The sequence below is a fragment of the Nocardioides cynanchi genome (assembly GCF_008761635.1).
In the GTDB taxonomy this organism is placed as follows: Bacteria; Actinomycetota; Actinomycetes; order Propionibacteriales; family Nocardioidaceae; genus Nocardioides; species Nocardioides cynanchi.
In genome coordinates, this window is sequence record NZ_CP044344.1 from 3887552 (window position 1) to 3943355 (window position 55804).

Annotated in this window: 59 protein-coding genes (2 of these 59 cut by a window edge); 40 read left to right on the forward strand and 19 right to left on the reverse strand. The window is 71.9% G+C overall.

The annotated features are described in order from the left end of the window. Window positions 1-995 carry the 5' portion of an SLC13 family permease gene (locus E3N83_RS18800; RefSeq protein ID WP_151084643.1) on the reverse strand. Its footprint begins 241 nt before the window's first position, so 995 of the gene's 1236 nt are visible here — the first part of the coding sequence; it begins with the start codon at window positions 993-995; its stop codon lies off the left edge, out of view. Window positions 996-1048: 53 nt separating this feature from the next. Between E3N83_RS18800 and E3N83_RS18805 the strand changes: the two genes are divergently transcribed. Further along, entirely contained in the window at window positions 1049-1615 is a 567-nt protein-coding gene (locus tag E3N83_RS18805; RefSeq protein ID WP_191907870.1) for a DUF4245 family protein, read from the forward strand. A gap of 6 nt (window positions 1616-1621) precedes the next feature. Here the strand turns inward: E3N83_RS18805 and E3N83_RS18810 are convergent, their stop codons facing one another. Together E3N83_RS18810 and xseA are read right to left on the reverse strand one after the other, a co-directional pair. Beyond that, window positions 1622-1825, reverse strand: coding sequence for an exodeoxyribonuclease VII small subunit (locus E3N83_RS18810; protein ID WP_151084645.1), 204 nt, complete (start codon window positions 1823-1825; stop codon window positions 1622-1624). Next, a complete protein-coding gene (gene xseA / locus E3N83_RS18815) occupies window positions 1822-3066 on the reverse strand; it encodes an exodeoxyribonuclease VII large subunit (protein WP_151084646.1) in 1245 nt (414 codons plus the stop codon). Before xseA ends, E3N83_RS18810 begins: the two co-directional genes overlap by 4 nt. 43 nt (window positions 3067-3109) lie before the next feature. Here xseA and E3N83_RS18820 point away from each other — a divergent pair, with 43 nt between their 5' ends. Then, the gene (locus E3N83_RS18820) at window positions 3110-4096 is read left to right on the forward strand and encodes a 4-hydroxy-3-methylbut-2-enyl diphosphate reductase (protein WP_151084647.1); all 987 of its coding nucleotides are present in this window, start codon (window positions 3110-3112) and stop codon (window positions 4094-4096) included. 100 nt (window positions 4097-4196) lie between these two features. Here E3N83_RS18820 and E3N83_RS18825 read toward each other — a convergent pair whose 3' ends face one another. Then, the gene (locus E3N83_RS18825; RefSeq protein WP_191907871.1) at window positions 4197-4721 is read right to left on the reverse strand and encodes a GtrA family protein; all 525 of its coding nucleotides are present in this window, start codon (window positions 4719-4721) and stop codon (window positions 4197-4199) included. A gap of 180 nt (window positions 4722-4901) precedes the next feature. Here E3N83_RS18825 and E3N83_RS18830 point away from each other — a divergent pair, with 180 nt between their 5' ends. Further along, window positions 4902-5525: an L-threonylcarbamoyladenylate synthase gene (locus tag E3N83_RS18830; RefSeq protein WP_151084649.1), complete on the forward strand. Its 624-nt coding sequence runs from the start codon at window positions 4902-4904 to the stop codon at window positions 5523-5525. Window positions 5526-5534: 9 nt separating this feature from the next. Here the strand turns inward: E3N83_RS18830 and E3N83_RS18835 are convergent, their stop codons facing one another. Together E3N83_RS18835 and E3N83_RS18840 are read right to left on the reverse strand one after the other, a co-directional pair. Beyond that, window positions 5535-5984, reverse strand: coding sequence for a DUF6542 domain-containing protein (locus E3N83_RS18835; protein ID WP_151084650.1), 450 nt, complete (start codon window positions 5982-5984; stop codon window positions 5535-5537). 82 nt (window positions 5985-6066) lie between these two features. Beyond that, entirely contained in the window at window positions 6067-7155 is a 1089-nt protein-coding gene (locus E3N83_RS18840) for a DNA recombination protein RmuC (RefSeq protein WP_151084651.1), read from the reverse strand. Window positions 7156-7276: 121 nt separating this feature from the next. On the opposite strand from E3N83_RS18840, the gene E3N83_RS18845 reads away from it, so the two are divergent. Further along, a complete protein-coding gene (locus tag E3N83_RS18845) occupies window positions 7277-7918 on the forward strand; it encodes a hypothetical protein (RefSeq protein ID WP_151084652.1) in 642 nt (213 codons plus the stop codon). 55 nt (window positions 7919-7973) lie between these two features. Next, window positions 7974-8639, forward strand: a complete 666-nt coding sequence (locus E3N83_RS18850; RefSeq protein ID WP_151084653.1) for a hypothetical protein — start codon at window positions 7974-7976, stop codon at window positions 8637-8639. Window positions 8640-8645: 6 nt separating this feature from the next. Here the strand turns inward: E3N83_RS18850 and E3N83_RS18855 are convergent, their stop codons facing one another. Further along, the gene (locus E3N83_RS18855; RefSeq protein ID WP_151084654.1) at window positions 8646-9416 is read right to left on the reverse strand and encodes an exodeoxyribonuclease III; all 771 of its coding nucleotides are present in this window, start codon (window positions 9414-9416) and stop codon (window positions 8646-8648) included. A gap of 38 nt (window positions 9417-9454) precedes the next feature. Here E3N83_RS18855 and E3N83_RS18860 point away from each other — a divergent pair, with 38 nt between their 5' ends. The 3 genes from E3N83_RS18860 to E3N83_RS18870 all read left to right on the forward strand — a co-directional run bounded on the left by E3N83_RS18860 (window position 9455) and on the right by E3N83_RS18870 (window position 11516). Then, entirely contained in the window at window positions 9455-10252 is a 798-nt protein-coding gene (locus E3N83_RS18860; protein ID WP_151084655.1) for a class II glutamine amidotransferase, read from the forward strand. A gap of 109 nt (window positions 10253-10361) precedes the next feature. Next, window positions 10362-10913, forward strand: coding sequence for a hypothetical protein (locus tag E3N83_RS18865; protein ID WP_151084656.1), 552 nt, complete (start codon window positions 10362-10364; stop codon window positions 10911-10913). Window positions 10914-11087: 174 nt separating this feature from the next. Then, the gene (locus tag E3N83_RS18870; RefSeq protein ID WP_151084657.1) at window positions 11088-11516 is read left to right on the forward strand and encodes a hypothetical protein; all 429 of its coding nucleotides are present in this window, start codon (window positions 11088-11090) and stop codon (window positions 11514-11516) included. Here E3N83_RS18870 and E3N83_RS18875 read toward each other — a convergent pair. After that, window positions 11495-11863: a nuclear transport factor 2 family protein gene (locus tag E3N83_RS18875; RefSeq protein WP_151084658.1), complete on the reverse strand. Its 369-nt coding sequence runs from the start codon at window positions 11861-11863 to the stop codon at window positions 11495-11497. The genes E3N83_RS18870 and E3N83_RS18875 overlap by 22 nt on opposite strands. A gap of 78 nt (window positions 11864-11941) precedes the next feature. On the opposite strand from E3N83_RS18875, the gene ychF reads away from it, so the two are divergent. From ychF to E3N83_RS18900, 5 genes are all read left to right on the forward strand, one after another. Then, on the forward strand, window positions 11942-13018 hold the full coding sequence (gene ychF, locus E3N83_RS18880; RefSeq protein ID WP_151084659.1) for a redox-regulated ATPase YchF: 1077 nt from the start codon (window positions 11942-11944) through the stop codon (window positions 13016-13018). Window positions 13019-13128: 110 nt separating this feature from the next. Then, entirely contained in the window at window positions 13129-13617 is a 489-nt protein-coding gene (locus E3N83_RS18885) for a phospholipase D-like domain-containing protein (RefSeq protein WP_151084660.1), read from the forward strand. Between the two features lie 80 nt (window positions 13618-13697). After that, window positions 13698-14459 carry a phospholipase D-like domain-containing protein gene (locus tag E3N83_RS18890; RefSeq protein WP_151084661.1) on the forward strand — a complete coding sequence of 254 codons (762 nt, stop codon included), beginning with the start codon at window positions 13698-13700 and terminating at the stop codon, window positions 14457-14459. A gap of 107 nt (window positions 14460-14566) precedes the next feature. Then, the gene (locus E3N83_RS18895) at window positions 14567-14989 is read left to right on the forward strand and encodes a hypothetical protein (protein WP_151084662.1); all 423 of its coding nucleotides are present in this window, start codon (window positions 14567-14569) and stop codon (window positions 14987-14989) included. A 74-nt stretch (window positions 14990-15063) separates the two neighbouring features. Next, window positions 15064-16188, forward strand: a complete 1125-nt coding sequence (locus E3N83_RS18900; protein ID WP_191907872.1) for an LCP family protein — start codon at window positions 15064-15066, stop codon at window positions 16186-16188. Between the two features lie 3 nt (window positions 16189-16191). On the opposite strand, the gene E3N83_RS18905 is transcribed toward E3N83_RS18900, so the two are convergent. After that, window positions 16192-16644 (reverse strand): hypothetical protein, encoded by a 453-nt coding sequence (locus tag E3N83_RS18905; protein WP_151084664.1) that lies wholly within the window; start codon window positions 16642-16644, stop codon window positions 16192-16194. Between the two features lie 46 nt (window positions 16645-16690). On the opposite strand from E3N83_RS18905, the gene E3N83_RS18910 reads away from it, so the two are divergent. Both E3N83_RS18910 and E3N83_RS18915 read left to right on the forward strand, forming a co-directional pair. After that, entirely contained in the window at window positions 16691-17302 is a 612-nt protein-coding gene (locus E3N83_RS18910; RefSeq protein WP_151084665.1) for a hypothetical protein, read from the forward strand. A gap of 130 nt (window positions 17303-17432) precedes the next feature. Continuing rightward, window positions 17433-17678, forward strand: coding sequence for a hypothetical protein (locus E3N83_RS18915; RefSeq protein ID WP_151084666.1), 246 nt, complete (start codon window positions 17433-17435; stop codon window positions 17676-17678). 41 nt (window positions 17679-17719) lie between these two features. Here the strand turns inward: E3N83_RS18915 and E3N83_RS18920 are convergent, their stop codons facing one another. After that, on the reverse strand, window positions 17720-18073 hold the full coding sequence (locus E3N83_RS18920; RefSeq protein WP_238342979.1) for a YidH family protein: 354 nt from the start codon (window positions 18071-18073) through the stop codon (window positions 17720-17722). A 42-nt stretch (window positions 18074-18115) separates the two neighbouring features. Here E3N83_RS18920 and E3N83_RS18925 point away from each other — a divergent pair, with 42 nt between their 5' ends. From E3N83_RS18925 to E3N83_RS18945, 5 genes are all read left to right on the forward strand, one after another. After that, window positions 18116-18928 carry a thioesterase family protein gene (locus E3N83_RS18925; RefSeq protein ID WP_151084668.1) on the forward strand — a complete coding sequence of 271 codons (813 nt, stop codon included), beginning with the start codon at window positions 18116-18118 and terminating at the stop codon, window positions 18926-18928. A 142-nt stretch (window positions 18929-19070) separates the two neighbouring features. Beyond that, window positions 19071-21269, forward strand: a complete 2199-nt coding sequence (locus E3N83_RS18930; RefSeq protein ID WP_151084669.1) for a hypothetical protein — start codon at window positions 19071-19073, stop codon at window positions 21267-21269. Window positions 21270-21277: 8 nt separating this feature from the next. Then, a complete protein-coding gene (locus E3N83_RS18935; protein WP_238342980.1) occupies window positions 21278-21658 on the forward strand; it encodes an NUDIX domain-containing protein in 381 nt (126 codons plus the stop codon). Window positions 21659-21677: 19 nt separating this feature from the next. Next, the gene (gene mshB, locus E3N83_RS18940; RefSeq protein WP_151084671.1) at window positions 21678-22589 is read left to right on the forward strand and encodes an N-acetyl-1-D-myo-inositol-2-amino-2-deoxy-alpha-D-glucopyranoside deacetylase; all 912 of its coding nucleotides are present in this window, start codon (window positions 21678-21680) and stop codon (window positions 22587-22589) included. A 52-nt stretch (window positions 22590-22641) separates the two neighbouring features. Beyond that, complete coding sequence (locus tag E3N83_RS18945) at window positions 22642-24327, forward strand: VanW family protein (protein ID WP_191907873.1); 1686 nt, start codon at window positions 22642-22644, stop codon at window positions 24325-24327. A gap of 22 nt (window positions 24328-24349) precedes the next feature. Here the strand turns inward: E3N83_RS18945 and E3N83_RS18950 are convergent, their stop codons facing one another. Continuing rightward, window positions 24350-24700, reverse strand: coding sequence for a hypothetical protein (locus tag E3N83_RS18950; protein WP_151084673.1), 351 nt, complete (start codon window positions 24698-24700; stop codon window positions 24350-24352). A gap of 23 nt (window positions 24701-24723) precedes the next feature. Next, on the reverse strand, window positions 24724-26001 hold the full coding sequence (gene aspS / locus E3N83_RS18955; protein ID WP_151084674.1) for an aspartate--tRNA(Asn) ligase: 1278 nt from the start codon (window positions 25999-26001) through the stop codon (window positions 24724-24726). A gap of 252 nt (window positions 26002-26253) precedes the next feature. Between aspS and E3N83_RS18960 the strand changes: the two genes are divergently transcribed. The 3 genes from E3N83_RS18960 to chrA all read left to right on the forward strand — a co-directional run bounded on the left by E3N83_RS18960 (window position 26254) and on the right by chrA (window position 28973). Then, window positions 26254-27216, forward strand: a complete 963-nt coding sequence (locus E3N83_RS18960; RefSeq protein ID WP_151084675.1) for a DUF389 domain-containing protein — start codon at window positions 26254-26256, stop codon at window positions 27214-27216. A gap of 58 nt (window positions 27217-27274) precedes the next feature. Further along, window positions 27275-27487: a hypothetical protein gene (locus E3N83_RS18965; protein ID WP_151084676.1), complete on the forward strand. Its 213-nt coding sequence runs from the start codon at window positions 27275-27277 to the stop codon at window positions 27485-27487. Between the two features lie 79 nt (window positions 27488-27566). Further along, complete coding sequence (chrA, locus tag E3N83_RS18970) at window positions 27567-28973, forward strand: chromate efflux transporter (protein ID WP_238342981.1); 1407 nt, start codon at window positions 27567-27569, stop codon at window positions 28971-28973. 42 nt (window positions 28974-29015) lie between these two features. Here chrA and E3N83_RS18975 read toward each other — a convergent pair whose 3' ends face one another. Beyond that, a complete protein-coding gene (locus E3N83_RS18975; protein WP_151084678.1) occupies window positions 29016-29924 on the reverse strand; it encodes a GNAT family N-acetyltransferase in 909 nt (302 codons plus the stop codon). 55 nt (window positions 29925-29979) lie between these two features. Between E3N83_RS18975 and fdxA the strand changes: the two genes are divergently transcribed. The 11 genes from fdxA (at window position 29980) to E3N83_RS20130 (ending at window position 43592) form a co-directional block, all read left to right on the forward strand. Continuing rightward, entirely contained in the window at window positions 29980-30306 is a 327-nt protein-coding gene (gene fdxA / locus E3N83_RS18980) for a ferredoxin (RefSeq protein WP_151084679.1), read from the forward strand. 14 nt (window positions 30307-30320) lie between these two features. After that, window positions 30321-31451, forward strand: coding sequence for a succinyldiaminopimelate transaminase (dapC, locus tag E3N83_RS18985; RefSeq protein WP_151085481.1), 1131 nt, complete (start codon window positions 30321-30323; stop codon window positions 31449-31451). Between the two features lie 505 nt (window positions 31452-31956). After that, complete coding sequence (locus tag E3N83_RS18990; protein ID WP_151084680.1) at window positions 31957-32259, forward strand: hypothetical protein; 303 nt, start codon at window positions 31957-31959, stop codon at window positions 32257-32259. Continuing rightward, window positions 32256-33428 (forward strand): PstC family ABC transporter permease, encoded by a 1173-nt coding sequence (locus tag E3N83_RS18995; RefSeq protein WP_238342982.1) that lies wholly within the window; start codon window positions 32256-32258, stop codon window positions 33426-33428. The genes E3N83_RS18990 and E3N83_RS18995 overlap by 4 nt, the downstream gene beginning before the upstream one ends. Continuing rightward, on the forward strand, window positions 33425-34648 hold the full coding sequence (pstA, locus tag E3N83_RS19000) for a phosphate ABC transporter permease PstA (protein ID WP_151084681.1): 1224 nt from the start codon (window positions 33425-33427) through the stop codon (window positions 34646-34648). The genes E3N83_RS18995 and pstA overlap by 4 nt, the downstream gene beginning before the upstream one ends. Next, a complete protein-coding gene (locus E3N83_RS19005) occupies window positions 34645-36348 on the forward strand; it encodes a substrate-binding domain-containing protein (RefSeq protein ID WP_238342983.1) in 1704 nt (567 codons plus the stop codon). Before pstA ends, E3N83_RS19005 begins: the two co-directional genes overlap by 4 nt. After that, window positions 36345-38981 (forward strand): hypothetical protein, encoded by a 2637-nt coding sequence (locus E3N83_RS19010; RefSeq protein ID WP_151084682.1) that lies wholly within the window; start codon window positions 36345-36347, stop codon window positions 38979-38981. The genes E3N83_RS19005 and E3N83_RS19010 overlap by 4 nt, the downstream gene beginning before the upstream one ends. After that, entirely contained in the window at window positions 38978-39925 is a 948-nt protein-coding gene (locus tag E3N83_RS19015) for a class E sortase (protein ID WP_151084683.1), read from the forward strand. The genes E3N83_RS19010 and E3N83_RS19015 overlap by 4 nt, the downstream gene beginning before the upstream one ends. A gap of 44 nt (window positions 39926-39969) precedes the next feature. Beyond that, window positions 39970-41862 (forward strand): substrate-binding domain-containing protein, encoded by a 1893-nt coding sequence (locus E3N83_RS19020; protein ID WP_151084684.1) that lies wholly within the window; start codon window positions 39970-39972, stop codon window positions 41860-41862. A gap of 77 nt (window positions 41863-41939) precedes the next feature. Further along, complete coding sequence (locus tag E3N83_RS19025) at window positions 41940-42824, forward strand: phosphate ABC transporter ATP-binding protein (RefSeq protein WP_202879280.1); 885 nt, start codon at window positions 41940-41942, stop codon at window positions 42822-42824. A 3-nt stretch (window positions 42825-42827) separates the two neighbouring features. Continuing rightward, window positions 42828-43592, forward strand: coding sequence for a lytic transglycosylase domain-containing protein (locus E3N83_RS20130; protein WP_238342984.1), 765 nt, complete (start codon window positions 42828-42830; stop codon window positions 43590-43592). Between the two features lie 19 nt (window positions 43593-43611). On the opposite strand, the gene E3N83_RS19035 is transcribed toward E3N83_RS20130, so the two are convergent. The 5 genes from E3N83_RS19035 to E3N83_RS19055 form a co-directional block, all read right to left on the reverse strand. Further along, window positions 43612-43917, reverse strand: a complete 306-nt coding sequence (locus tag E3N83_RS19035; protein WP_151084686.1) for a hypothetical protein — start codon at window positions 43915-43917, stop codon at window positions 43612-43614. Between the two features lie 151 nt (window positions 43918-44068). After that, complete coding sequence (locus E3N83_RS19040; RefSeq protein WP_151084687.1) at window positions 44069-44923, reverse strand: VldE C-terminal domain-containing protein; 855 nt, start codon at window positions 44921-44923, stop codon at window positions 44069-44071. Further along, entirely contained in the window at window positions 44923-45861 is a 939-nt protein-coding gene (gene dapD, locus E3N83_RS19045; protein ID WP_151084688.1) for a 2,3,4,5-tetrahydropyridine-2,6-dicarboxylate N-succinyltransferase, read from the reverse strand. The genes E3N83_RS19040 and dapD overlap by 1 nt, the downstream gene beginning before the upstream one ends. Window positions 45862-45870: 9 nt before the next feature. Continuing rightward, window positions 45871-46431 carry a DinB family protein gene (locus tag E3N83_RS19050; protein ID WP_202879281.1) on the reverse strand — a complete coding sequence of 187 codons (561 nt, stop codon included), beginning with the start codon at window positions 46429-46431 and terminating at the stop codon, window positions 45871-45873. Between the two features lie 47 nt (window positions 46432-46478). Then, on the reverse strand, window positions 46479-48053 hold the full coding sequence (locus E3N83_RS19055; protein ID WP_151084689.1) for a hypothetical protein: 1575 nt from the start codon (window positions 48051-48053) through the stop codon (window positions 46479-46481). Between the two features lie 347 nt (window positions 48054-48400). Between E3N83_RS19055 and ileS the strand changes: the two genes are divergently transcribed. From ileS to E3N83_RS19085, 6 genes are read left to right on the forward strand one after another with little or no spacing between them, the layout of a single operon-like run. Continuing rightward, window positions 48401-51655: an isoleucine--tRNA ligase gene (gene ileS, locus E3N83_RS19060; protein WP_151084690.1), complete on the forward strand. Its 3255-nt coding sequence runs from the start codon at window positions 48401-48403 to the stop codon at window positions 51653-51655. Between the two features lie 10 nt (window positions 51656-51665). Further along, on the forward strand, window positions 51666-52742 hold the full coding sequence (gene dapE / locus E3N83_RS19065) for a succinyl-diaminopimelate desuccinylase (protein ID WP_151084691.1): 1077 nt from the start codon (window positions 51666-51668) through the stop codon (window positions 52740-52742). Then, window positions 52739-53473, forward strand: a complete 735-nt coding sequence (locus tag E3N83_RS19070) for an LOG family protein (protein ID WP_238342985.1) — start codon at window positions 52739-52741, stop codon at window positions 53471-53473. The genes dapE and E3N83_RS19070 overlap by 4 nt, the downstream gene beginning before the upstream one ends. After that, complete coding sequence (locus E3N83_RS19075) at window positions 53470-53787, forward strand: DivIVA domain-containing protein (RefSeq protein WP_238342986.1); 318 nt, start codon at window positions 53470-53472, stop codon at window positions 53785-53787. Before E3N83_RS19070 ends, E3N83_RS19075 begins: the two co-directional genes overlap by 4 nt. A 16-nt stretch (window positions 53788-53803) precedes the next feature. Then, the gene (locus E3N83_RS19080) at window positions 53804-54211 is read left to right on the forward strand and encodes a hypothetical protein (protein ID WP_151084692.1); all 408 of its coding nucleotides are present in this window, start codon (window positions 53804-53806) and stop codon (window positions 54209-54211) included. Beyond that, the gene (locus tag E3N83_RS19085) at window positions 54211-54999 is read left to right on the forward strand and encodes a M14 family zinc carboxypeptidase (protein WP_151084693.1); all 789 of its coding nucleotides are present in this window, start codon (window positions 54211-54213) and stop codon (window positions 54997-54999) included. Before E3N83_RS19080 ends, E3N83_RS19085 begins: the two co-directional genes overlap by 1 nt. Window positions 55000-55109: 110 nt before the next feature. Here the strand turns inward: E3N83_RS19085 and E3N83_RS19090 are convergent, their stop codons facing one another. Further along, on the reverse strand, window positions 55110-55804 hold the 3' portion of the coding sequence (locus E3N83_RS19090; protein ID WP_151084694.1) for an enoyl-CoA hydratase/isomerase family protein. 106 nt of this gene lie beyond the right edge of the window; only the last 695 of its 801 coding nucleotides appear in the window; its start codon lies off the right edge, out of view; the stop codon is at window positions 55110-55112.

Consider the following 55804-nt stretch of genomic DNA (forward strand, 5'->3'; position numbering starts at 1 on the left):
GCCGACAGGTTGGTCAGGCCGTTGGCGAGCAGCGTCGCCAGCAGCGCGACGACCAGCAGGGCGCCGTACGACGTGGAGCTCGGGACGGCGCGACCTACCAGGTCGCCCAGGAAGCCGACGCCGAGGGCGGCGACCACCACGCCCAGCGCGAGGACCCACACGGCGAACCCGGGATGGGCCGAGCCCAGCACCTGGCGCGGCGTGACCAGCCCCGTCCGGCGGGCCCACAGCACGAGCACCAGCGCCGCGACCAGGGAGACCCACCACGGCTGGAGGCCGAGCGGGGAGACGACGGCGAACCCCACGAGCATCAGCCCGACGACAACGGTGGGGACCCGCGCCAGCGTCAGGGCGTCGTCGCGGTCGGCGGACGCGGGCACGGCCAGCTGACGCCGGAACAGCAGTCGCAGCCCGGCGTACTCCACGACGAGGACGACGGCGAGCACCGGAGCCATCCGGAGCGCGAAGCCGGTGAAGGTCAGGTGCAGGTGAGGTACGGCGAGCAGGTTGGTCAGGTTGGAGACGGGCAGCAGGAGCGAGGCGGAGTTGGCCATCCGCAGGCAGGCGTAGGTGCCGGGCTCGTCCGGCACCGAGCGAGCTATTCCGGCGGCCAGCACGACCGGGGTCAGGAGCACCACCGTGGCGTCGAGGCTGAGGCTGACGGTGACCACGGCCGCGAGGACGAAGACGCCGGTGAACAGTCGGATCGACCGACCGGCGCTCCAGTAGCTCACCCGCTGTGCGGCCCAGTCGAAGAGTCCCGCGCGTGCGCAGACGTCGGAGACGACCAGGATGGTGACCAGGAAGGCGACCACGGGGGCCAGGTTCCGCACGGCGGACCAGGCCTCGTCGGCGGTCAGGATCCCGGTGGCCAGGGTCGCCGCGGCGCACCCGACGCCGACCAGGGCCTCGACTCGTCCGGTGGGGTGGGTGAACGCGACCGCGAGCATCGCTGCGAGTGCCACGACCACGACGACGTCCGACAGGGGTGGCACGCGCGCATCGTAGGCGACCTGTGAGGATGGCCCGGCACCGCGGAGGGAGGAACGTGAGCGAGCAACCCGGTGGTCAGCCCAGCCGCTACCAACGGTCGACCTCGGGCATGGTCGGGGCGCTCCTGCTCACCTTCCTGTTCGTGATCGGCTTCGTGGCCTTCCGCGGGTGCAACCGGGTCAGCCCCGACGTCCGCCCCGACCACGTCGACTACCGGTCGCAGGTCGGCTTCGCCCAGCAGGACGGCGCGACCCTGGCCTACCCGGCCCACCTGCCGACCGGGTGGTACGCCACGCGGGTCGACTTCGAGGCGGGCACCCGGCCGGAGCTGGGCATCTCGCTGCTGACCCCGGACCAGTACGTCGGCATCCGCCAGTCACCGCGCAGCATCGCCGAGCTCCTCTCGGCGTATGTCGACTCGAAGCCGAGCGCGGGTCCGTCGGTGACCGTCGACGGCGGCCTGGTGCGGCGCTGGGCGACGTGGACCGACGCGGGCGGCGACGTCGCCCTGAGCGCCCGGTGGCACCACGAGTCGCTGCTGGTGTTCGGGACCGTGCCGCTGGCCGACCTCGAGCAGCTGGCGAGCTCCCTCACCGACGCGCCCCAGCAGCCGGCGCCGTAGCGCCGCTCAGTCGGCCTCGACGGCGGCGTCGAGGCGCTTGCGGGCACCGTCGAGCCACTCCTGGCAGATGCCAGCCAGCTTCTCCCCGCGCTCCCAGAGGGCCAGGCTCTCCTCCAACGTGGTGCCCCCGGCCTCCAGCGAGCGGACCACCTCGATCAGCTCGGCGCGGGCGGCTTCGTAGCCGGGCTTCTGCTTGTCGCCGTCGCTCATTGCTGCTCCTTCGATGGGACGGGGTCGGGCTCGACGCCGGTCGTGCTGGCCAGGATCCGCCCGTCGGCCACCCTGATCCGCAGGGCGGCCCCGGCCCCGACGCCCTGGGTCGAGGTCAGCACCGCGCCGTCGGCACCCTGCACCACGGCGTACCCCCGCTGGAGTGTGGCCAGCGGCGACAGCGACCGCGCGCGAGCCCGCTGGTGGGCGATGTCGTCGCCGGCGCGGTCGAGAGCGTGGCCCAGCACGCGCCGGCCGCGCTCGCGCAGGTCGTGCACCTCGGTGGCGCGGGCGTCCACGAGACTGCGCGGGTCGGCCAGCACCGGGCGCGCGCGCAGGTCGGAGAGGGTCTGGCGCTCGCGGTCGATGATCTGGCCGAGCAGGGCCCGCACCCGGTCACGCGCCCACGCCACCCCGCGCAGCTCCTCGGCCACGTCGGGGACCAGGTGCTTGGCGGCGTCGGTGGGCGTCGAGGCGCGGAGATCGGCGACCAGGTCGAGCAGCGGGGTGTCGGGCTCGTGCCCGATCGCGGAGACCACCGGGGTGCGGGCGGCGTGCACCGCTCGGATCAGGGCCTCGTCGCTGAACGGGAGGAGGTCCTCGACCGAGCCGCCGCCGCGGGCGATCACGATCACGTCGACCCGCAGGTCGCGGTCGAGCCGGGCCAGGGCCTCCATCACCTCGGTGGCCGCCCGCTGGCCCTGCATCGCGGCGTACGCCGTCTCGAAGGCGACGCCGGGCCAGCGCCGGCGCGACGTCTCCACGACGTCGCGCTCCGCGGCGGAGCCGGGTGCGGTGATCAACCCGACCCGCTCGGGCAGGAACGGCAGGGGGCGTTTGAGCTCGGGGGCGAACAGCCCCTCGGCGGCGAGGAGCTGGCGGCGTCGCTCGAGCCGGGCCAGCAGCTCACCGAGCCCGACCATCCGGATCTCGCGGGCGACCAGCGAGAGGGAGCCACGGGTGGGGTAGTAGTCGGGCTTGGCGTGGAGGACCACGCTGGCGCCCTCGACCAGGGGCGGGTTGAGGCTGTCGAACAGCGTGCGCGGGCACGTGACCGGCACCGAGATGTCGGCCGCGGAGTCGCGCAACGTCATGAAGACCGTGCCGACTCCCGGCCGTCGGCTGATCTGCGCCATCTGGCCCTCGACCCAGACCGCGCCGAGGCGGTCGATCCAGCCCGAGATCGCCAGCGCGATCTGGCGCACCGGGGCCGGCGACTCGGGGGAGGTGTCGAGGGCCATGGCGAGCAGGCTAGGCCACGGCACCCCCCGTAGACTCGACAGCATGAGTGTGGACCTGGGCATGCCCGACACGTCGGGCCGGGGCGTACGCCTCGCGGCCCCGCGCGGCTACTGCGCCGGCGTCGACCGCGCCGTGATCACCGTGGAGAAGGCGCTGGACCTGTACGGCGCGCCGGTCTACGTCCGCAAGCAGATCGTCCACAACAAGCACGTCGTCTCCGACCTCGAGTCGCGTGGCGCGGTGTTCGTCGAGGAGCTCGACGAGGTGCCGTCGGGTGCCACCGTGGTGTTCTCCGCCCACGGGGTCTCACCGACCGTTCACGCCGAGGCCAAGGAGCGTGGGCTCAAGACCATCGACGCGACCTGCCCCCTGGTCACCAAGGTGCACCACGAGGCGAAGCGCTTCGCCGGCGACGACTACGACATCCTGCTGATCGGCCACGAAGGGCACGAGGAGGTCGAGGGCACCGCCGGTGAGGCGCCCGAGCACATCCAGCTCGTGCAGAGCCCCGCGGACGTGGAGTCGATCGTGGTGCGCGACCCGGGCAAGGTGGCCTGGCTGTCGCAGACCACGCTGTCGGTCGACGAGACGATGGCGACCGTCGACGCGATCCGGGCCCGGTTCCCCCAGCTGCTCGACCCGCCCAGCGACGACATCTGCTACGCCACCCAGAACCGACAGCTCGCGGTCAAGGAGATCGCCCACGACGCCGACCTCGTGATCGTGGTCGGCTCGGCCAACTCCTCCAACTCGGTCCGGCTCGCCGAGGTGGCGCTCGAGGCCGGCGCCCGGGCCGCCCACCGCGTCGACGACGCCTCCGAGATCGACGAGGCCTGGCTGGACGGGGTCGACAAGGTCAGCGTGACCTCGGGTGCGAGCGTGCCCGAGGCCCTGGTCGACGGGGTGCTGGGCTATCTCGCCGAGCGCGGCTACCCCGACGCCGAGGCCGTGCACAGCGCCGAGGAGTCCTTGATCTTCGCGCTGCCTCCCGAGCTGCGTCGCGACCTGCGCGCTGCGGCGAAGGGCTGACGGGCCGTCGTACAGCGGGCCACCGTTGCTCGCCGCCTCCGGCCGCGGTCTCCTGCGGTTGCGGTTGCTCGCCGCCTGCGGCGGCGGTCTCGCTGCGCCGTCACGGCCTCGCCAGCTCGGCCGTGGGCTCGCTCGACTCTCGCGCGCTCAGGCTGACTCCGCCTCCGGCGGAGTCAGCTGCGCGCTCGGGCCAGACGACGTACCGGTAGAGCAGGAAGTTCGCCACCACGCTGCCGCCGAGCGCGACGACCTTGGCGACCATGAGCGGCACCGCTGCGAGGTCGTGCGTCGCGTGGATCAGCACCGGCTGGAGCACCCACATCGTGGCGCCGTTGGCGGCCACGAAGAGCACGGCCTGGCGCACGGTCACGCGGGAGGAGCCGAACGTGTGGCGCCCGTTGAGCAGGAAGCTGAAGGTCATCCCGGCCGACGTCGAGACGAAGTTGGCGAGCACGATCCCCAGGGGTGCGTTCAGCACCCAGAACAGCAGGACGTCGATCCCGGTGTTGGCCAGCCCGACCAGGGCGAACCTGCGGAACGTGCGCGAGAGCACGACCGTCAGCACCCGGCGCCGGAGCCCGGGCTCGCCGACGGGCGTCACGCCCGTCGAGGTCTTGTCCGCCATGGGTTCACGGTACGGCGGCGCCGCCGTGCGCACGCGCGGTTCGACGTAATCGGGCAGGGGAGGGGAGGAGGGCTCGGGGTCGGCGTTCGGGTCCATGTCCCGTTGGTATCCATCCTGCCTGCGCTGCGACCCCGGACGACCTGTGAATGCGCTGGGAAGCCCCGCTCCTAGACTCGATGCGTGGCCCGCTACGTCGACGTGCACCCGGACAACCCCCAGCCGCGAGTGATCGCCCAGGTGGCCGCTGCGGTGCGCGACGACGCGCTGATCGCCTACCCCACCGACTCCGGCTACGCCCTGGGCACCCGGATGGGCAACCGCGACGGACGCGAGCGGATCCTGACGATCCGGGGGCTCGACGACAAGCACCACTTCACGTTGATGTGCTCGGACTTCGCCCAGCTCGGCCAGTTCGCCCAGATCTCCAACAGCGTCTTCCGTGCGATCCGCGCCGCCACGCCCGGTCCGTACACGTTCATCCTGCCGGCCACCGCCGAGGTGCCCCGTCGGCTGCTGCACCCGAAGAAACGCACGGTCGGGGTCCGGATCCCCGACCACGCCGTGTGCCAGGCGCTGCTCTCCGAGCTCGGGGAGCCGATGGTGAGCAGCTCGCTGATCCTGCCCGGCGAGACCGAGCCGCGTGCCCTGGGCTGGGAGATCAAGGAAGAGCTCGACCACGTGGTCGACCTGGTGATCGAGGCGGGGGAGACCCTGGCCGAGCCGACCACCGTCGTGGACTGGTCGGAGGGCTTCCCGGACATCGTGCGGCTCGGCGCCGGCGACGTGGAGCGCTTCGAGGAGTAGCCGAACCGGTCAGTGGTGGCGCAGGCGCTGCCGCGCGAGCAGCATGCCCAGGCACACGGCGTACCCCGCGAAGAGCGCCATGCTGTGGTGCGCCAGACCGGTGATCACGGCCTGGACGACGCCGTCCTGCGGGCGCGCGATCACCTTCGGGCCGTTGAACGCCACGATCACCATCGTGCCGAACATCAGCAACGGCGGCAGCACGCCGACGGTGAAGAAGTCGCGCGGGCGCACCAGCACTGCCGCGGCCAGGCAGATCATCACGAAGCAGAGGTCGAAGAACAGCCGCAGGTGGCCCACCATCGTGATCTCGATCGTGGCCGCGGTGAGCACGAGCGCGCTGCACAGGGCCACCACCTCGCTACCGCTGGTGTCGCCGTGCCAGAAGTAGGACGGGGCCTGACGTCGTGGCCCTGCGTGCAGGGGAGGGTGACCGACGCGCGCTCTCGCTTCGCTCACGGTGCTCCCTGGTGAGCTCGCAGTTCGCGCGCCGCGTGCGGGCGCGTGAGCAGGTGCGGACCGACGCGCGCTCTCGCTTCGCTCACGGGCCCACCGTATGCTCCGCGACCTCCTCCCCCCCAGCGGCGCGCCGGGGGAGCGGGTGGACCGATCCGAGGGCCCGGGAGGCGCTCTCGACCTGCTGCGGGGAGGTCAGTGCGTCGTCGGTCACGTCGAGCTCCTCGAAGCGGCGGGCCGAGACCAGCACCCGCGACTCCCACGACCCGACGGTCTGGTTGTAGGCGCCGACCGCGGAGTCGAGGGACCGCCCGAGCCGGCCGAGGTGACCGCTCATCGTCTGGAGCCGGTCATGCAGGTCGCGGCCGACGCGGTGGATCTCCCGGGCCTGCTCGGCGACCGCCTCGTGCCGCCACCCGTGGGCGACGGTGCGGAGCAGCGCGATCAGCGTGGTCGGGCTGGCCAGCACGACGCCTCGCTCGGCGGCGTACTCGATCAGGGTCGGGTCGGCGTCCAGCCCCGCGGCGAGGAAGGCCTCGGCCGGCAGGAACAGCACCACGAACTCCGGCGTCTCGGGAAGGGAGCGCCAGTAGCGCTTGGCGCCGAGCAGGTCGATGTGGGCGCGCAGCTGCCGGGCGTGCCGGGCCAGGTGGCCGTCGCGCTGGTCGGGCTCGTCGGTGGAGGTGGCGTCGAGGAAGGCGTCGAGCGGGACCTTCGCGTCCACGACGACGCACCGCCCACCGGCGAGGGTGACCACGAGGTCGGGACGCAGCGCACCGTCGGCCAGCTGGACCTGCTCGAGGAAGTCGCACCGGTCGACCAGCCCCGCCACCTCGACGGCCCGGCGCAGGTGCAGCTCGCCCCAACGCCCGCGCACCTGCGGCCGGCGCAGGGCCGTCGACAGGGTCTGCGTCTCGCGGCGCAGTGTGTCGGTCGTGTGCCGCATGTCGAGCACCTGCTGGTGCAGCTGCCCCTGCCAGGTGGCCCGCGCGTGCTCGAGGTCGGCCAGCTGGTCACCGAGCCGGTCGAGACCCTGCATCACCTCGGCCTGGTCGACCATCCCCTGCCCCAGCTCGCCGAGGTACGACGGGCGGGAGCGCGCCCACAGGACGCCCACGAGCGCCCCGAGGGCGAGGCCGACCAGGAGCATCAGCAGCGCAGTCATGAGGTCCATGTGACTGATGGTGCACGAGGCCACCGACATCGTCGCGCGATGTCAACCGGAGTGCCCTCTCCGAGCGACCAGACAGTGTGCCCGGACGCCCGGTCCGGGCCGGGACGGCCTGGAGGTCTCGATGAAGACATGGCACTGCAACCCGCTCCGAGCGAGCGCACGTACGCTGGCCCTAGGGCTCGTCGTCGTACCGGCCGTGGCGTCGGCGGCGCTGCTCGCCGGGCCGGGTGCCGCCGCGACAGTCGGCGCCACCCTCACCCCGCCGCCGCCCGACTGGTACACCTGTCGCGGCACCGGCAGTGGCACGGTCTGCCACGGCTCGATGTCCTTCCAGCACCTCGCCGGCGTCGACGGCAGCTGCCCGCAGGGCTTCGACATCCTCGAGAACGGTCACGACAACGAGACCGGCGCGCGCTACTACGACCGGGACGGCAACCTGGTCCGGCGCGTGCTGCACGACAACTACCCGGTCGGCGATCCGTTGAACGTGCTCTACAACTCGGTGACCGGTACGTCGATCGCCTACCGCACCGATCTCACCGAGTCCGACAGCTTCGCCGTGCCCGGCGACTTCGGCAGCATCACCTCGCGGTTCACCGGCAACCTCTATTCGGTGACGACCCCGGGCGGCGGAGCTCTCGTGCACGACTCGGGGATGCTGACGTTCTCCTCGGAGGGTGACGTGCTGGTCGACCACGGCCCGAAGATGCTCTTCGACGGTGACACCGCCGCCCTCTGCGCGGCGCTGGCCGACGGGACCTGAGGGACGCGCGGCACGGTGCCCCGAACCGGCTGTGGTTCCGCGTTACCTTGCCCCCATGAGGCACGGACTGCGTACGACGGCGCTCGCGGTGGGCGCGTGCGCCCTGCTGTCGGGGTGCTTCGGCTCCAGCTCGCCGGAGCCGACCGCACAGCACTCCCGCACCCACGCGTCCCACAGCACGTCCCCCTCGACCGAGGCCACGAGCCCGGCGACCACGCCCGCGACCTCCGAGCCGACCAGCGCACCGACCACGGGCTCGACGCCGACGCTCGCCTTCTTCCCGAGGTCCAACGGCCCGCACTCGCACAACTGCTTCAACGTCACCGGCAGCACGCCGGTGGACTTCTACTACTACCCGGTCGTGGTCACGCCGTCGACCGCGGTCACGCTCTCGAAGGCGGCGGTCACCTACGCCGACGGCGTGCAGGTGGTTGGGGCCTGGGTGGCGCCGGCCGCCCCGGTGCGAGGCACCGGGATCGTCGTCGGGGCCACGGACTGGTCGACGGTCACCCAGGGCACCAGCATCCAGTGGAGCCAACGAGTGTCCGCCGCCGGAGCGGGCCTGGTCGCCGGTACGTCGTACAACGTCTTCCTGCACCTGCGGGTCTACCCCGACGCGCTGCCCTTGGCGACCCGCGGTGTGGTGCTCACGCTCACCGACGCCGGCGGGACCCACGACGTCACCTGGGTCGACCACCTGTCGTTCAAGACGGCCTGCTGACCGCGCTCAGTCGGAGAGATCCACGACGACGGGCGCATGGTCGGACGCGCCCTGGCCGGCCCGCTCCTCGCGGTCGATGAAGGCCCCGGTGACCCGCCCGGCCAGGGACGGGGTGGCGAGCACGAAGTCGATCTTCAGGCCGCGGTCCCGCTCGAAGCGCTGGCGGTAGTAGTCCCAGTAGGTGTAGCCCGGCGCGTGGGCACGCGTCACCTCGGCGTACCCGTCGTCGAGGAACGCCTGGAACGCCGCTCGCTCCGGCGGGGTGACGTGGGTGGAGTTCTTGAACTGGGTGACGTCGAAGACGTCGGCGTCGGTCGGGCAGATGTTCCAGTCGCCGACCAGGGCGGTCTGGTCGCCCAGCCACGAGCCGGCGGCGTCGCGCAGCCGGCTCAGCCAGTCCAGCTTGTAGACGTAGTGCGGGTCGTCGGGCTTGCGGCCGTTGGGCACGTAGAGCGACCAGATCCGTACGCCGCCACAGGTCGCCGCGATCGCCCGGGCCTCGGCCTCGAGCGGGTCGCCGTACCCCGGCATGCCCTCGAAGCCGACCTGGACGTCCTCGAGGCCGACCCGGCTGATCAGGGCGACGCCGTTCCACTGGCTGGTGCCCGCGGCCGCGACGTCGTACCCCGCGGCCTGGAGCCCCATCAGGGGCAGCTGCTCCTCGCGGGCCTTGGTCTCCTGGCAGGCCAGCACGTCGATGTCGTGTCGCAGGAGGAAGGCCTCGACCCGGTCGATCCGCGAGCGCAGGGAGTTGACGTTCCAGGTGGCGATCCGCACCCGACCACCCTAGGGGGGTCGCGTGGCAGGGTGGAGGCGTGTGCAGGCTGTTCGGCATGTCCGGTGGACGACGCCCGGTCCGGGCGACGTTCTGGCTGCTGGACGCCCCCGACAGCCTCGACGTGCAGTCGCGGGCCAACCCCGACGGCACCGGGCTGGGGATCTTCGACGCCGACGGCCGACCGCAGCTGCTGCGCCAGCCCCTCGCGGCGGACGACGACCTCGACTTCGCCCGCGAGGCGCGCGAGCTCGAGTCGACCACGTGGGTCGGTCACGTGCGGCATGCCAGCCAGGGTGCGGTGGCCCTGCGCAACACCCACCCGTTCGCCATGGACGGCCGGATCCTGGCCCACAACGGCGGCTTCGGCGACCTCCCGCTGCTGGAGGAGCACCTGGGCGACGACCTGTCCCTGGTGGAGGGCGACACCGACTCCGAGCGGTTCTTCGCCCTGGTCACCCGCGAGGTCCGTCGCACCGGCGACGTCGCCGACGGGCTGGTCCGTGCCGTCGACTGGGTCGCCGACCATCTCCCGGTGCTGGCCCTCAACGTCGTGCTCACCACGCCGTACGACCTGTGGGCCCTGCGCTACCCGGAGACGCACGCGCTCCACCTCCTCCAGAGCGACGCCGGATCGGTGGCGCGCGAGAGCCGGGCCGGCACCCGGGTCACCGCCGACCACGCGCCGCCGCACGTCGTGGTCGCCAGCGAGCGTCTGGACGACGACCCGGGCTGGGACGAGGTGGCACCCGGCGAGCTGGTCCACGTCGGCCCGGAGCTGACCGTGGAGCGCACCGTCGTACGGGACCGCGCACCGCTACGCCGGATGTCGCTCTGACCGGTGGACCCCTGCCGTTGGTGCTAAAACCACCGTCCCATGGCAACTCCGACCGCGTTCGCGACACCGTAGGGGCATCGGAGAACGACCCCTTTCCAAGGAGCACACCATGAAGCGCCTCACGTACCTCGCTGCCGCCGGAGCCCTCGTGGCCACCTCGGGCCTGGGTGCCTGGGCGGCCAACGCCGCCACCGACGACAGCCCGGCCGCACATGTCCGCACCACCGCCCGGCACGGGGCCGACGACCCGGCCGGCCACCACCGGCGCCACGGCGCCGACGACCCGACCACGCACCACCGCCACGCCTCGACCGGTGCGCACAGCGGCTCGACGAGCACCGAGCCCGGTGACGACAACGGCGGCAACGGCGAGCCCGAGCCGGGGGACGACAACGGCGGTCTGAGCAATGCGCCGGAGCCTGGTGACGACAACGGCGGCGTGACCGATGCCCCGGAGCCCGGCGACGACAACGGCGGCAACGGCGAGCCCGAGCCCGGCGACGACAACGGCGGGGTGACCGACTCGCCGGAGCCCGGTGACGACAACGGCGGGCAGAGCGAGCCCGGCGACGACAACGGCGGTGACACTTCCGGTGGCCACGACGGCAGCGACGACGGTGGCCACCACGGCGGCGGCGACGACCACGGCAGCGACGGCTGACCCGGCACCTGCCTCCACCCCCCGCACCCCGCCGGCGCCCGGCTCTCCTCGAGAGCCGGGCGCCGTCGTCGTACGACGACCGACCGCTCGTGGTGCCGGTCGACATCGAACGGGTGCCCGGACCCGGACGGTCGGGTTGCTCGCGGCTGGGTGGGGACTGGTTGGATGCCCGGCATGAGGCGCACCGTGGTCGTCATGCTCGTGGTCGCGATCGGGCTGGACGTGGCCTACTGGTCGATCTGGTTCACCCAGCGCGACTGGCTGGCCAGTGAGCACACGCAGGCCTACTACGACTTCGAGAACGCCTTCCCGCTGGCCGACCTGTGGCTCGGCCTGGCCTGCATGCTCGCCCTGGTCACGTTGGTACGACGACACCCGAGCGCGCTGCTCTGGCTGATCGCCACCGGCGCCGCCGGGCTCTACCTCGGCAGCCTCGACCTGCTCTACGACCTGGAGCACGGGATCTTCGCCAAGGGCGGCGGGGGAGCGTTCGAGGCGGTGATCGTGGCGATCACGTGGGCGTTCTCACTGACCGTGCTGCGGTTCGCCTGGACCCGGCGCGGCGAGCTGCTCGGAGCCGGTCAGGGAGCGACGGGCCGGTAACCGGAGCAGACGATCCGCAGGAAGTCGATGGTCTCGATCCCGCCGCGGTAGTAGGCCTGCTGCTCGATCAGGTGCGGCCCGTCGGCGGTGGTGGTGAGGAAGCGGTAGCCCACCCGGCGGGTGTCGCCCACCACGTCGGTGGTCACCTCCTCGACCCGGTCGATGGAGACGCCCTCGCCGAACCACGTGCCCAGGACGACGTCGCGCACCTCACCCGGCGTCGTACCCTCGAAGACCCGGCGAGGCGTCAGGCCCCGGAAGTCGACGTCGGGGGCGAGCAGGGCCTGGAGGCCGGCCGAGTCCCGCGCAGCGATCGCGGCCACCCACCGCTCGCCCGGTGTCGTCATGGGGCGAGTCTGCACCCGCAGGGTGAAAGCCGTCGAGGAATCGGGGCGCGGCCCGTGCCGCCCCTAAACTCGTCGAACGTGGCTCTCACCATCGGCATCGTCGGTCTCCCCAACGCGGGCAAGTCGACTCTCTTCAACGCGCTGACCAAGAACGACGTGCTCGCCGCGAACTACCCGTTCGCCACGATCGAGCCGAACGTCGGCGTCGTCGGCGTCCCCGACGAGCGGCTCCAGCCGCTGGCCGAGCTCTTCGGATCGGCCCGGATCCTGCCCGCGACCGTCGAGTTCGTGGACATCGCCGGCATCGTCCGTGGGGCGTCGGAGGGTGAGGGGCTGGGCAACAAGTTCCTCTCCCACATCCGCGAGTCGGCGGCGATCTGCCAGGTCACCCGGGTCTTCCGCGACGAGGACGTCACCCACGTCGACGGCGAGGTGAACCCGGAGTCCGACCTCGGCACGATCCAGACCGAGCTGATCCTGGCCGACCTCCAGACCGTCGAGAAGGCGATCCCGCGGCTGGAGAAGGAGGCGCGCGGCAACAAGTCGCTGACCGCCAACCTCGACGCCGCTCGGGAGGCACTGGCCGCCCTCGAGGCCGGCACGCCGGTGATCAACACGACCATCGACCGGGCCCTGATCCGCGAGCTCAGCCTGCTGACGGCCAAGCCGTTCATCTACGTCTTCAACTGCGATGCCGACGAGCTCGGCGACGACGAGCTCAAACAGAGGATGCAGGCGCTCGTCGCACCCTCCGAGGCGATCTTCCTCGACGCCAAGTTCGAGTCCGAGCTGGTCGAGCTCGACGACGACGCCGAGGCCCACGAGATGCTGCACGAGATGGGCATCGAGGAGTCCGGCCTCGACCAGCTCGCCCGGGTCGGCTTCGACACCCTCGGTCTCCAGACCTATCTCACCGCCGGCCCCAAGGAGACGCGGGCCTGGACGATCACCAAGGGCGCCACCGCCCCCGAGGCGGCCGGCGTCATCCACACCGACTTCCAGCGCGGCTTCATCAAGGCCGAGATCGTCTCGTACGACGACCTGGTCGCCGCGGGCTCGATGCAGAAGGTCAAGGAGGCCGGTCGCGTCCGCATGGAGGGCAAGGACTACGTGATGGCCGACGGCGACGTCGTCGAGTTCCGCTTCAACGTCTGAACGCACTTCTGGTCAACCGACCCGTTGACGCTGATCGCGCTGAGGTCTAACGTCTCGCTCCCGGCCGGAGGCGGTGGCGTCTCACACAGGGCCGTCACTCGGGAGTCTCCATGCAGAAGTTCATGTCAGTCCGCTTGAGTCTTGTGACCGTCATGTCCGCCGTGGTCGCCATGTGCGCGACCGTCGCTTCGCCCGTAGCAGCGCATGCCACCATTACCGGGAACTGCTTCGACCAGACGCCGGTCACCACCCAGAGCTTCACGGTCAGGTCCTGCTTCACGTGGCCCACCTTCTCGGGCACCACGGTCACCCCGGACCGCTCGATCACGAACGAACTGGCCGCCGTCCTCGGCACCGCGACCTCGGGAGACACTGTCGACGCCGCCTTCTATCGGCTTTCGTACAGCACCGTGGTCGATGCCCTGATCGCAGCGAAGAACACACAGGCGGCCACCGTCAACGTGGTGGTCGACAAGGACAGCCTGGACTCCACGTCCGGTGCCCAAGCCGTGACCAACCTCCGAGCCGCGGGCGTGAACGTCACGGTCTGCACCGCTTGGCCACGACGCCACTGCCGTCCGGCGGGGGCCGCTGCCTGATCTCGAACAGCTCCTCGATCATGCACAACAAGTTCCTGGTCATCCAGCGCGCCAACGACCCTGTCGTGGTACAGACGTCGATGAACCAGCACGGCAACCAGGACTCAAGGATCCAGAGCGCGTTCGAGGTCCACAACAGTCCGACGTTGACGAGCCAGTACGTCGAGTACTTCAACGATCTGAAGTCCAACGCCTGGACGGGCGTCACGCTGCAACCGAAGCACATCCAGCCGTGGGCGTCCCCGACGGCGCCGACGGTCGACATCACCAGCTTCACGCCCAAGGGCACGGGGTCCGGGTCGTCGGACGACCTCGCCGACATCGTCAACAGTGTCGACTGCTCGAACGTCGACCATCGCACGCTGTACGTCGCCAACCCCTCGTTCAGCGGTCGGGACGCGCTGCGGCAGGCTCTGGTCAACGCGCTGAACGACGGGTGCACCGTCAAGGTGGCGGTGGCGACCTGCTCGGACGAGAAGTACGTCGAAACGGCTCCGGTATCAGGAGCCGGTCATCTCTTCCATCCCGATGTGGTTCGGTCGGTCGTCCCGGTGGCCAGTGGCCTCTCGGAGACGTTCGCCTCGCACGACAAGCTGATCCTCGTCGACGCTCGCCTGCGCAACGCGTCCGGCACCTATTCCCTGCGTCATGCCGTCTTCAGCAGTACGCAGGACTTCAGCGACGGCTTCTACACGAGCGGCGGAAACGCCACTCTCGGCTACGACGACGCTCATTCGACAGACGCCAGCAGCGTATGGAGCTTCTACATGCAGCACTGGAGCCAGATCATGGCCCGGGCAACTCCTCAGAGCGCGAGCCCGGTAGACAACGACTGTCCGTGACGCGGCAGACATCGCCTGCCGACACGTCGTACAAACCCGGGGACTCCATTGCCTCATCCCGAGGGTTGGCATGATCTCGATGTGTCCCACCACGACTTGAGCAGCCGATGAACGCCTCCGACGCGAGCACGACGGCGTTCGTGGTGGCGACGGCTGCTCATGCCGGGTTCCAGCTGACCGTCACCGCCTTGGTCTACCCGACGCTGGTGCGGGTCGGGCCGGAGCGGTGGACGGAGGCGCACGCCCGGCACAGCCGGGGGATCGTCCCGCTCGTGGTCGTGCTGTACGCCGCCCTGGTGCTCACCTCGGCGTTCTTCGTCGTCCACCACCGCGACGCCGCCGCCTGGCTCGGTCTGGTCGGGGCCTGGGGCGCGATGCTGGTCACCGCGGTGGCGGCTGCGCCGACGCACGGCCGGCTGGCGACGCCCGAGCCGCGCCTGCTGAGACGACTGCTGGTCGTCGACCGCTGGCGCGCCGGCTTCGCCTGCCTGGCGCTGCTCGGAGCCGTGCTCACCGCAGCGCAGGGGTAGGTCGGCGGGCCGCTCGACCGGGCAGCCCGATGTCGACGCGGCCGTCCGTGGCGGCGTCTGGAACACTGCGGGCGATGAGCCAGCCCTCGCCAGCACCGCGACCGCGACGTGGAGTACGCCTGGCCACGGTGGTGGTGGTGACGGAGCTCGTCGTGGCACTGGTGACGGCCACCGTCGTGTACGCCGGCTGGCGGCGTCTGGACGCCAACATCCGGGCGGGCGACACGATCGACCACGTGACCCAGAAGCAGGTGCCGGAGCAGGACCGGCAGGTCCCCGACGAGCCCCTGAACATCCTGGTGCTCGGCACCGACAGCCGGGCCGGCGCCGGCGATGCGATCGACGGCGAGAAGGGGTGCAACTGCTCCGACACCACGATCCTGGTGCACCTGGCGGCCGACCGACGGTCGGCGTACGCGGTGTCCATCCCTCGTGACGCCCTGGTGAAGCCGGTCGACTGCACGCGTGGCCGCGAGTACGCCGGCACCGGGCTGGTCGAGTGGAACTCCGCGTACTCCGCCGGCGGCGCGGCGTGCACGGCCGAGCAGCTGGAGCAGGACTTCCACATCTACGTCGACGACTACGTCGTGCTCGACTTCAACGGCTTCCAGAACATGGTGTCGGCCATCGGTGGGGTCGACGTGTGCATCCCGTTCGAGCTCTCGGACCCGAAGTACGCGAAGGTCACCTTCCAGCCGGGCCCGTCGGTCCACCTCGACGGCGCCCGCGCCCTGGCCTACGTCCGCCTGCGCTACGTCCTGTCCGGCAGCGACATCGGGAGGATCCGTCGCCAACAGGTGTTCATCAGCTCGATGGTCGACAAGCTGGTCTCGGCCGAGACCCTGACCCGCCCCGACCGGCTGTTCCGCTTCGCCGACGCCCTGACCCGGTCCATCAGCACCAACCCCGAGATCGCTCACGTCAGGTCCCTGACGAACCTCGCCGAGCAGTTCCGCAACATCGACGTCCGCCACATCCGGTTCGTCACGCTGCCCAACCGGATCTACGACGTGCCGAGCACCGACGTGCGATGGGGGCGGGTCCAGGTGCTGCCCGCGGCCTATCGCCTGATGCGGATCGTCGACCAGGACGAGCCGCTCGGCGTCTTCACCCGTGGCTCGGTGAACCCGGGCCACGACTCGAAGCCGCCCGGCGCCCGCGCCCGGGCAGCCGCCGCCGCTGCCGGCGTGTGCGCCTAGGAGCTACTCCGGCGACCCGCTCGAGCCCGGCGGGACGCCCTCGTGCCCGGGCCGCCCGTGCGTGCGGTGGTCCTCCTTCATCCCGGCCTCGCGGAGGTGCCGGCGACCGCCGGTGAGGTCGTCCCGGGCCGCGGCCTCGAGCTCGCGGAACAGCGTCCAGTACCCGTCGTCGTACTCCTCGACGATCTGGAAGGTCCAGCGACCCTCGAGCACGTTGCGTCCGAACAGCTCGTCCTCGAGCCGGTCGGCCCAGGCGGTGTGGCCGGCGTCGCGCAGCAGGTGCATCGCCTCCTCCACGCGCCGGTCGCTCTCGCCGGCGAGCTGGTGGAAGGCGTAGAGGTGGCCGCGCGCCCGCTCGGTGGTCTCCAGGGCCTTCGTCAGCTTGCCCACGGCGTCGACGGTGGCGCCGTCGACGCCGTCGGGGACACGGTGCTCGGGTGCGGGTGAGTTCGTCATGCCCAGCCCGTACCCACCGGGCGCCGCTTCTGCCACAGTGAATCTCGTGGACGGGCTCCTCGGCGCCATCATCGGCCTGGCTGTGGCCGCGGTGCTGGCGATCATCAACGCGATGCTCAGCGACCGGCAGAAGGTCGCTGAAGGTGTCCGCGACCAGCGGATCCGCACCTACCCGGCGGCCTGGGAGCGCACCGGGGTCGTCTCCCGGTGGCCGCACACCGACGCCGACCGCGGCCACGCCCTGCGCCTGCACCGCGATCTCCGCACCTGGTACTACTCCGGCGGCGGCCTGTTCCTCTCCGAGGACGCGCGCGAGCGCTACGAGCACTTCCAGGTGGTGCTCGAGGCGATCGTCGCCCAGGACCCCGCCCACCCGATCGAGGAGTACGACGACCTGGTCGAGGCCGCCCACTGGTTCCGCCTCGGGCTGGCCGAGGACCTGCGGATCCGGCACCAGGGGATGATCGCCGCCTGGCGGGCGAAGCGGATGCGCCGGGCCGAGGCTGCCGAAGCGGTCGCCCGCGAGCAGCGCGTGGGCGCCCGGGTCTACGCGTCCCACGGCGCCACCCGGCGCCCGACGCCGGAGGCCGCCGGACGGGTGGCGCTGACCGACGACGACGAGCGCCTGCACCTCCCGCCGCCGCCGGCCGACGCCTGAGCCGGTCCTCGGCGGCGTCGTACGTCGCGGAGCAGGTCGTGAGAGAGATCACGGCGGTCGGGATTGGATCGTTCCAATGATCTGGTTCACACTGGAGGTGACCACCAGAGACACACCGAAGGGAACCGAGATGTCCCGCCTGATCGACGAGCTGAACACCCTGCACGACGGCTTCGTGGAAGCCATCAACATCGCCGTCGCCGACGACGACTTCGACCGGGCCGACCGGCTCGCTGCCGAGTACGACGACGAGGCCATCCGGCTGATCGCCGAGCGCGAGGGCAAGACCCACCTGCTCCCGATCCACCGCCCGGCCCACGCCGACTCCGGCCCGCGCAGCCTGGTCCGCCGGCTGAGCCTGCACCGCGCCGCCTGACCCGATCGTCGAACGGCGTCCGGGGCCAGCCTCGGAGCCGTTCAGATCAGGACGACGACCAGCAGCACCGCGACCACGAGCAGCGCGGCCGCCATCGTCAGGCCCAGCCCGAACGACGGCAGCGGCTGGTGGGTGCGCATCGCCTTCTCGACCCGCGCCCACCGCACGAACGCCCCCACTCCGACCAGGCCCCCGAGACCGATCAGCCCGACCGCGAGCGTGGTCCGCAGACCGTGCGGGCCGGACGTGGTCAGGGCATGCAGCGCCACGCCGCCGGCCAGCATCGCCAGCGAGGTGCGCACCCAGGCCAGGAAGGTGCGCTCGTTGGCGAGGCTGAAGCGCGGATCGGGTTCGTCGCCCGCGTCGTACACCCAGCGAGGCTGCCGTGAGGTCACGGCCCTCATCGTGCCGCAGCCGGGACTGATTACGCTCGCGACATGACCGCCGAGTTCGACCGCGATGTGGCGGTCACCGCGACCGGCGAGGGCACCTACGCAGCGGACCTCAGCCCCGGCTGGGTCGTCGGCGGCGGGGTGAACGGCGGCTACCTCCTGGCCGTGCTGGGCCGGGCGCTGGGCGGCTCGACCGTGCATCCGGATCCCCTGACGGTCAGCGCGTACTACCTCTCCGCGTCCCGCCCGGGTCCGGCGACGGTCACCACCCGGCTCCTCCGCGAGAGCGGCAGCACCGCCACGATGGCAGCCGACCTCGTCCAGGAGGGTGGCCACCGGATCGCCGCGCTCGCGACGTACGGCGATCTCGGCTCCCTGCCCGACGACGTGGGGACGACGGCCACCGAGCCCGAGCTGCCACCTCTCGAGGAGTGCTGGGGGATGGGGCTCGCACCACCGGACTTCCGGGCGAGTGCGCCGCCGCTGCTGAGCCGCTTCGACCTGAGGTTCGACCCCGCCACGGCCGGGTGGGCGGTCGGGCAGCCCAGCGGGCGCGGCCTGATCCAGGGCTGGTTCCGCCTCAACGACGACCGGGAGCCCGACCCGGTGTCCCTGCTGCTGGCCGTCGACGCGATGCCGCCGGTCACCTTCGACCTCGGCCGGATGGGGTGGGCGCCGACCCTGGAGCTGACCGTTCACGTCCGGGCCAGGCCGGCCCCCGGCTGGCTGAAGCTGCGGCACGAGACCCGCAACCTGGCCGGCGGGATGTTCGAGGAGGACTGCGAGGTCTGGGACTCCGCCGGACGGCTGGTGGCGCAGAGCCGGCAGCTCGCCCGTCAGCCGCGTCCCCCACGCTGATCCGCTCCGGGCGGCCGGCCTCGCGCGGGAGGACCCGGATCGGGATACCCTCGGGCGGGTTCCCGCACCGCCGGGAGCAAGGGGGCATGGGGTGTCGAGACGGGGTCCGCTCGTCGTTGTCGGCGCGCTCGCGTGCGCGCTGATGTCGTTGCTGCCCGCCGCTCGGACGATCGCCGCGGGAGAAGCCACGGCCGCGCCGTCCCGCTCGACCGTGACCATCCCGGCGTACGCCGACCGGCGACGACTGCGAGCCACGCTGCCCGGGGGTGGGGTCGTGACCTACCGCCTGCCCCGGCCGGCTGCGGACGGCATCCGCCTCATGGGCGACTGGGACGGCGACGGCGCGCAGACGCCGGGCCTGTTCACCGACGGTCGCTGGAAGCTCTGGAACCGCGTGGTGCGCACCGGGAGCCCGGCCGTCCGGTCCACCTTCGGCCAGGCCGGGGACCTGCCGCTCACCGGAGACTGGAACGGCGACGGTGTCACCGACATCGGCCTGGTCCGCGGCAGCGAGTGGATCCTCGCCCTCGGCCCGTTGCCCACCGACGACTCGCAGCCGGTGATCTGGCAGGACGTGACCTTCGGCAGCCCTGGCGCCCACCCGGTGACCGGTGACTGGGACGGCGACGGAGCGGACGGCATCGGGACGTTCTCCGACGGCACCTGGCTGCTCGTGAACTCGCCCACCGACCCCACCGGTGCCGTCACCGTCTCGTACGGCGCCGCCGGTGACGCCCCGGTGACCGGCGACTGGGACGGTGACGGGACCGACGGCATCGGGGTCGCCCGGGGCAGCACGTGGTTCCTCAGCAACTCCGCCCTGGCCCCGCGGACGTCCACCCGCGAGGACCGGATCCGCGCCGGCACCGACCTGGCGACGACCTGGCAGGTGCCGGTCGCCGGGCCGGACCCGACCTGCCCGACCGCGCGGTCGGGAACCGTGGGCAACCCCGCCTGGGTGGTGCCGAGCCCCGTCCTGGACCGCGCCTTCACGCCACCGAGGGGCACCCTGCGCCAGGTCCGCGGCTCGCTCCAGCAGTCCGAGCGGTACCTCCTCGGTGCGCAGTACGACGCCAAGTGGCGCTCGACCAGCACGCGTCCCTACCTGACGCTCATCGGCGGGGTCCGCGAGGACGAGCTCAACATCCGGCTGCCGGCGATGTCCGCCCTGACCGTGGCGATCGGGCTGCGGACCGGCGGCGCGGACCCGGCCCACATCGACGCCACCAGCACCACCGCCACCCGGTACGTCGACCAGCTGGTCCGCTCGATCGCGTGCCAGCACCGCTCGGTCAGTCCCGGCGGCTGGGGCGACGGCTGGGAGACCGCTCACTGGGCGATGCTCACCGGCGCCGCGGCGTGGTTGCTGTGGGATCGGCTCACCCCCGCGACCCGTGCCGACGTGGCCTCGATGGTGGCCTCCGAGGCCGACTTCTGGGTGGCCCGGGGAGTGTCCTACTGGGGCCTGCCGGACGGCACGATCCTCACCCCGGGTGACACCAAGGCCGAGTCCTCCGCCTGGAACGCGGCCTTCCTCTCCTTCGCCGGCTCGATGATGCCGTCGGCACCGCATGCCGCGCTGTGGCGGGCGAAGGCGGCCGAGCTCGCGGTGGCGGCGTACTCCGTGCCGGCGGACGACACCTCCTCGACCGTCGTCAACGGGGTCGCCCTCGCCGACCGGCTCGAGGGGTTCAACGCCTACGCCGACGGCACCGTGGAGAACCACGGCCGGATCCATCCGGACTACGCCAGCTGCGTCCAGCTGCTCTGGCTGGCCGCCGACTTCGCCCGGCTCGCCCGGCAGCGGGTGCCGGCAGCGATGTTCCACAATGGTGGGCTGGTGTACTCCGCGTTCAGCACCGTCGACTACCAGGCGGGCGCGACCAGTCCGGCGGGCGGGACCTTCGCGCCGCCCGGTGGCAGCGTCTACGTCCGGGGGAAGCAGACGATCTACTACCCGCAGGGCGACGACTGGGGCCGGGCGCGCCGGGCGCACTTCGTCAGCCTGGACGCGCACGCCCTGGTCTACTCGACCTACCTCGGCGCCCACGGCTGGCCGGCCGCCGCCGCCCTGACCCAGCACGAGAAGGCGCAGCGCCACCTGTGGCGCACCAGCGGCACCGACGACGGTCGCACCTACTCCGTCGACCCGGCGGTGGCCAGCCGACAGGACACCTACCCCGGGCGCGAGGAGTACGCCGCGCAGAACCTCGCCACCGCCTGGCTCGCCCTGTACGTCGCGCACCTCGGGATTCCGGCGCTCGACTCGGGCATCCTCGCGGTCCCGGACTCCACGGCGCCCGCTGTGCGTCCGCCGGCGTCGGCGGTCGCCGGTCCGTGAGGCTGGTCGTGGGCGCCGCGGTCGTGCGGGACGGCCGCCTGCTCGCGGCACGTCGTACGACGCCGGCCGCGGCCGCCGGGCGGTGGGAGCTCCCGGGCGGCAAGGTCGAGCCCGGGGAGTCGCCCGCCGCCGCCCTGGTCCGCGAGATCGCCGAGGAGCTGGGCTGTGCGGTCGCCGTCGAGCGCTGGCTCGACGGCGAGCAGCCGATCGGCACCACGCATCTGCTCCGCGCGGCGCTGTGCCGGCTGACCCGGGGCGAGCCGGTGCCCGGACCCGACCACGGCGAGGTGCGCTGGCTGGCCTCCGGGCAGCTCGACGAGGTCGACTGGCTGGAGCCCGACCGACCGTTCCTGCCCGAGCTCGAGGGCCTGCTCCGCGACGGTCGGTGACGTCTCCTAGGCTCGCGCCATGAGCGACGCGCCCGCCCAACGACTGCTGCTGGTCCACGCCCACCCCGACGACGAGACGATCGGGCAGGGCGCGACGATGGCGAAGTACGCCGCCGACGGTCGCGGCGTCACCCTGGTCACCTGCACCGCCGGCGAGATGGGCGAGATCCTGGTCCCCGGCCTCGAGCACCTCGCCGCCGACCGCGACGACGCGCTGGGCGAGCACCGCCGGGGGGAGCTCGACGAGGCGATGCGCATCCTCGGGGTCACCGACCACCGCTTCCTCGGCGGCTTCGGCCACTACCGCGACTCGGGCATGAAGTGGCATCCCCAGGGCTACGCGATCCCGGCGGACGACACCCACGACAACGCCTTCTGGAACGCCGACCTCACCGCGGCGGCCGACCTCCTGGTGGAGGTGGTCCGCGAGGTGCGGCCACAGGTGCTGGTCACCTACGACCAGTTCGGCAACTACGGCCACCCCGACCACATCCAGGCTCATCGCGTGGCGATGTACGCCGCCCTGCTGGCTGCGGTGCCGTCGTACCGTCTCGACCTCGGCGAGCCCTGGGAGATCTCCAAGATCTACTGGAGCGCGATGCCCGAGACCCGGATGCGCGAGCGGCTCCGTGCCCTGCGCGCGGCGGGCAACACCGAGGCGTTCGGCGGGCTCGACCCCGAGGGGCCGCTGCCGATGACCACGCCCGACCACCTGCTCTCGGCGGCCGTCGACGCCGCTGACCACGTCGAGCAGAAGATGGACGCGATGCGCGCCCACCGCACCCAGATCGCGGTGGACGGCCCGTTCTTCGCGCTCTCCAACAACCTCCAGGACCGGGTGTGGGGCAAGGAGTTCTTCCGGATCGCCAAGGGCGAGCGGGGCGACCTCGGCCCCGACGGCCTGGAGTCCGACCTCTTCGCCGGCCTCTGACGCACGGCGCGTACGCCGCGACGCAGACCCCCGGCGCCCTACCATGCTGGGCGTGGCGCGCTCGACCCGGCGAGACGACCGGCCGGTCCGCGAGAGCGAGGGCGGCCGGGTCGTCCTCCTCCTGATCCTGGGCCTGGCCATGTTGGCCGGCGGGCTCTACGTCGTCGCCTACCTCGGCGCGAGCGACAAGGTCCCGGTGGGCACCCGGATCGGTGGAGTCGACGTCGGTGGCCACAGTCCCGGCACCGCCGTCGACGTGCTGCGGGAGGGCCTGCACGGCCGCGCGCGCACGCCGTTCACGGTCACGATCGGGGGTCGGACCCAGCAGGTGCGGCCCCGTGAGGCCGGCCTGTCGGTGGACTACGTGGCCTCGGTGCGGCAGGCGACCGGAGGGCGCGGCTGGTCGCCGTCGCGGCTGTGGACCTATTACACCTCGGGTGGGGAGTTCGACCCGGTGGTGAACCTCGACCAGCAGACGCTCCAGGAGCTGCTCACGCGCCTCGACGAGACCGACGGCCGGCCGCCGGCGGACGCCCGGGTGCGGTTCGGCAAGGACGGCTTCTCGGTGGTCGCCCCGCGGGCCGGCCTGAGCATCGACCCGAAGGCCGCGGCCGGGGCGTTCTGGAACGCCTTCCTCACCGAGCGGCCCGAGGTGGCCCTGCCGATGACCCCGACGACGCCGGCGATCGACAGCAACGCCCTGCACCAGTTCGTACGGCGCTTCGCCAACCCGGCCGTGTCCGGACCCGTGCAGCTCCGGTTCGGCACCACGACGCTGAGGCTCCAGCCCTCGTCGTACTGCCGGTTCCTCGGCTCGGTGACCGAGGGTCACCACCTCCGGCCGACGGTCCACGCCGGCAGCCTGGCCCGGACCGTGCACGCCCGGCTGCGGCAGAGCGGGCCGGTCGACACCCCGGTCGACGCGACCGTGACCCTGGTGAACGGTCGCCCGCACGTCGTACCCGGCCGGCCGGGTGTCACCTTCACGCCGCCGGCCGTGGGGCACGCCCTGCTGCGCGCGATCGCCTCGCCGCAGCGGGTCGCCCGGGTGGCGGCGAGCGTGGCGCCCGCGAAGTTCACCGCGGCCGATGCCCGTCGGCTGGGGATCCGGCACCAGATCTCGACGTTCTCGGTCCACCTGCGACGCGGGCACCCGTCGGCCGACCTCGCGGCTGCGGCGGCGCGGCTCGACCAGACGGTGCTGCGCCCGGGGCGGTCGTTCTCGCTGCGCGCGCGGCTCGGCGGGGGCGTGCCCGGGGATGCCGCCGGCACCTCACTGGCCACCGGGCTGTTCAACGCGGCGTGGCTCGGTGGCCTGCAGATCGGGTCCCACGCCAACCTGCTGTCCTACACCGGCGACTACCCGGTCGGGCGCGACGCCTCGGTGGCGGACGGGCAGGACGTCGCGTTCACCGACGACACGTCGTACGGCGTGCTGGTCTCGGTGGCGGTGGCATCACCCAGCGCGCGGCACGGGGGCTCCCTGACGGTGTCGCTGTGGTCAACCCCGACTTGGGACGTGGTCTCCAGCCATGCGGCGCCGACCGCCGTGGTGCCCGCGGGCCGGATCGTCCGGCACGGGAGCGGCTGCCGGGCGCGAGCCGGCCGCGACGGCTTCGACACCGACGTCACCCGCACCTTCGCCCGACCGGGCAGCAGCACCGTGGACCACCGCGGGTCCTACGCGGTGCACTACGTGCCCGTCGCCGCCGTGGTGTGCAAGGGCCGGCACGGTTGACCGGTCCCAGCCCGTGGCCGGCTCAGGCCGAGGTGCTGTCGATCAGCTGGATCAGCTCGTGCGCGGCGAGCTCGACCTCCTTGTGCCGCCACTCGGTCGCCCGGTAGCGGCACGCGATCAGCGCGGTCCGGTGCACGCGCCGGAAGTCGCCGTACACGAAGGCGCACCGCGCCTTGGTGCCGTCGGCGGCTCCCTCGGTGAGCCCCAGGTGCCAGGCTGCGTAGTCGGTCCAGTCGTGACGCCCGAGAAAGGCGTTCTGCTCCTCGGCACCAGGCTGGACGTCGCCCCAGTTGCTGTCGAGGACGTACTGCCTGGCCTCGATCAGCTCACGACAACGACGGACGGCGGCCTGGTTCACGGTGTAGGTGGCCATGCCCCATCCTGCGTCGTGGTCGGTTACGGCGCCAGCCGGTGCAGGTCGCGGGGGAACAACGTGACCTCCCGGATGTTGGTCGCCTCGACCAGGCGGCCCACCCAGCGCTCCAGCCCGATCGCGAAGCCGCCGTGCGGCGGGATGCCGCGGCGGAAGGCCTCGACGTACGACGCGTAGGGCTCGTAGGGGTAGCCGCGCTGCTCCAGCGCGGCGACGTAGTCGGAGTACCGGTGCAGCCGCTGCGCGCCGCTGACCAGCTCGATACCGCGGAAGATCAGGTCGAAGGCGCGCGACCAGTGCGGGTCAGCCGGGTCGGGATGGCTGTAGAACGCCCGGTTGGCCGTGGGGTAGCCCTCGACGACCACGAAGTCCGAGCCGTGCTCGGCCAGGGCCCACTCGCCGAGCGCGCGCTCGTGGGCGGGGTTCAGGTCGGGCTCGTCGGCCGGGGCACCGGCGATCGCGAGCGCCTCCCGGAAGTGCAGGACCGGGAGCTCGTCGGGCACGTCGGGCAGCCGAAGGTCCAGCCGCTCCACGGCCGGGGCGGCGTGCCGGCGGATGCCGTCGACCATCCCGGCGACCGTGTCGCGCAGGCAGGCGATCACCTCGCGGTGGTCCTCGATGAAGCCGAGCTCCACGTCGAGCGAGACGTACTCCGCGAGGTGGCGCACCGTGTCGTGCGGCTCGGCGCGGAAGACCGGGCCGACCTCGTAGACCCGCTCGAAGACGCCGACCAGCTGCTGCTTGTAGAACTGCGGGCTCTGCGCGAGATAGGCGGGCCGCCCGAAGTAGTCGACGGTGAAGACGTTGGCGCCGCTCTCGGTCGCGGTCTCCACGAGCTTGGGGGAGTGGACCTCGGTGAAGCCGTCGGCGTCGAGGGTGTCGCGGAAGCCGCGCAGGCTGGCGGCGGCGAGCTCCCAGGTGGCCTTGCGCGCCGGATGCCGCCACGTCGTGGCGGCGTGGTCGAGCAGCGTGGGGAGCCCGGTGTTCAGGGTCGGGCGCCACAGCTCCACCGCCGGGGTGTCGGCCGGCTCCCCAAGCAGGGTGATCTCGGGCTCGGTGAGCTCGATCCCGCCCGGCGCCTGCGGGTTGGCGGTCGCCGTACCCACGACCGAGATCGTGGTCTCCTCCGACGGCACGTCGGCGCCTCCGGGTCGGACCACGACCTGCGCGAGGCCGGTGCGGTCACGGACCACGAGGAAGGTGACGGCCGAGAGCTCCCGGCGACGGTGGACCCAGCCCTGGAGCAGGACCCGGGAGCCCGGGGTCGCCTCGGGCAGTGCGTGGGCGAGTGTGCGTTTCATCAGACCTCCAGCCGGAACAGGCCCTGGAGGTGTGGGCGGGGGCAAGGTCGCGGTGCCACCACACCTTCGCCGGGTCGGACCCCGGCCTCAGTCCCCGACCGTGAGGTCGAGGGCGCTGTACGTCGCTCGCACGGGCTCGCGCTGCGCTCCCGGATCGGAGGGGGTGTGTCAGGCCCCGCGCGTGCCGAGGAAATCGTACGGAAGCGGCTCGGCCAACGCCAACTCGATCCCGGCGCTGCCTAGATTGAGGTCGTGCTGATCCACCTGCGCCTGACGCTGCCGTCGGACCTGACCGACCCGGTGGTCGAGCTGGTCCGGCGTCACGAGTGGAGCACCAACGTCACCGTCCAGCGTGGTGTCTGCGTCGAGCCCGAGGGGGACCTGGTCGAGGCCGACGTGGCCCGGGAGCGAGTCAACGAGGTGCTCGAGGAGCTCCACCGGATCGGTGCGTGCGAGCGAGGGGGTGTCGTTCTCACGACTCCCACGGGTACGCCGTTCGCGGCGGCCGAGCGGCTGGAGCGGGCGGCGCCGGGTGACCCGGACGATGCCGTGATCTGGGAGTCGGTGCTGGCCGAGGCCCAGGCGGGGGCGCGGCCCACGCTGTCGGCGACGGCCTTCCTGATCCTGGCCGTCATCCTGGCTGCGATCGCGGTGATCCTGGACTCCTCGATCCTCGTGGTCGGGGCCATGGTCGTCGGCCCGGAGTTCAGCATGATCGGCGCTGCCAGCGTGGGGCTGGTCTTCGGGCGCTGGGCGCTGGTGGTGCGGAGCCTGCGGCTGCTCGTGCTCGGCTTCGCGGTGGCGGTCGTCGTCGTCGCGGCCCTCTCGCTGGTCGGCCGCGCCACCGGCGCGATCACGGTCGACATGGTGACCGCGCCCCGGCCCCAGACCGACTTCATCTGGCACCCGGACATGTGGTCGTTCATCGTCGCGCTGGTCGCAGGCGCCGCAGGCGCGTTGGCCCTGGCCATCCACAAGACCTCGACCATGGTCGGCGTCTTCATCTCGGTGACCACGATCCCCGCTGCCGGGAACCTCGCGCTCGGCCTGGCCTTCTGGCAGGGCGGCGAGATCGTCGGCTCGTCGGAGCAGCTCCTGATCAACATCGTGGGCATGGTCGCCGCCGGGGCGCTGGTGCTGGCCTTCCAGCGGGTGTTCTGGACCCGGCTCACCGCGCTGGCGGACCGGTTCGTCGACCGGCGGCAGCGCGACTGAACCCGTGGGGGATTGGTCTCGTGCCAACTGGGTAAGTAAAGAGGTGGGGAGGGATGACATGACCAGGCACCAGGCCTTGGCGCTGTTGATCACGCGTCGCATTCCCGACGACGTCGCCGCCATCGAGGCCACCCTGCGCGCGATCGCCGCACGCGTCGACGCCGCGAGCGGGCCGGATGAGTACGCCACCGTCCACCACCGGCTCGACGAGCTGCTCACCGCCCGTGAGCTGGCCAACGCCGGGGCGCGCCGCCGGGGCGTCCTCGTCTGACGGCACCGGCCGCGCGCACCGTCGTAACTCACCCACGCCGGCGCTTGCACTCCCGTCACGGGTGTGGAAGGAAGTGCCCGTGACCAGCCCCCCGGAGCAGACCGACCACCCGAGCGGCGGTGGCTCACCGAGGACCGGGGTGGTCCCGCTCGGTGAGGCGACCCGAGCGTGGTTCGCGATCTCCTTGCAGACCTTCGGCGGCCCGGCCGGGCAGATCGCGGTCATGCAGCGCGCGCTCGTGGACGAGAAGCGGTGGATCGGCCAGAAGCGGTTCCTCCACGCGCTGTCCTTCTGCACGCTGCTGCCCGGGCCGGAGGCCCAGCAGCTCGCGATCTACGTCGGCTGGCTGCTCAACGGGGTGGCCGGTGGCCTGATCGCCGGAGTGCTGTTCGTGCTCCCGGGCGTGGTGGCGCTGCTCGGGCTGTCTGCGCTGTACGTGAGCGCGGGGGACACCACCATCGTCACCGCCGTGCTCGCCGCGATCGCGCCGGCCGTGCTGCTGATCGTCGCCCAGGCCGTCGTCCGCGTGGGTGGTCGAGCCCTGGGGCATCCCGCCCTCGTCGCGCTCGCCGTGGCCGCGTTCGTCGCCCTGGCGGCCTTCGCGACGCCGTTCCCGGTGGTCGTCGGCACGGCCGCCGTCGTCGGCTGGGCTCTGGGTCGTTGGGCACCCGCAACCATGCACCGGGAGGCGCCCGAAGCTGCCGCGCCCGACGGCTCGGCGCCGTTGATCCCGGACGACGCGCTGCACACCGAGCGTCCCAGCCGGGCCCACGCGCTCACGGTGGTCGGTGTAGGCCTCATCGCCTGGGCCGTCCCGGTGGGAGTCGTGGTCGCGGTGACAGGGCGCCACAGCATCTTCGCCGACCAGGCGCTCTTCTTCACCGGGGCCGCGCTGGTCACCTTCGGGGGCGCCTACGCGGTCCTGGCGTACGTCGCGCAGCAGGCCGTGCAGGTCTACGGCTGGCTCGCCCCCGGCCAGATGATCACCGGACTGGCCCTGGCCGAGACGACCCCGGGGCCGCTGATCATGGTCGTCCAGTTCGTGGCGTTCGTCGGCGCCTACCAGCACCCCGGGAGCCTCGACCCGTGGGTGGCTGCCGTCCTCGCGGCCCTGCTCACGACGTGGGTCACCTTCGTGCCCTGCTTCGTGTTCGTCTTCGTCGGCGCCCCCTACGTCGAGCGCCTCCGCGGCAACCGGGCGCTGTCGGCCGCGCTGACCGGCATCATGGCCGCCGTCGTGGGCGTGATCGCCAACCTGGCGATCTACTTCGCTGTGCACACGCTGTTCCGCGAGGTCAGCACCGTGTCCTGGGGGCCGGTCAGCCTCCAGGTGCCCAGCGTGGGCACGCTCAAGCCGCTCGCCGTCGCCGTCGCGGCGCTGGCCGCGGTGCTGCTCTTCCGAGCCAGGTGGTCGGTGCTGCGCACCCTCGGGGCGTGCGCCCTGCTCGGCCTCGTGGCCGGGCTCGTCGAGCTGGTCACGAGCTGACCGCCGGAGCGTCTCGACCAGCGGGGGCTCGTCTCCCGACGGTCAGGGCGCCAGGTAGCGACAGGTGTGGTGCACGCGGAACCCCAGGCCGCCGTACAGCGCCAGCGCTGCCTGGTTGTCGGTCTCGACGTGCAGCCAGACCGTGGTGGCGCCCCGCTCGGCGCCCCACTCGAGCAGCTCGGCGACCAGGGCACCGGCATGGCCCTGGCGCCGGTGCCCGGGCTCGACGACCAGGCTGTACAGGCCGAGCCAGTCCCCGTCCAGCGCGGCCCGGCCCGACCCGACCTCGACGCCCGCCACGCGTCGTACGACGTGAGCTCGTGGGCCGTCCTCGACCAGCTCGACGTCTCCGTCCCCCCGGGCGGACCGGATCGCCATCGCCAGCGACGAGACCAGGAAGTGCGCATCGCCCCCGGGCACCGGCCGCCACCCGAGGTCCGCCAGATCGTGCTCGGTCGGGGAGCCCAGCTCGACCTGCACCAGGGAGTCGCGGCCGCGAGCGGTGTAGAAGGCACGCACCTGCTCGGCGGCCTCGGCGAGCGGCAACCCCGGCTCCCCGATCGCCAGGCAGGAGTTGGCCCGCTTGAGCAGCCGTCCCACCGGAGCCGGGTCGGAACGCAGCTCCCACTCGCCCAGGGCCGACCGCTCGACGTGGGGCCACATCGGGAGCGAGTGACCCTCGGCGTCACGGGCCGGAACTCGTTGCCGCACCGACGCGCGAGGCGGCACCGGCTTGCCGCTGACGATGTCGGCCCAGGCAATCGTGACCTCCGGGCCGCTCTCGGGCCGCACCACGCAGGAGCCGTCCGCCCACGCCGTGCACAGGCCCAGGACGTCGGTCATCGCCGGGCCACCCGAGGGACCGGTCTGTCCGGGCAGCCGCCGGCGTACGACGACCCGCTGGCCCACGACATGGGGGCCCAGGCCGTGGGCGGTTCCGGGCGCTGGCACGAGGGGATACTAGGCTGGCGCAGCAACCGACCGCTCGTCTCGTCAGGAGGACCAGGTGACCTACGTCATCGCCCAGCCGTGTGTCGATCTGAAGGACCGCGCCTGTGTCGACGAGTGTCCCGTCGACTGCATCTACGAGGGCAAGCGGATGCTCTACATCCACCCCGACGAGTGCGTCGACTGCGGTGCCTGTGAGCCCGTGTGCCCGGTCGAGGCCATCTTCTACGAGGACGACACCCCGGAGGAGTGGAAGGGCTACTACGACGCCAACGTCCACTTCTTCGACGACCTCGGCTCGCCCGGCGGCGCCGCCAAGCTCGGCGAGATCGACCACGACCACGCCCTGGTCGCGGCGCTCCCGCCGCAAGAGCACGACGAGTGACCGACGCTCCGTCGATGGTCGCGCGGAGTCGAGACCATTCCCGGAGACCCGTGTCGCAGCGCCTGCCCGACTTCCCCTGGGACCAGCTGACGTCGTCCGCCGCGCGGGCGCGCGCACACCCTGACGGCATCGTCGACCTGTCGGTCGGCACCCCGGTCGACCCCACGCCCGACGTCGTACGACGTGCCCTGGAGGGTGCCTCCGACTCCCCGGGCTACCCGCAGACGATCGGTCTGACCGCGACCCGGCAGGCGGCCGTCGACTGGCTCGGCCGCCGCCACGGCGTCACCGGGCTCGACGTCGACGGCGTGCTCCCGGTGATCGGCACCAAGGAGCTGATCGCCACCCTGCCGACCCACCTCGGACTGGGTGAGGGCGACCTCGTCGTGTTCCCCGAGCTGGCCTACCCGACCTACGCCGTCGGCGCCGCCCTGGCCGGCGCCCGGGCCCTGGCCACCGACGCACTGACCACCCTCGGACCCGAGCGCGTCTCCCTGCTCTGGCTGAACTCGCCGTCCAACCCGACCGGCCGGGTGCTACCGGTGGCCCACCTGCGGAAGGTCGTGGACTGGTGCCGCGAGCGCGGCACGCTGCTGGTCAGCGACGAGTGCTACCTCGAGTGCGCGTGGGAGGCCGCGCCGGTCTCGGTGCTGCACCCCGACGTGTGCGGCGGGTCCCACGAGGGGATCCTGGCCGTCCACTCGCTCTCCAAGCGATCCAACCTGGCCGGCTACCGCTGCGGCTTCGTGGCCGGAGACCCGACGGTCGTCGCCGAGCTGCTCGCCGTGCGCAAGAACCTCGGGCTGATGCAGCCCGGTCCGCAGCAGGTGGCGATGGCCGCTGCGCTCTCCGACGACGACCACGCCGTCGAGCAGCACGCCCGCTACGCGTCACGTCGTACGACGTTGCGCAGCGCGCTGGAGGGCTCAGGCTTCCGGATCGACCACTCCGAGGCCTCGCTGTACCTCTGGGCGACCCGTGACCAGGACTGCTGGGAGACCGTCGCCGACCTGGCCGAGCTCGGCATCCTCGTCGCCCCGGGTTCGTTCTACGGCCCGGCCGGCGGCCGTCACGTCCGGGTCGCCCTCACCGCCACCGACGAGCGGGTCGCTGCCGCTGCCGCCCGGCTGACGGCGGATGCCTGAGACCGGAGTCGCGTGCGGGTGGCCCGCGGCCTCGTCGCAGGCGCGGCAGCGCAGGTGGTGGCCGAGATGCTCGAAGAGCAGGGCGTCGAAGCGGAACAGCCCACGCACCGGCTTGCCGCACAGGGTGCGCTCCGTGCCGCTCTCGACGGCGTGGCCCCACTTCTCCGGCACCCGCTGGGCGCCCCGCGAGATGTGGCTGCCGGCGCGGTAGGCAGCGGGCAGGACCAGTCGTGAGATGCGGTCGGACGCGACCATCCAGTCACCCACGGACGGTCACCACCCCTGCCAACCACGACCGCCGGACATGCGGGTGAGCGTGGCAGCCGGACATGAACATCAGGCGTACTCACGGTGGAGAACAGACGTGATCTGCCGGCCCTCCCGTGGCCCTGCATGACTAGGAACCCCAGCAGGGCTTGGGGATTCGCTCAACAACGTCGGGTTGTTCGCATCTCGTTCATCTGAGTCGACCATCCCGTTGGGGTAGGCCTTCCACGCTCCTCTCGTGCGGCCCACGGTGGGGCCGGCCGGCAACGAGAGCCATGCCTTCGTGATCAGCACTCCTGCGCAGACCTCCTCGGACCGGAGACGACTGCCGCGACGGATCTCGTCCAGGACCGTGGTCGTCGGGACGTTGGTCACGCACCTGCTGCGCGTGATCGGACTCCTCCTCCTGGTGAGCCTCGTCCTCCTCCGCTTCAGCGCCGAGCTCCCCCGGGCCGGGCGCACGTCACTCCGGCTGGGCCCCGAGTCCACCGTCTCCGGGCCCAGCCGGTCCCTCCGCCGCCTCCGCGGGGTGCTCTCATGACGGTCCTCCCGGCACCGACCCGGCCGGCGGACGGTCCGACGACGCCGCGCAAGGTGTCCCGGAAGGCGACCGGCGGCGACGCGGTCTTCGTCGGTGGCTTCCGCGCGATCGGCACCTCCGTCCTCGTCATCACCGGAGGCATCGGCGTCTTCCTGGCGCTGCAGTCGGTGCCCACGCTGCGCCACTACGGGCTGGGCTTCTTCAGCGTCCACCAGGGCTGGAACTTCGACACCGACCAGGTCAGCGTCGCCTCCCTGCTGGTCGGCACCATCGAGGTCGCCCTGATCGCGATCTCGATCGCCTTCCCGCTCGCGCTGGCGACCGCCCTGTACATCAGCGAGTACGCGCCGCCCCGGATCCAGGCGACGCTGGTCGCCGGCGTCGACCTCATGGCCGCGGTCCCGTCGATCGTCTACGGGCTCTGGGGTCGCGACCTGATCCAGCCGCACGCCGGGACGGTGGCGATGTTCGTCGACCGCCACGTCGGGCCGTTGGCCGTGCACGGCGACGCGCTGACGGGGTTGCTGGTGCTGATGTCCACCAGTGCGGCGATCTGGCTCGTGCTGCGCTGGGCGGCCCAGGTCAAGGCCCGCTGGGCCCAGGTCCCGTTGTACGTCGCCCTGGCCGCCGCCGTGGCCCTGGTCCCGGTCTGCCTGACCGTGAACGCCGACCCGAACGCCGCGAACATCGCCGCGGAGCAGTCGTCGTTCCAGAAGAGCGCCTTCATCGCCGGCATCGCGGTGGCGATGATGGTGCTCCCGATGGCCTGCGCGATCATGCGCCAGGTCTTCAGCCAGACCCCTCCGGGCGAGAAGGAGGCCGCGCTGGCGCTCGGCTCCACCAAGTGGGGCATGATCCGCGCCGTCGTCCTGCCATTCGGCAAGGGCGGGATCATCGGCGGCACCATGCTCGGCCTGGGCCGGGCGCTGGGCGAGACGATCGCGGTCCTGCTGATCATCAACCAGGTCTTCGAGATCAAGCCCAACGTCCTCGAGACCGGCACCGCGACGGTGTCCTCGACGATCGCGGCCCAGTTCGGTGAGGCCACCGGCATCCAGCTCAAGGCCCTGCTCACCGCGGGCTTCGTGCTGTTCATGATCACGCTGGTCGTCAACACGCTGGCCGCGATCGTGGTCAACCGCAGCCGCTCCGGGACCGAGACCTCATGACGGCGCTGCTCGAGGTGACCGAGACCCCCGCTCCGCCGCGGACCGTCCTGCCGGAACGTCCCCACGACGACGAGGCGGCGGTCCCGCGCACCTCGCTGGGCGCGCTGCCCCTGGAGAACCGGTTCCTGACGTGGGGCGCCCGCCTCGCCGCGCTCGGCCTGTCCTGGGTGATCGTGGAGCGGCTGCTCCCGGTCAGCGGCCTGGGCTGGTTCGTGGTCGTCGCCGCTCTGTGCAACGTGACCCTCCTCGCCGCCGGCACGTTCGTCTTCGACAACCCGGTCGCGGTCGCCGACCGGGTCGTGCAGTGGGTCGTCACCACCGGCGCCGTGATCGTCTTCGGCACTCTGGCGTCGGTCCTGGTCTTCGTCTTCAAGCGCGGCTGGCCGGCCCTGCACCACTGGAACTTCTTCACCCAGACCATGCACACGACACTGCCGGACGCGCCGTACAACCAGGGCGGCGTGCTGCACTCCATCGTCGGGACGCTGATCGAGCTGGGCATCGCGATCGCGATCACCCTGCCGCTGGGGATCGGGACGGCGGTCTACGTGAACGAGGTGGGTGGCCGGCTGGCCCGGGTGATCCGCACCGTCGTCGAGGCGATGACCGCGCTGCCGTCTATCGTGGCCGGCCTCTTCATCTACTCGCTGTGGATCATCATCCTGCACGAGCCGCGCTCGGGCTTCGCCGGAGCGCTCGCCATCGGCGTGATGATGCTGCCGATCATCGCCCGTGCCTCCGAGGTCGTGCTGCGCGTCGTGCCCGGCAGCCTGCGGGAGGCCTCGTTGGCGCTGGGCGCCAGCCGGTGGCGGACCACCTGGCACGTCGTCCTGCCGACCGCACGGCCCGGTCTCGCGACCGCGCTGATCCTGGCCGTGGCCCGGGGCATCGGCGAGACCTCGCCGGTGCTGATCGCCTCCGGCTACGCGACGTTCATGGTCACCCAGCCGCTGCACGGCGTGATGAGCTCCCTGCCGCTCTCGGTCTACAACAGCGTGATCGCGCCCGAGCCGCAGGCGGTGGTGCGCGGTTACGCCACTGCGGCGGTGCTGCTGATGCTGGTCCTGATCCTCTTCGTGATCGCCCGGCTCCTGGCCCGCCCGCCCTCCACCAAGCCGTCCGTGTGGCGGCGCCTCCGTGCGTCGTTCGACGGCGTGCCACGTCGCGCCCGGTCGGCGACCTCGACCGCCCCCCTCACCGAGACCGAGGTATCCCCGTGAAGACCCGCCTGCTCCGTCCCGCCGTCCTCCGCTCCGTCGCCGTGGCCCTGGGCCTGGGCCTGGTGACCCTGTTCGTCGCCGCACCCGCCGGCGCCGGGACCGAGTACGCCGAGATCGAGGGCTCGGGCTCGACCTGGGCCTACGGGATCATCGCCCCCTGGATCGCGCAGGTGCAGTCCGCCTACGGCATGCAGATCACCTTCAACCAGTCCGGCTCCTCGCAGGGCCGCAAGGACTTCGCGAACGGGGTCACCGACTTCGGCGACTCCGACATCCCCTACCAGGGCGTCGACCCGACGACCGGGCAGACCGATGCCAGCAGCCGCCCGTACGCCTACGCCCCCGTGGTCGCCGGCGGTACGGCGTTCACCTACCACCTCACGGTGGGCGGCCACCTCGTCGACAACATCCGGCTGTCGGGGGAGACGATCACCAAGATCTTCACCAACAAGATCACGAACTGGGCCGACCCGCAGATCACCAAGGAGAACGGCGGCCACGCCTTCCCGTCGGAGACGATCAAGCCGGTCGTCCGCTCGGACGGCTCCGGCGCCACTGCCCAGTTCACGCTCTGGATGGACAAGCAGTACCCGGCCCTGTGGCGGCCGTTCAACGGTGGCAAGGCCGGCCTCACCTCGATCTTCCCGCGTCAGGGCAGCCAGATCGCGGTGGCCCAGGACGCCGGCGTGATGAACACGATCAAGGGCTCCGGCGGTGAGGGGGAGATCGGCTACACGGAGTACTCCTACCCGCTCCAGGCCCACTACCCGGTGGTGTACGTCGAGAACCGGGCCGGCTACTACGTGCAGCCCACGCAGTACAACGTGGCGGTCGCCCTGACCCAGGCCCGGATCATTGGCTGCACCAACAACGGCTCGTGCAGTCCGAACGGCGTCCCCGCCAACAGCTACCTGACGCAGAACCTCGACGGCGTCTACACCTACAAGGACGCGCGGACCTACCCGCTCTCGTCGTACTCCTACATGATCATCCCGGCCGCCAAGGCCGACCCCCGGATGACGGTGTCGAAGCGACAGACGCTGGCCGACTTCCTCAGCTACTCGCTGTGCACCGGGCAGAGCCTGGCCGGCCCGTACGGCTACTCCCCGCTGCCGCTGAACCTCGTGAAAGCGGCCTTCGGCCAGGTCGAGAAGCTCGGACCCCAGGCGGAGGGCGGCGCCGTCGCCGGCGTGAACATCAAGAACCCGTCGGCCAACCTGGCGGGCTGCAACAACCCGACCTTCGTCAAGGGCAACCTGGCGGCCAACCACCTGGCCCAGGTCGCCCCGATGCCGCTGGCCTGCCAGAAGGCGACCAGCCAGCCGTGTGGCGACTCGACCGTGCCGCCGGGGACGAACGGCGGCTCCACGCCGAGCGGCGGCACCTCGCCGACCTCGGCGCCCACGGGGAGCACCCCCACCGGCACCACCGGCCCGGCGACTGCGGCGGGCGGCACCGCGCCGGACGGCGGAGCAGCGCCGGACGGGGGCACGGCCCCGGTCACCAACGCCGACGGCACGGTGACGACGGCGGAGGGCGCGACCGGCGCCACCACCACCCCGACCGCCACCGTGCTGGCCGCCCAGCGGCAGTCCGACACCGCGATCTGGGGCTGGACCGCCGTCCTCGAGCTCCTCGCGATCGTGCTGCTGCCCGGTCTCTACGTCGCCTGGACCCGTCGCCAGCGGGGTGTGCGATGAACCGGCGGGCCAGGCTCGTCTGCAGCGCCGTCGCGCCGGCCCTCGCAGCCGCGCTGCTGACGCTCGTCCCCGGATCGTCGGCCCTGGCGGCGGGCTGCACCACGTCGTACGGCGGCTCCGGGCAGGGCGACACCTGGTCGGCCACCGAGGAGCTCCAGCGCTCCTTCTTCGACGCGAACGGTGCGACCAGCACCAGCAACTGCTTCCGGGTCTCGGTGGACAAGCACACCTACCTGCAGGACCACGAGCGGATCACCGTGAGCTGGTCCGGAGCGCACGTGACCGGCGGCAGGTCGCTCAACCCGTACGGCGAGACCGGCCTGCCGCAGGAGTACCCCGTCGTGCTGATGGAGTGCCGCGGGGTCGACCCCAAGAGCTACGCCGGAGGACAGGTCCCCTCGGGGGCCGAGGCCGTCTCGCCGCAGACCTGCTGGACCAACACCTACTTCCAGCGCACCAACTCCGCCGACGCCGGTCAGGGGATCTGGGAGCACGACGCGTCCAACGGTGACAGCGCCGAGCACATCCAGGGCATCGACCCGGCGGCCATCCCGGCGAACTGCAACGTCAACGCCAACTTCGACTACGACATCACCCCGTTCCGGGCGGCCGGCGGCAAGCTCTTCGCGGGCTGCTCGTCCCAGGCGATGCCGCCCGAGGCCACGGTCAACTCGGTGAGCATCCCCAACGAGGTCTACGCGTTCACCAACGCCGACGGCACCGGTACCTTCCCCTTCGAGGTCCGTACCGCCCTGGAGAACCGCTCGCTCGGCTGCTCGTCGACCGTGCCGTGCACCCTCGAGGTCGTCCCGATCGACGGCATCAACTGCGACGACCCCGACGTCGCTGCGCCGTGCAACCAGACCGGTGAGCTGCCGCCGGGCCAGGTCAACACCGGGCAGGCGCCCCAGGACGCCGTGGCGCCCGCCTTCTGGGCCTCGGCGTCGAACTGGGAGCGCCGGGTCCCGGTGCCCCTCGGGTTCTCCCCGCCGCCGAGCGTGTGCACGGTCGCGGCCGCGGGCAAGCCGGTGCCGTTCTACGGCTCCGAGCTGCTCGACCAGGCGGCCCCGCAGTGGCTGCCGGCGTACTGCCTGAACAAGAGCCGCTTCAACTGGCAGGACAACATCTACCCCGACCAGGCGGCGTTCGACCTGATGCAGAGCGGTCAGGCCGCAGCGGCGGAGGTCTCGTCGCGTGGCCAGAACGACACCGGCGTCGGGTACGCGCCCACCGCGGCCACCGGCTGGGCGATCGCCTTCGACATCGACAAGCCCGGCAACGCCGGACAGCAGACCTCGATCAAGCTGAACGCGCTGCTGCTGGCCAAGCTCCTCACCGAGTCCTACCCGGGCTCGACGACCGTCGCCGCGAGCCATCCCGGCTTCCAGGACAACCCGCTGTCGCTCAACCTCGACCCGGACTTCTCCCGGCTCAACCCCGGGCTGGACCTCACCCACTGGTCGGAGGCCGCCGCCACCCTCCTGTCGACGTCGACCAGCTCGTCGGTGATGACCGAGCTGACGTCCTACATCGCCTCCGACCCCAAAGCGATGGCCTTCCTCTCCGGCAAGCCCGAGCAGGACGGTCCCTACACGATGCGGGTCAACCCCGCCTACAAGGGGATCGACCTGCCGGTGGACTCGTGGCCGCAGCTCGACACCTGGCAGTTCCTGGCGGCGCCCAACTCCTGCCTCAAGGCGCAGGGCCACAGCATGCCGCCCTACATGCCGCTGGTCGCCAACCCGACGACCAGCATGCAGCTGGTCGCGCAGGCGCTGCTCTTCAACTGGCCCAACGTGGGGACCGGCTGCACCGGCACCGGCACCACCCAGGACCCCTACCAGCTGGGCCGGGTGGCGCCGCAGGGCGTCGGCAACCGGTTCATGCTCGGCCTGGTGACGCTGGGTGACGCCCAGCGGTACGGCCTGACCACGGCCCGGCTGCAGGCTGCGCCGGGACACTACGTCGCGGCCGACGACGCCGGCATCACGGCCGCCCTGGCGCTGGCCGAGCCCACCGGCAAGCTGCACCCCTTCGACCTGAGCCAGTCGAGGATCCGGACGTCGACGAAGGCCTATCCGGGCGCGATGGTCGTCTACACGGCTGCCAAGACCTACGGCCTTCCGGCGCAGACGGCCGCTCACGTCGCGCAGTTCATCCGGGTCTCCTCCACCGAGGGCCAGCGGCCGGGACGCGGCAACGGGCATCTGGCTGCGGGCTACGTGCCGATCACGAACGCCGGGGTGACCAAGGGCTTCTTCCAGCAGGCCCAGCTGGTCGCCGCGGCGGTCGCGGCGCAGAAGGCGCCGCCCACGCCGCCGGCCCCGCCGTCGACCGGACCCTCGGGGACGCCGAGCACGCCCTCGACGCCAGGCGGCGGGCCGCCGCCTCCGCCCGCCGGTGCGCCCGGACCCGCACCGCTGCCCGGCACGGCACCGTCGACGGCTCCCGCGCCCGGGCCGAGCACGCCGCCCGGCACCTCGACAGTGGCGGACGCCGCGATCGTCACCACCGCTGCGGTCAGCCCGAGTGCCGGCGGTGGCGCGATGGTCGGCCTCGTGGTGGTGCTGGGCCTCGCCGCCCTCGGCGCCGTCGGTGGGCGGATCGCCCTGGCCCGCAAGGGTCTGCGGTGAGCACCCCCACCCTGGTGCCGGCCCCGGCAGGGACCGCGCGACCCGCGCCGCCCTCGTCGCGACCGCCCCGTCAGATCCGCGCCGGCGAGCCCGCCGAGACTCTCTACCTGGTCTCCTCGGCCTGCACGGTCCTGGTGATCGTCTCGCTCTGGATGCTGCTGCAGATGCTGGTGCTCAGCGGCCTCGGGGAGTCCCGGGCCCAGCACCTGCTCTACAACCAGTACCGCACCCAGCTGGCGACGGAGACCGCGCCGACCGGTGCCCTGGACTTCGACGGCAAGCCGGTCGCCGAGGGCAGCCCGGTGGCCCTGATGTCGATCCCCGACCTCGGCCTCCACGACCTGGTCGTGGTCGACGGGACCGCGTCCGGTGACCTGCTCGTCGGCCCCGGACACGTCCGCTCGACACCCCTGCCCGGCAACGCCGGGACGTCGGTGGTGATGGGACGCCGGACGACGTACGGCGCGCCGTTCGCGAAGATCGCGGACCTGCAGCCCGGGGCACCGATCGACGTGGTCGGCGCCCAGGGGCCGGTGACCTACACCGTCACCGACGTACGCCGGGCCGGTGACCCGATCCCGCCGCTGCCCACCGGCAAGGCGCCGGCCCGGCTGGTGCTGGTGACCGCCGACAGCAGCGGGACGCTCTCGCTGCTGCACCCGCACCGCGTGGTCTACGTCGACGCCGACGTGAAGAAGGCCCACCCCTCCGGGCCGGTCTTCCCCGCGGTCGGCAACGCCGAGCTGCCCATGCAGCACGACACCAGCGGTCTGCCGCTGCTGGTGCTCCTGCTGGCCTTGGTGGCGGCCCTCGTCGTCGCGGTGAGCGCGGCCCGGCGACACCTTCGAGACGCGTTGGTCTGGCTGGTGGCAGCGCCGGTCGCGATCGCGCTCGCCTGGGCGGTGACCGACCAGGTCATGCGCCTCCTACCGAACTTGATGTAACCCGCATCGAGAGAGTGAAACCACATGAGATCAGGGAGCAACTGATGCCTCGCAAGATCAGCGCCAAGCTCGGAATGGCCGCCTTGGCCGTCGCCGGCCTGGGCTTCACCGCGCTGGCCCCGGCCAGCGCAGACACCGTGCCCGGCCAGGACAGCGTGCCTGGCAGCTATACCCCCGGCACCAGCGTCGTCGGCGTCGGGTCCGACACGATCCAGTGGGTCGACGACGCCCTCTCCGGCGACTACAACACGTTCAACGCGGCTCAGGTGACCAAGACGCCGTACTGGGCCAACTTCGACGCCTGCCTGGGCAACACCACGGCCGGGGCACCCGGCCTCGGTGACAACCCCGACGGGTCCGGCTTCCCGTGCGGTGCCGACCACACCGGCACCAAGGCCGGGGTCAAGCGGGACGAGGGCGTCGTGGACGCCGCCGCGGCCGGTGGCGCGCTGCCCAGCGGGTCCGGCGACGGTCGTACGCTGCTGCGCAATCCGAGCGACAAGCTGTTCATGGACGTCGCCTACGGGCGGTCGTCAGGCCCGCTCAACACCACCGACCTGAACGCCGGGGAGATCGCGCTCCCCTTCGCCGTGGACAAGATCGTCGTGGTGACCCACCCGGGTGGTCCTGCTCCGGCCTCGTTGTCCGGTCAGCAGCTGCTGAAGATCTACAACGGCACCTACACCAACTGGAACCAGGTCGGCGGCCAGAACGCCGCGATCCATCCGTATCTGCCCAAGGCCGGCTCGAGCACCCTGAACGCGTTCGAGTCGTTCCTCGCGGCCCTGGACGGCACGACCGAGGCTCCGGGTAGTGACAACGACCCGACCTCGCACGCGGCTGCCTCACAGGTCTGGCAGGGTCCGGGTAACGCGATCAACGACTCCAACTGGAACCTCGGAGCCGCCAACGTCGAGGAGCACGACCCCTCGGTGACGATCGCCGACCAGAACGCGATCGAGCCGTTCTCCTACGGCCGTGCCCAGCTGGCCAACGGGGCTTCGCAGACCGTCCGGATCGAGGGCGGCTGGTCCGCAGACCGCGAGCTCTACCACGTCGTCCGCGGCGCCGCGATCACCGACGCCGTGACCACGCCGTTCCTCTACGGCAGTGACGGCGGCCTGCTCGAGGGCCTGTTCAGCAGCACCGGCTACGTGTGCACCAACGCCACCGCCCAGGCGGACATCGCCACGGCGGGCTTCTGGCCGCTCCAGGCCGGCTCGAGCACCGGCAACTGCGGGGTGAAGAACAACAACACCGTGGACACGATCACCCAGACCTCCTCACACGGGGTGGACGAGGGTGCCGTGACCACCACGAGTGGCCAGTTCTTCGCAGGGGCGCTGCACATCACCGTGGCGAGCACGGACGCCAGCACGCCGACCGGCACGGTCCAGGTCGTCGTCGCCGACCCGTCCACCCCGAGCGGCTCTCCGGCCGCGTCGTTCCACAAGACGGTCGCCCTGGCCTCGGACGGGACCGCCACGGTGACGCTGCCGGCGACGGTGGCGGGCCACAAGACGGTGGACGTCGCGTTCCTGCCGACGAACTTCGGTGCCAACTCCTCCGCGGGTGGCCACACCGCCCTCGGGTCGAGCTACGCCGAGTTCCCGGCCAACATCCCGGTGGCCGCGGTGGCCACCAAGGTGAAGGCGACCGCCAAGCCGCTGGTCCTGGCCAATGCCACCAGGCACACCTCGGTGACGGCCACGGTCAAGGCCAAGACCGGCACCAAGAAGCCCACCGGCAAGATCGTGATCAAGCGCGGCACCAAGAAGGTCGGGGTTGGCACGCTGGTCCACGGCAAGGTGACGATCAAGGTCAAGGGCACGTCGTTGAAGAAGGGCACGAACAAGCTCGTCGTGAAGTACGTCGCGACGGGCGGCTTCAAGGCCCCGAAGACCTTCCCGACGATCATCATCACCCGCACCAAGTGACACCCGGTGGTGGGCCGGGGCTCGACCCCGGCCCACCACCGCCCGCTCACCACCGACCCGACCGAGGGACCATGACCATGACCACGACCGACCGGACGCAGCCCCGCGGCGCGACCGGTGCCGCCGGAACCGACGCAGACACGACTGCGCTGCTGCCGGCGGTGCCGACCCCCGACGAGCCGACCGGCCTGGCCACCCTCGAGGCCCGCGACGTCAGCTGCTGGTTCGGTGACCACCTGGTGCTCGACCGGGTGTCCCTGACCATGGCCGCGGGTGAGATCACCGCCCTGATCGGCCCCTCCGGCTGCGGCAAGTCGACCTTCCTGCGCACCCTGAACCGGATGCACGAGCTGGTGCCGAGCGCCAAGCTCGCCGGTGAGGTGCTGATCGACGGTGAGGACGTCTACGCCGCCGACCGCAAGCTGACCGACGCCCGTCGCGAGATCGGGATGGTCTTCCAGAAGCCCAACCCGTTCCCCGCGATGTCGATCCGCGACAACGTCCTGGCCGGCCTCAAGCTGACCGGCACGAAGGCCTCCCGCTCTGCGAAGGAGGAGCTCGTCGAGCACTGCCTGCGTCTCGGCGGCCTCTGGAACGAGGTGAAGGACCGTCTCGACGCCCCTGGCGGCAGCCTCTCCGGCGGTCAGCAGCAACGGCTGTGCATCGCCCGGTCGATGGCGATCAAGCCGCGCGTCCTGCTGATGGACGAGCCCTGCTCGGCCCTCGACCCGACCTCGACCCGGGTGATCGAGGAGACGATGAAGTACCTCGCCCAGGAGGTGACGATCGTGATCGTGACCCACAACATGCAGCAGGCGGCGCGGGTGTCGGACCAGACGGCGTTCTTCCTGGCCTCGCACAACACTCCTGGAGTGATCATCGAGCACGGCGACACCCAGGCGATGTTCAACGACCCCCAGGACCAGCGCACCCGCGACTACGTCCAGGGCCGGTTCGGCTGAGTCGTGAGGTCACCATCTTCCAGGCCGCGCCCGCGGGCGGCCCGCGCGGTCGCCGTCGCGGTCGCCGGCACCCTGGTCACGGCGGTCTCGGCCTGGGTGGCGGCCGTGGCGGGCGGGCCCGGGCCGCCCTCGACGGCAGGACTCGTCGTGGCCCCACCGATCGCCGTGGCCGAGCCACTGGCTCCCGTGGCGCAGGTGCGCACCGCGTCGGGTCCGTCGTACGCCGTCAGCCCGACCTGGGCCACGGTGACCGCGGCCGCCTCCGGGATCCCCGGGCCGGCCGTCCGGGCCTACGGCACCGCGACCCTGCGGATGGCGCGCCAGGACGCTGCCTGCCACCTGGCCTGGACCACGCTGGCCGGGCTGGGCTGGGTCGAGTCCGAGCAGGGCACCATCGGCGGTCGCGTGGTCGGCGCCGACGGCCGCTCCGACCGGCCGATCCGCGGGCCGGCCCTGGACGGCGGAGGCGACCTGGCGGCGATCCGGACGCCCGACGGGCGTTGGGTGCGGGCGCTCGGGCCGCTGCAGTTCCTGCCGTCGACGTGGGTGCGCTGGGGTGCCGACGGGGACGGCGACGGCACCGCCGACCCGCAGGATCTCGACGACGCCGCCTGGTCGGCGGCGAGGTACCTCTGCGCCTCCGGCGGCGACCTGAGCACCGGCGCGGGCTGGTCGGGCGCGGTCAGGTCCTACAACCACTCCGACGCCTACGTGCAGGCGGTCTACGGCGCGGCGAGCGCCTACGCGGCGCGCACGGCGCCGCGCTGAGCCGGACCCGAGGGACCGGTCAGCTGTGGGGCCCGGGCATCGCCCAGGCGTCGTCGCTGCCGTGCTCGGTCAGCTGCGCGTGCTGGAGGTCGAACGACTCCGCGGACGGCGCGTTGGGCACGATCTCCGGGATGCGCACCGCGGTGATCGACTCCAGGCGGACCACCGAGTGCTCGGTGTGGGTGCTCAGCACGAGCCCCTGCCCGTCGATGCCGGCCACCAGTCCGCTGAGCCAGAAGCCCTGGACCAGGACCTCGACCGGCATGTGGTTGGACTCGGCGCGCCGCAGCGCTGTTCCGATGGTGAAAATGGTCGAGCCTGTCATGTGCCTAACCCCCTGAGGCCCCCCCGGGCCATGCACGATGTTGGGAGAACTGTAGCCCCGTCGGATGGCCCGCGCAGGCACTTGTAGGACAAATGTCCTGACGCGTTCGGGTCATCTCCGCAGCGCCGGCGCAGACCCGCGTGCGAAGTCGTCAGTCGACGACGACGTCCGCTGCGGATCCGGTGGCGCCGGACCGCTGTCCACCGGATTGCCAGCCCCGGTCGCTCCCGGCGGTCCAGGAGCGGCCGTCGTAGCTGACGCCCGAGACGCCCAGGGCGGACGCGTGGCTGACGACGTACGACGCCAGGGCCCAGCCGCGAGTCCGGTTCGCGGCCGCCAGGTCGAGGTGCGAGCCCGAGGCCACCGAGACCGCCGTGGCGCCGAAGGCCGGCGCGAGCGCCCGGCGCAGCCGCACGGCGCGCTGCGCAGCCGGTGCCGGAGTGCCGGTCGCCGCCGACAGGTGGCAGGAGAAGGCCGCGGGGGAGTAGCCGGTCAGGGCCGAGGCCAGGGCGCGGGCGTCGCTCTCGTAGACGGCGTACGCCGACGGGTAGCCCGAGCGCTGGACACGCTGCGCCGCCACCGTCACCGGCAACGTCTCGTAGCCGGGCACCCGCGCCAGCGCGTCGTAGAAGGCGTTGGTGGCGTGGACCGGGTCCAGGATCTGCTGACGGGTGCCCCAGCCCTGGGAGTGCCGCTGCTGGAACAGGCCGAGGGAGTCCCGGTCGCCCCCGCGCAGGTTGTAGAGCTTGGACTCCTGAAGTGCGGTGGCCAGGGCGATGGTCGCCGCATGGGCCGGCATGCCCCGCCGGATCGAGATCGCCGAGATCAGGCTCGCGTTGCGCGCCTGCTCGGCGGTGAGCACGACCGTCAGCCCGTCCACCTTCGTCGTGCACTGACCGAGGGTGCTGTCGGAGGAGGCCGAGTGCCGGGAGACGCCGTAGGCGATGCCGCCGACGACCAGCCCGATCGGGACGACGACGGCTGCCGCCTTGGTCAGGAGCCCCATCAGTTCTGGTGCAGCGCCTCGTTGAGCACGACGCCGCCGGCCCGCCACGGCACCACCTCGACGGTGCCGGTGACCGAGTTGCGGCGGAACAGCAGGTGGCTGCCGCCGGAGAGGTCCACCGCCTTGACCACCCGCCCGTCGGGCAGCGTGACCTTGGTGCCCGCGGTGACGTAGCAGCCGGCCTCGACGACGCAGTCGTCGCCGAGGGCGATGCCGATGCCGGCGTTCGCGCCGATCAGGCAGCGCTCGCCGATGCTGACCACCTGCGTGCCCCCGCCCGAGAGGGTGCCCATGATCGACGCGCCGCCGCCGACGTCGGACCCGTCGCCGACGACGACCCCGGCGGTGATCCGGCCCTCGACCATCGAGGCACCGAGCGTCCCGGCGTTGTAGTTGACGAACCCCTCGTGCATCACCGTGGTGCCCTCGGCAAGGTGGGCGCCGAGCCGCACCCGGTCGGCGTCGGCGATCCGGACGCCGGTGGGCACGACGTAGTCGGTCATCCGGGGGAACTTGTCGACGCCGAAGACCTGGACCGGCCCTTCGGCGCGCAACCGCAGCCGGGTCTCCTCGAAGTCGTCGACCGGGCAGGGGCCGACGCTGGTCCAGACCACGTTGGGCAGCACCGCGAAGATGCCGTCGAGGTTCTGCGCGTGCGGGGGCACCAGCCGGTGTGAGAGCAGGTGCAGCCGGAGGTAGGCGTCCGCGGTGTCGCCTGGCGGTCGGGTCAGGTCGACCTCGACCCGGACGACCTCGGTGCGCACGCGTCGTACGACGTGGTCGCGGGCGGCCGCGGCGAGCCCGGCCGGGGCCTCCGCGTCGGCCGGCGGGGAGCCGAGAGCGGGTCGGGGGAACCAGACCTCGAGCACGGTGCCCGCGCTGGCGCCGTCGGTCACGACACTGGCCAGGCCGAAGCCCCAGGCCCTCTGCACGCTCACCCGGTCAGGCTACTGGCCGGTCCGGCCGTCGATGCACTCGCGGAGCAGGTCGGCATGGCCGACGTGCCGGGCGTACTCCTCGACCAGGTGCACGACGATGTCGCGGAACTCGACCTGGTCGCCGTCGTAGTCGAACGTCTCACCGAGATCGTTCGCGGCGGCCAGCCACGCCTGGCCGTGGGCGACCTCGCGCCGCCACGACTCCCACGCGTCGGAGACCACGTCGTCGTCGGCCACGGCCCCGTTGAAGTCGAGGTCGCGGTCCTCCTGGGTCCGGTAGAGGCGGGGCAGGTCGTCGTGGCCCTCCAGCGCCCGGCGGAACCAGTGGTGCTCCACCCGCGCGAGGTGGCGGACCAGGCCGAGCAGCGACATCGTCGACGGCGGGACCGAGCGGCGCGCGAGCTGCTCGGCGTCCAGCCCCTCGCACTTCATCTCGAACGTCGTGCGGTAGCGGTCGAGGTACTCGGTCAGCACCGCCTTCTCGCCGACCGCGACGACCTCGGTCTCGCGCGGGTCGTCCTCGGGGTCGACCCACATGTCGGGGTGCTTGCGTGGCGGCTGGTCGCTCATGCCTCCACCCAACCGAGGGCGGGCGGCGAGGGCAACTCGACAGCGCGCTAGCCGGTCCACCGGGGGTGACCGTGCACCACCGACGAGAACGCGCTCATGGCCGAGGTGTTGGCAGCCTGCGCGCGCTGGAAGGCGGCCCGCCCGGCGGTCCGGCTGAGGTACCAGGTCCAGCCGGGTCCGTGGCCGACGTTCCAGTAGTCGCGTCGCAGCACGCCCTGGGGCCAGGCGGCGGGATAGTGCGGTGCGGTGACCACGAAGGTCGGGCGTGCGGCCGCGAACCGGTGGGCCAGGCCGCTGAGGCCGCCGGGTTGGGTGTGGGCCAGGAAGCGCAGCATCCGGGCGTCGAACAGCTGCCAGGGCCAGATGCTGGTGACGTCGGCGATCGCGGGCACCGCGGGGGCGTCCACCGAGAGGAGCGTCGCGCCCGCAGGCTGCGTCGCCAGGAGGGCGCGGACGTCGGCGCGCTGCAGCAGCAGTCCGTCGTTCCGGGTGGAGACGGCCTCCACGCCGGCGACGCCGACGGCCAGGCACACCGCGGCCGCCACCGCGACCGACCCGATGCGCCGGGGGAGCCGCTCCACGAGGAGGACTCCGAGGCCGGCCAGACCGAGCGCGGCCAGCGGCAGCAGCACGAAGAGGTCGGGGCCGCCGTTGATCACCGCCAGGGTCCACAGGCAGCCGGCCAGGCAGCCTGTCCCGACGGCGAGGACCCGACCCGGGCCGGGCGAGCGCTCGCCCGCGCTGCGTCGGACGACGGCCGGCAGGGCGGCCGCGGCGAGGCCGAGCATCGCCACCAGCCCGAGGAGGGCGACGACCAGCGTGCCGTGGTACTCCGCCCAGAGCATCGACCAGGTGGGGCCCGGCTGGGTGATCGCGGAGGGTTGCGAGGTGTAGAGCAGGTTGACCAGGACGAAGCCGTCGAAGGCCTGCCGGAGCGAGCCGGCCAGAGCGAACCACACGACGAACGCGGCGGTGGTGACGACACCGCCGACGACGAACCGCAGCCCGGCGGCCCACCGGTGCGCTCCGCTGACCACGATCGCGACCACGACGGTCGCGACCGCGACCAGGAGCGACGGCTGCCAGGTCAGCGTCGCCAGGGCGGTGAAGACGCCGGCGCCGAGCCACCTCCGCCGCCCGGCCAGGATCAGCGCCGCCAGCAGGCAGACCACCATCGTGGTCTTCTCGCGGGGACCGTCCGAGGCCAGCTGGAGGTAGCGCTCGAAGGTGAGGAACACCGCGGGCGCCACCAGGCCGGCCGCGCGTGAGCCGAAGGTGTCGCGAGCCAGGACGCAGACCAGCGCACAGCTCAGGGCGGACAGCAGCGTGAAGACCACCCGGACCGACGGCAGCGGCCCCGCGCCGACCAGGTGGCCCAGCCAGACGGCCAGGCCGGGGACGGCGTCCGCGAGCGGACCGACCGAGTTGAAGACCCCGACGTACGGCGGGACGCCGTGCGCCATCCGCTCGCCGCCGTAGGTGAAGATCGCCAGGTCCGGGGTGAGCAGCGCGTCGTACCCGTGCAACGCGTAGACGACGAGCGCCACCACACCCACCCCGACCGGGTCGAGCACCGCAGGGCGACGCAACCTCGACCAGTGTGTGGCGGACGTCGTGCTCACGGAACCCACGGTGAGACCTCCGGTTGAGGTCTCGATGAGCGCCGGGTGAGGAAATGCTGTGACCCACCGAACCCGGTGGCCCGGAGGTCGGTCGGACCCGTAGGGTTGGGGAAGGCGTTCGAGCCGTCATCAGCGGCGAGCCTCCGGAAGAACAGCGTCTCCGACGTGGTCCCGACCACCGCCGAGTCGCCCACTAGAACCGGACGGGTGGGCCCGTCACAGCCTGCAACGAGCGGTGCTCGGTGGTCGAGCGGAGTCCAGACTACGGGGTGCAAGCGAGGTGGTACCGCGGTCCCGCGAGGGGTCGTCCTCGTTCCGACCGAGGACCGACCGCAGGAGCCGCACCGATGACCTACCCCCAGGTCTCCACCGACACCACCGGCGAGCCCGGCGTGCCGTCCACCCCACGCTTCCCGCAGCTCGAGGAGCGGGTGCTGGCCTACTGGGAGCAGGACGACACCTTCCGGGCCAGCGTGGAGCAGCGCGACGCCGGCACGGACGGCGACAACGAGTTCGTCTTCTACGACGGGCCGCCGTTCGCCAACGGGCTGCCGCACTACGGCCACCTGCTGACCGGCTACGTCAAGGACCTGATCCCGCGCTACCAGACGATGCGCGGCCGCCGGGTCGAGCGCCGCTTCGGCTGGGACACCCACGGGTTGCCCGCCGAGCTCGAGGCGATGCGCCAGCTGGGCATCAAGACCACCGACGAGATCACCGAGATGGGGATCGAGGCCTTCAACGCCGAGTGCCGCAAGTCGGTCTTCGAGTACACCGACGAGTGGCGCGACTACGTCACCCGGCAGGCGCGGTGGGTGGACTTCGAGCACGACTACAAGACGCTCGATCTCGACTACATGGAGTCGGTGATGTGGGCCTTCCAGCAGCTCCATCAGAAGGGCCTGGCCTACGAGGGCTTCCGGGTGCTGCCCTACTGCTGGAACGACGAGACCCCGTTGTCCAACCACGAGCTGCGGATGGACGAGGACGTCTACCAGCTGCGGCAGGACCCGGCCGTTACCGTCGGCTGCCGGCTCGAGACCGGTGAGATCGCCCTGGTCTGGACGACCACGCCGTGGACCCTGCCGTCCAACCTGCTGATCATGGTCGGGCCCGACATCGAGTACGTCGTGGTCGAGTCGGACTTCACCGGCACCACCGAGCGCTACGTCGTCGGTGCGGCCCGGCTGGCGGCGTACTCGCGCGAGCTGAAGAACGAGTCGAGCGAGTCGGTCGACGACCAGGTGGTCGAGCGGCTGACCGGGCGCGACCTGCTCGGGCGCAGCTACACCCCGCCGTTCAGCTACTTCGAGGGTCATCCGCACAGCCACCGCGTCGTCGAGGCGGACTTCGTCACCACCGAGGACGGCACCGGTCTCGTGCACAGCGCCGGTGCCTTCGGTGAGGAGGACAAGGCGATCACCGACCGTGAGGGCATCGAGCTGATCGTGGCGGTGGCCAAGGACGGCACCTTCACCTACCCGATCACCGACTACGAGGGCCTGCACGTCTTCGACGCCAACCTCGCCGTGATCGAGCACCTCAAGGCGATGACCCGCGGCGAGGGCGCGACCGGAGCTGTCACCCAGGGCACCGTCCTGCTCCGCCGCGAGTCCTACGAGCACTCCTACCCGCACTGCTGGCGTTGCCGTGAGCCGCTGATCTACATGGCGGTCTCGTCGTGGTTCGTCTCCACGACCAAGATCCGCGACCGGATGCTCGACCTCAACCAGCAGATCCGGTGGGTGCCCGACCACATCAAGGACGGCCAGTTCGGCCGGTGGCTGGAGAACACCCGCGACTGGTCGATCTCCCGCAACCGCTTCTGGGGCAGCCCGATCCCGGTCTGGAAGAGCGACGACCCGGCGTACCCGCGGATCGACGTCTACGGCTCGCTCGACGAGCTCGAGCGCGACTTCGGCGTCCGTCCGACGGACCTGCACCGGCCGTTCATCGACGACCTGACCCGGCCCAACCCCGACGACCCTCGCCCGGCGGACGAGGGGCGCTCGACCATGCGCCGGGTCACCGACGTCATGGACTGCTGGTTCGAGTCCGGGTCGATGAGCTTCGCCCAGGTGCACTACCCCTTCGACAACGCCGACTGGTTCGACGGTGTCCAGTCCGCCGACGGCGTCCGCCGCGGCGGGCACTTCCCGGGCGACTTCATCGTCGAGTACATCGGCCAGACCCGCGGTTGGTTCTACACGATGCACGTGCTGGCGTCGGCGATCTTCGAGCGGCCGGCGTTCGAGACCTGCCTGTCGCACGGCATCGTGCTCGGCAGCGACGGCCAGAAGATGTCGAAGTCGCTGCGCAACTACCCCGACGTGCGCGAGGTCTTCGACCGCGACGGCGCGGACGCGATGCGGTGGTTCCTGATGTCGTCGCCGATCCTGCGCGGCGGCAACCTGATCGTCACCGAGCATTCGATCCGCGAGGGCGTGCGGCAGGTCCTGATCCCGCTGTGGAACTGCTGGTACTTCTTCGCGCTCTACGCCAACGCGGCGTCCGACGGCGGGTACGACGCGAAGCGCTCGACCGCCGCGACCCACCCGATGGACCGCTACCTGCTCGCCAAGACCCGGCAGTTCGTCGAGCAGTCGACCTCGCAGCTCGACAACTACGAGGTCGCCAACGCCTGTGACTCGGTGCGCGCGTTTCTCGAGGTGCTGTCGAACTGGTACATCCGCCGGTCCCGGGAGCGCTTCTGGGCCGCCGACGGCGTCGCCGACGAGGGTGCGTTCGACACCCTCTTCACCGTGCTGGAGACGGTCTGCCGCGTGGCGGCGCCCCTGCTGCCGTTGACGACCGAGGAGATCTGGCGCGGCCTGACCGGTGGCCGCTCGGTGCACCTGACCGACTGGCCGTCCCTCGACGACCTGCCCGCCGACGACGAGCTGGTCGCCGCGATGGACCAGGTCCGCGACGTCTGCTCGGCCGGTTCGGCACTGCGCAAGGGCGCGGCGTTGCGCAACCGGCTGCCACTCTCGTCGCTGACGGTCGTGGTCTCCGGCGCAGACCGCCTGGCGGGCTTTGAGGACGTCGTGGCCGACGAGCTGAACCTCAAGTCGGTGCGGCTGCTCGACGCCGACCACCCCGACGCCGCGTCCTACGGCGTCTCGCAGCGGCTCACGGTCAACGCCCGCGCCGCCGGCCCCCGGCTCGGCAAGGACGTGCAGACCGCGATCCGGGGCTCGAAGTCCGGCGACTGGTCGGTCTCGGAGTCCGGCGAGGTGACCGCCGGTGGCCTGGCTCTGCGGGAGGGCGAGTTCGTGCTGGAGACGGTGGCCGGCGGCAGCGACGGTACGGCGACCGGGATGCTGCCCGGCGGCGGCTTCGTGGTCCTCGACACCAGCCTGACCCCCGAGCTCGAGGCCGAGGGCGTGGCCCGCGACCTGGTGCGAGCGATCCAGCAGGCCCGCCGGGACGCCGACCTCGACGTCTCCGACCGGATCGTGCTCGACGTCTCGGCGACCGCCGACGTGGCCGACGCGGTCCGCACCCACGCCGACCTGATCCGGCGGGAGACGCTGGCCACCACCCTGGCGGTGCACGAGGCCGACGTGGCGTCCCCGGTGATCGAGCTCTCGCGGGCCTGAGGCTGGTTGGATGGGACGCGTGGAACTCGACCTGACGACCGACGTCGTGACGCTGACCGAGCAGCTGGTGGACATCGAGTCGGTGAGCCGCAACGAGCGGGAGATCGCCGACGCCGTCGAGCGCGCCCTCGCCGCCCTCGGCCACCTCGACGTGACCCGCCGTGGCAACACCGTGGTCGCGCGTACTTACCTCGACCGGGGTGAGCGGGTGGTGCTGGCCGGTCATCTCGACACCGTGCCGCTCAACGACAACCTGCCGTCGCGCAACGACGGCACGCTCCTGCACGGCCTCGGCACCTGCGACATGAAGAGCGGCGACGCGGTGATCCTGAAGCTCGCGGCGACCGTCCCCGAGCCGGTCCGTGACGTCACCTACATCCTCTACGAGGCCGAGGAGATCGAGAGCGAGTTCAACGGCCTCAGCCTGCTCACGGCCAGTGACCCCGAGCTGTTGAGGGCCGACTTCGCGATCCTGATGGAGCCGTCCGACGGCGTCGTCGAGGCCGGGTGCCAGGGCACGATGCGGGTCGAGGTCACCACGCACGGCGAGCGGGCCCACAGTGCCCGGTCGTGGAAGGGCGTCAACGCCATCCACCGCGCGGCCCCGATCCTCGAGCGGCTCACGTCGTACGACGCGCGGACGCCGGTGATCGACGGGCTGACCTACCACGAGGGCCTCAACGCCGTCGGCATCAGCGGCGGCGTCGCCGGCAACGTGCTCCCCGACCTGTGCACCGTGTCCGTGAACTACCGCTTCGCCCCCGACCGCAGCGAGGCCGAGGCCGAGGAGTTCGTCCGCGCCTTCTTCGAGGGGTACGACGTGCACGTCTCCGACAGCGCCCCCGGGGCCCTGCCCGGCCTCGACCGGCCCGCGGCGAAGGAGTTCGTCGAGGCGGTCGGCGGCACGGTGAACCCCAAGTTCGGCTGGACCGACGTCGCCCGGTTCAGCGCGCTGGGGGTGCCGGCGGTCAACTTCGGACCGGGCGACCCGATGCTGGCCCACAAGCAGGAGGAGTTCGTGCCGCTGGCGCAGATCCGGCACTGCGAGCAGGCGCTCAGCACCTGGCTGGGTGGAGCCCCGCGATGACCGAGAAGTACAAGGGCCCCGTGGTGATGCGGCGCAACCAGGTCGACGGCACCACGACCGACCAGCGGCTGCTCGACTCCCGCGGCCCGAGCGACTGGGTCCACGCCGACCCGTGGCGGGTGCTGCGGATCCAGGCGGAGTTCGTCGAGGGCTTCGGCGCGCTGGCCGAGCTCGGCCCCGCGGTGGCGTGCTTCGGGTCCGCGCGCACGACGCCCGACGACCCGGTCTACGCGATCGGCGAGAGTGTCGGCCGCAAGCTGACCGCGGCCGGCTTCGCGGTGATCACCGGTGGCGGCCCCGGGGTGATGGAAGCGGTCAACAAGGGCGCCAGCGAGGCCGGTGGGATCAGTGTCGGGCTGGGCATCGAGCTGCCGTTCGAGTCGGGGCTCAACCAGTGGGTCGACATCGGCATCAACTTCCGCTACTTCTTCGCCCGCAAGACGATGTTCGTGAAGTACGCCCAGGGCTTCATCGTGCTGCCCGGCGGTCTGGGCACCCTCGACGAGCTGTTCGAGGCGCTCACCCTGCGGCAGACCCGGAAGGTCACCGGCTTCCCGCTCGTGCTGGTCGGGACCGACTACTGGCAGGGGATGATCGACTGGCTGCGCGACCGGGCGCTCACCCACGGCACCATCAGCCAGGCCGACATCGACATGCTCAAGCTCACCGACGACGTCGACGAGGCCGTGGCGATGATGGTCGCCGCCCGCGAGCAGCGGCCCTCGTCATGATGTGGTTCTTCGCGATCCTGATCGTGCTGGCCCTCGGCGGGGTCGCCGTGGTCGCCTCCGGACGCGGCACGCCCATGTCGCCGTCGTACGACGACGCCTACGACGCCTTGGTCCCCGCGCACGGACCGGTCACCGCCGACGACCTGCGGCGGATCCGCTTCCCCCTCGCCTTCCGCGGCTACCGGATGGCCGAGGTCGACGCACTGCTCCAGCGGCTCGCCGAGGAGCGTGAGGTCGCCGACGCCGAGGCCCGGCGGCGGTCCATGGGTTCGTCGCCCGTCGAGGTCGAGGGTGACGCGGAGCACTCTGACTAGGGCAGACTGATCGCCCGTGAAACCGGAGTACATCGTCGTGGTCCTCACCTTCCTGTCCGCGGTCGTCGTCGTGCTCACCCGGGTCCGCCTGTCGCAGGCGCGCGCGGCCGGCCAGGCGCAGGTCGGGATGGGCACCGTCAACGCCCACACGGCCTGCGGCACCGTGGCCGTGGTGCTGTGGGTGGCCTTCCTGGCCACCGGGCACGACAGCTCGCTGCTCGGGGTGGTGGGCCTGTTCAGCTACTGGCTGACCGCCGTCGTCGGCCTGTTGATCCTGTGGCGCTGGAAGCCGAGCCACGGTCGGCACGCGTCGAGCACCACCGACGACAGCTGGTCGGAGGGGCCCGGGCTCTCGATCCTGGCCCACGTCGGCATGCTGGTCGGCGTGCTCGTCTTCACGTGGTACTTCGGCACTCAGAGCTGATGCCGCCCACCTCTCGGGACCCTCGCCGCGGCCTGGCCGCGGCGGTGCTCGCCCTTGCCCTGGTGCCCGCGTCGTACGTCGTACCGGCGTCGTCCTCGGCGGCCGCGACGGCGGACCGGCCCGCGGTGATCGGACGCCGCGTCATCGGCCACTCCGTGCAGGGCCGCCCGCTCGTGGCCTGGCACCTGGGCGAGCCGGGGCGGCGGAGGGTCGTGCTGCTCGCGGTGATGCACGGCGACGAGGGCGCACCGCGCCGGATCCTGACCGATCTGCGCGACGGGCCGCCGGTGCACGACCTGAACCTCTGGGTGGTGCCGGTCTACAACCCCGACGGCCTGGCCGCCGGCACCCGCAAGAACGCCCACGGCGTCGACCTCAACCGCAACTACCCCTACCGGTGGATCCCCCAGTCCGGTGGCTACGAGTCCGGGCCGAGGCCTGCCTCGGAGCCGGAGACGCGGGCGATGATGCGGTTCCTGGCGCGGGTCCACCCGTCGTACGTCCTCTCGTTCCACCAGCCGCTGCACGCCGTGGACGTCACCGAGCGGCCGAGGTTCTCCCGCCGGGTCGCGCGGGCCCTCGGCCTGCCGATGACAAGGCTGGACTGCGGCAGCACCTGCCACGGCACGATGACGATGTGGTTCGACCACCGGTTCCCCGGCTTCGCCCTCACCGTGGAGTACGGCGCGTCCCCTTCGCGGGCCACCCTGCGCGCGGCGCCGGACAAGATCCTGCGGCTCTTCGGTGCCTGGCGTGGCGGCGTGGTCGGCGTACCCCGGTCGGGCTGAGCGCGACACCCGCCGATTGGTCCCAAACCGCAGGTTTTGGCTCCGAATCGTCGCCGTTTGGTCCCAAACCGCAACAGTCACGTCACAGGAGTGACCAGAGTGACGGCGCGTTACCGTCCCTCGAAGACCGGCTTCTCCTTGGCGACGAACGCCGCGACGGCGGCGGCGTGGTCGGCGGTTGCTCCGGTCAGTGTCATCTGGGTGGACTCGAAGGCGGCCGCGGCCGCGAAGTCGTGCCCGGCGGCGTACTCGACGGACTGCCGGATCGCACCCAGCGCGACGGTGGGTCCGGCCGCCAGCCGGGCGGCCAGGGTGCGGACCTCGTCGGCCAGCTCGGCGGAGGGTACGACGCGGGTGGCCAGGCCGAGCTCGAGGGCCTCCTCGGCCGGCACCGTGCGCGGGAAGTACAGCAGCTCGATCGCCTTCGCCCGGCCGACCAGCCGCTGGAGGGTGAAGCTCGAGCCCGTGTCGCAGGAGAGCGCGACGTTCGCGAAGGCCAGGTTGAAGCCGGCCGTCTCGGCCACGATCCGCAGGTCGCAGGCGAAGGCGAGGCTCGCCCCGGCGCCGGCTGCCACGCCGTTGACGGCGGCGATCACCGGCTTCCGCATGCCTACCAGGGTGGTCACGATCGGGTTGTAGTGCTCGTCGACGGTGCGGAACAACGCGTCGCTCGACTCGCTGTGCAGGATCTCGATGTGCTCCTTGAGGTCCTGCCCGACGCAGAACGCGCGACCGGTGCCGGTCAGCACGACGCAGCGCACCTCCGGGTCGTCGGCGACCTGGGTCACGGCGGCGAGCAGTGCTT

Bases quoted from the DNA above. Each gene is read 5' to 3' on its own strand.
- E3N83_RS18810 (WP_151084645.1), bottom strand. From the start codon at position 1,825: ATGAGCGACGGCGACAAGCAGAAGCCCGGCTACGAAGCCGCCCGCGCC.
- E3N83_RS18840 (WP_151084651.1), bottom strand. From the start codon at position 7,155: ATGGACCTCATGACTGCGCTGCTGATGCTCCTGGTCGGCCTCGCCCTC.
- E3N83_RS19070 (WP_238342985.1), top strand. From the start codon at position 52,739: ATGACCGAGAAGTACAAGGGCCCCGTGGTGATGCGGCGCAACCAGGTC.
- E3N83_RS18965 (WP_151084676.1), top strand. From the start codon at position 27,275: ATGACCAGGCACCAGGCCTTGGCGCTGTTGATCACGCGTCGCATTCCC.
- E3N83_RS18915 (WP_151084666.1), top strand. From the start codon at position 17,433: ATGTCCCGCCTGATCGACGAGCTGAACACCCTGCACGACGGCTTCGTG.
- xseA (WP_151084646.1), bottom strand. From the start codon at position 3,066: ATGGCCCTCGACACCTCCCCCGAGTCGCCGGCCCCGGTGCGCCAGATC.
- E3N83_RS18950 (WP_151084673.1), bottom strand. From the start codon at position 24,700: ATGGCCACCTACACCGTGAACCAGGCCGCCGTCCGTCGTTGTCGTGAG.
- mshB (WP_151084671.1), top strand. From the start codon at position 21,678: ATGAGCGACGCGCCCGCCCAACGACTGCTGCTGGTCCACGCCCACCCC.
- E3N83_RS19075 (WP_238342986.1), top strand. From the start codon at position 53,470: ATGATGTGGTTCTTCGCGATCCTGATCGTGCTGGCCCTCGGCGGGGTC.
- ileS (WP_151084690.1), top strand. From the start codon at position 48,401: ATGACCTACCCCCAGGTCTCCACCGACACCACCGGCGAGCCCGGCGTG.
- dapE (WP_151084691.1), top strand. From the start codon at position 51,666: ATGGGACGCGTGGAACTCGACCTGACGACCGACGTCGTGACGCTGACC.
- E3N83_RS19085 (WP_151084693.1), top strand. From the start codon at position 54,211: ATGCCGCCCACCTCTCGGGACCCTCGCCGCGGCCTGGCCGCGGCGGTG.
- E3N83_RS19040 (WP_151084687.1), bottom strand. From the start codon at position 44,923: ATGGGGCTCCTGACCAAGGCGGCAGCCGTCGTCGTCCCGATCGGGCTG.
- E3N83_RS18905 (WP_151084664.1), bottom strand. From the start codon at position 16,644: ATGACGAACTCACCCGCACCCGAGCACCGTGTCCCCGACGGCGTCGAC.
- E3N83_RS18870 (WP_151084657.1), top strand. From the start codon at position 11,088: ATGAGGCGCACCGTGGTCGTCATGCTCGTGGTCGCGATCGGGCTGGAC.
- E3N83_RS19035 (WP_151084686.1), bottom strand. From the start codon at position 43,917: ATGACAGGCTCGACCATTTTCACCATCGGAACAGCGCTGCGGCGCGCC.
- E3N83_RS18845 (WP_151084652.1), top strand. From the start codon at position 7,277: ATGAAGACATGGCACTGCAACCCGCTCCGAGCGAGCGCACGTACGCTG.
- E3N83_RS18875 (WP_151084658.1), bottom strand. From the start codon at position 11,863: ATGACGACACCGGGCGAGCGGTGGGTGGCCGCGATCGCTGCGCGGGAC.
- E3N83_RS18925 (WP_151084668.1), top strand. From the start codon at position 18,116: ATGACCGCCGAGTTCGACCGCGATGTGGCGGTCACCGCGACCGGCGAG.
- E3N83_RS18820 (WP_151084647.1), top strand. From the start codon at position 3,110: ATGAGTGTGGACCTGGGCATGCCCGACACGTCGGGCCGGGGCGTACGC.
- E3N83_RS18825 (WP_191907871.1), bottom strand. From the start codon at position 4,721: ATGGCGGACAAGACCTCGACGGGCGTGACGCCCGTCGGCGAGCCCGGG.
- E3N83_RS19050 (WP_202879281.1), bottom strand. From the start codon at position 46,431: ATGAGCGACCAGCCGCCACGCAAGCACCCCGACATGTGGGTCGACCCC.
- E3N83_RS18885 (WP_151084660.1), top strand. From the start codon at position 13,129: ATGCAGAAGTTCATGTCAGTCCGCTTGAGTCTTGTGACCGTCATGTCC.
- dapC (WP_151085481.1), top strand. From the start codon at position 30,321: ATGGTCGCGCGGAGTCGAGACCATTCCCGGAGACCCGTGTCGCAGCGC.
- E3N83_RS18890 (WP_151084661.1), top strand. From the start codon at position 13,698: ATGAACCAGCACGGCAACCAGGACTCAAGGATCCAGAGCGCGTTCGAG.
- E3N83_RS18995 (WP_238342982.1), top strand. From the start codon at position 32,256: ATGACGGTCCTCCCGGCACCGACCCGGCCGGCGGACGGTCCGACGACG.
- E3N83_RS19025 (WP_202879280.1), top strand. From the start codon at position 41,940: ATGACCACGACCGACCGGACGCAGCCCCGCGGCGCGACCGGTGCCGCC.
- E3N83_RS19020 (WP_151084684.1), top strand. From the start codon at position 39,970: ATGCCTCGCAAGATCAGCGCCAAGCTCGGAATGGCCGCCTTGGCCGTC.
- E3N83_RS18895 (WP_151084662.1), top strand. From the start codon at position 14,567: ATGAACGCCTCCGACGCGAGCACGACGGCGTTCGTGGTGGCGACGGCT.
- E3N83_RS18850 (WP_151084653.1), top strand. From the start codon at position 7,974: ATGAGGCACGGACTGCGTACGACGGCGCTCGCGGTGGGCGCGTGCGCC.
- pstA (WP_151084681.1), top strand. From the start codon at position 33,425: ATGACGGCGCTGCTCGAGGTGACCGAGACCCCCGCTCCGCCGCGGACC.
- E3N83_RS19010 (WP_151084682.1), top strand. From the start codon at position 36,345: ATGAACCGGCGGGCCAGGCTCGTCTGCAGCGCCGTCGCGCCGGCCCTC.
- E3N83_RS18930 (WP_151084669.1), top strand. From the start codon at position 19,071: ATGTCGTTGCTGCCCGCCGCTCGGACGATCGCCGCGGGAGAAGCCACG.
- aspS (WP_151084674.1), bottom strand. From the start codon at position 26,001: ATGAAACGCACACTCGCCCACGCACTGCCCGAGGCGACCCCGGGCTCC.
- E3N83_RS18865 (WP_151084656.1), top strand. From the start codon at position 10,362: ATGAAGCGCCTCACGTACCTCGCTGCCGCCGGAGCCCTCGTGGCCACC.
- E3N83_RS18900 (WP_191907872.1), top strand. From the start codon at position 15,064: ATGAGCCAGCCCTCGCCAGCACCGCGACCGCGACGTGGAGTACGCCTG.